Raw genomic sequence first — 46,192 nt, 5'->3', positions numbered from 1 at the left:
TTGAGAAATGCGTCGTAGCGACTGACGCCTTCGCGGGCAAGCCCGCTCCCACAGGTTTTTCGTTGATGCCATCGACTGTGCACGCGCCACCGACTACTGTGGGAGCGGGCTTGCCCGCGAAGGCGGCCTCAACACCAACGCATGTCATCAGGCATAAAAAAACCGCCTCCGAGCTCACCCGGAGGCGGTTTTTTCATCACCACAACGTCAGGAATCGCGCCGCAGATCCGGCGGAATCGGCAGATCGTCCTTGAGCGGTTCCGGGAACTTGCCCTTGCCTGCGCGGTGCTGGCGAATCTGGTAGACGTACGCCAGCACTTGGGCGACCGCCAGGTACAGACCGCCAGGAATCTCTTCTTCCAGCTCGGTGGAGTAGTAGATCGAACGCGCCAGGGCCGGCGACTCAAGCAGCATGACGTTGTTGGCCACGGCGATTTCGCGGATCTTCAGCGCCAGGAAGTCGCTGCCCTTGGCCAGCAGCATCGGCGCCCCGCCCTTCTCCGAGTCGTACTTGAGTGCCACGGCGTAGTGCGTCGGGTTGGTGATGACCACGTCGGCGTCCGGGATCGCCGCCATCATCCGGCGCTGCGACATCTCGCGCTGGACCTGACGAATCCGCTGTTTGACCTCCGGCCGACCTTCCTGATCCTTGTGCTCGTCGCGCACTTCCTGCTTGGTCATCTTGAGCTTTTTAATGCTCTCCCAGAGCTGCACCGGGACGTCGACGGCCGCGATGATGATCAAACCGCACGCCATCCACAACGTGCTCCAGCCCACCAGTTGCAGACTGTGAATGATTGCCCGATCCAGAGGCTCATGGGCAATGCGCAACAAGTCGTCGACATCCCCGGACAGCACCACCAGCGCCACGGCCAGAATGATCAGGAATTTGGCCAGCGCCTTGAGCAGCTCGATCACCGACTTCGCGGAGAACATGCGCTTGAGGCCGGAAGCGGGATTCATCCGGCTGAACTTGGGCGCCAGGGAGCCGGCGGCGAACAGCCAGCCACCGAGGGCGATCGGCCCGAGAAACGCAGCCAGCAGCAAAGTGATCATGATCGGCTGGATCGCTACCAGCGCAATCAGCCCGGAGTTCATCAGGAACTTGCCCATGGCGCCCTGATCCATGATCACTTCCCGCGACAGCGTGAAGTTCATGCGCATCAGTTCCATCAGGTCCTGCGCCAGCATGCCGCCGAACACCAGCAGCGCGCCGGAACCGGCAAGCATGATTGCCAGGGTGTTGAGCTCCTTGGAGCGCGCAATCTCGCCCTTTTCCCGGGAGTCCTTCTTGCGTTTCTCCGTGGGGTCTTCTGTCTTGTCCTGACCGCTCTCGCTCTCAGCCATGACTCAGCGCGCCTTTGCCAGTTCGCGTAACAGCTGCAAGGCCTCGACGGCCAGCGGCTGATACTGATTGAGAATGTCCGCCAGCCCGACCCAGACAATGAACAGGCCGAGTACGAGGGTCAGCGGGAAGCCGATCGAGAAGATGTTCAGCTGTGGCGCCGCGCGGGTCATGATGCCGAACGCAATGTTGACCACCAGCAGCGCCGTGACGGCCGGCAGCACCAGCATCAATGCCGCGCCCAGCACCCAGCCGAGCTTGCCGGCCAGCTCCCAGTAATGCGCGGTCATCAGACCGGCGCCGACCGGCAGCGTGGTGAAGCTTTCCGTGAGGACTTCGAACACCACCAGGTGGCCGTTCATGCCGAGGAACAGCAGCGTCACCAGCATGGTGAAGAACTGCCCGATCACCGCCACCGACACGCCGTTGGTGGGGTCAATCATCGAGGCGAAGCCCATGCCCATCTGGATCGCAACGATCTGCCCCGCGATCACAAAGGCCTGGAAGAACAACTGCAAGGAGAAGCCCAACACGGCGCCGACCAGGATCTGCTCGGCAATCAACAACAAGCCACTGAGATCGAGCGGGCTGACGGCCGGCATTGGCGGCAGGCTGGGCGCGATCACCACAGTGATCGCAAGGGCAAGATAGAGACGGACACGCTTGGGAACCAGCGTAGTGCCGAACACCGGCATCACCATCAGCATGGAGCCGATGCGAAACAGCGGCAGCATGAACGTCGCCACCCAGGTACTGATCTGGGTGTCGGTCAACTGAAGCAGCGACTGCATGGCCTAGCCGATGACCAGCGGAATGTTTTTGTACAGCTGGATGATGTATTCCATGAAGGTCTGGATGATCCACGGACCGCCGACAATCAGGGTCACCAGCATCACCAGCAGACGCGGCAGAAAGCTCAGGGTCTGTTCGTTGATCTGCGTGGCGGCCTGGAACATCGACACCAGCAGGCCCACCAGCAGACTCGGGATCACCAGAATCGCGACCATCATCGTGGTCAGCCACAAGGCTTCGCGAAAAATGTCGACCGCTACTTCTGGCGTCATGGCGATACACCTCCGAAACTGCTGGCCAGGGTGCCGATGATCAGCGCCCATCCATCCACCAGCACGAACAGCATGATCTTGAACGGCAGGGAAATGATCAGCGGCGACAGCATCATCATACCCATCGCCATCAGCACACTGGCCACGACCAGGTCGATGATCAGGAACGGAATGAAGATCATGAAGCCGATCTGGAACGCGGTCTTCAGTTCAGACGTGACGAAGGCCGGCACCAGAATGGTCAGCGGCGCCTGATCCGGCGTCGCGATATCGGTGCGCTTGGACAGACGCATGAACAGCTCCAGATCGCTGGAGCGCGTCTGCGCGAGCATGAAGTCCTTGATCGGCACCTGAGCCTTTTCCACCGCTTGCTGCGCGGTGAGTTTCTCCGCCAGATAGGGTTGCAGGGCATCGTTGTTCACCCGGTCGAACACCGGGGCCATGATGAACATGGTCAGGAACAGCGCCATGCCGGTGAGGATCTGGTTCGACGGCGTCTGTTGCAGACCGAGGGCCTGACGCAGGATCGAGAAGACGATGATGATCCGGGTGAAGCTGGTCATCAGAATGACGGCGGCCGGGATGAAGCTCAGCGCCGTCATGATCAGCAGGATCTGCAGGCTGACTGAATACTCCTGCGCACCGTTGGCATTGGTGCCCAAGGTGATCGCCGGGATCGACAACGGATCGGCGGCGAACGCCAGTGGCGCGGCCAACATCAAGGCCAGGGTCAAGACGATGCGCAACGCACCCATTACTTCGTATCCTTTTGATCCTTGCCGAGGATCTTCAACAGATGCTGGGCAAATTCCGGAGTCGCTTTTTCGGAGGTCGCCGGGACGTCCACCGGTTCCTTGAGTACGTGCAGCGCGGTGATCGTGCCGGGGCTGAGACCCAGCAGGATCTGCTCCTTGCCGACCTGCACCAGCATCAAGCGGTCACGCGGACCGAGCGCCCGGGAACCGATCAGCTCGATCACCTGGCCCTTGCCCGCCGGGCCTGCCTGCTGCACCCGGCGCAACAGCCAGGCGAGGAAGAAGATCAACCCCAGCACCAGCAGCAGACCGAACACCAGTTGCGTCAATTGCCCGGCGACACCGCTGCTGACCGCCGGAGCAATCGCCGGTGCCGCAGGAGCAGTCGCAGCAGTCGCAGCCGCAGGCTCGGCGGCCATGACCGTCAATGGCAGCGCCAGCACCACGGCCAGCAAGGAACCCAGAACCTTTTTCACTCAGCGCAGCTTCTTGATGCGTTCGCTTGGGCTGATCACGTCGGTCAGGCGGATGCCGAACTTTTCGTTGACCACAACCACTTCGCCGTGGGCGATCAGGGTGCCGTTGACCAGCACATCCAGCGGCTCACCGGCCAGACGATCGAGCTCAATCACCGAACCCTGGTTGAGTTGCAGCAGGTTGCGGATGTTGATGTCGGTGCTGCCCACTTCCATCGAGATCGATACCGGGATGTCGAGGATCACGTCCAGGTTCGGACCGTCCAGGGTGACCGGATCGTTGTTCTTCGGCACGCTGCCGAACTCTTCCATCGGCAGACGGTTGGAGCTCGAAACGCCAGCGTCGGCGGCCAGCAGCGCGTCGATGTCGGCCTGCCCGGCTTCACCGGTTTCTTCCAGGGCGGCAGCCCACTCGTCGGCCAGTGCCTGATCGTCCTGGGCGTTCATATCGTCGTTCATCATTTGTCCTCGGCGGGCAACAATTCAGTTAAATGCGAAAGGGGTGTTGCGCCGCTTCAGCGGCGCTCGATCGGCTCGATCACCTGCAACGCGAGGTTGCCTTTGTGCGAGCCCATCTTGACCTTGAAGGCCGGCACGCCGTTGGCGCGCATGATCATGTCTTCCGGCATCTCGACCGGGATCACGTCACCCGGCTGCATGTGCAGGATGTCGCGCAGTTTCAACTGGCGGCGAGCCACGGTGGCGCCGATCGGCACGTCGACATCGAGCACGTCCTGACGCAGGGCGTTGACCCAGCGCTCGTCCTGGTCGTCGAGGTCCGACTGGAAACCGGCGTCGAGCATTTCGCGCACCGGCTCGATCATCGAGTACGGCATGGTCACGTGCAGGTCGCCGCCACCGCCGTCGAGTTCGATGTGGAACGTGGAGACCACGATCGCTTCGCTCGGGCCGACGATGTTGGCCATGGCCGGGTTCACTTCCGAGTTGATGTACTCGAAGTTGACTTCCATGATCGCCTGCCAGGCTTCCTTCAGATCGACGAATGCCTGTTCCAGCACCATGCGCACCACACGCAACTCGGTCGGGGTGAATTCACGCCCTTCGATCTTGGCGTGACGGCCGTCGCCGCCGAAGAAGTTGTCCACCAGCTTGAACACCAGTTTGGCGTCGAGGATGAACAGCGCGGTGCCGCGCAGGGGTTTGATCTTGACCAGGTTGAGGCTGGTCGGCACGTACAGCGAGTGCACGTATTCGCCGAACTTCATCACCTGCACGCCACCGACGGCAACGTCCGCCGAGCGGCGCAGCATGTTGAACATGCTGATGCGGGTGTAACGGGCAAAACGCTCGTTGATCATCTCAAGAGTCGGCATGCGTCCACGGACGATGCGATCCTGGCTGGTCAGGTCGTAGCTTTTGACACTGCCGGGTTCGGCAGCGTTATCGGTCTGTACCAGACCATCGTCGACGCCATGCAACAGCGCGTCGATTTCATCCTGGGACAGCAGATCCTGCACGGCCATGTCGTGTTCCTACTGCAGTACGAAATTAGTGAAAAGCAACTGTTCGATCACCACTTTGCCCAGCTCTTTCTGCGCCACTTCCTGGACGCTGGCCGTGGCCTTCTGGCGCAACATCTCCTGACCGACCGGCGTCGCCAGTGTGGCGAAGTCCTGACCGGAGAAGAGCATCACCAGGTTGTTGCGGATCACCGGCATGTGCACTTTGAGCGCTTCAAGATCAGCCTGGTTGCGCGCCAGCATGGTGATGCTCACCTGCATGTAACGCTGACGGCCGTTCTGGTTGTAGTTGGCCACAAAGGCCGGCGCCATCGGCTCGAAAATCGCCGGTTGCTTGCCGACCGGAGCGGTTTCCACTGCAGCCGCAGGCTTGCTCTGGGCGCTGTGCATGAAGAACCACGTCGCCCCCACAGACGCGCCGATGGCCAGCAGCAACCCGAGCACGATCACAATGATCATCTTGAGTTTGCCTTTGGTTGCGGGGTCTTTTACTGCTGCTGCTTCGCTCTTCGCCATGCCAATAATCCGTCACTAATCGGGTTTTCACAGTCGCACGGCAAGGCAAGAGCAAGTGTTATGCCAGAAGTGTCGGTAGTAGTGGAGACAACGCTGAAGTCAAAAGCAACCCTCACCCCAGCCCTCCCGAAACGTCGGACCGCCCGGAGGGAGAGGGAGCCGATCGAGTTGTTTTGTCGTGATACGTCGACCTGAGGCACCGAGTCGACTTGGGTTCAGTCCAAAACAATCAGGCCGGCGAGCATCCCGAGCATCCCACAATCAGTCCCCTCTCCCCCAGGGAGAGGGCTAGGGTGAGGGGCTTTTGATTTGATCAGGCGTAGTAGTCGACGGCGCTGCTGCCGATCACGCTAGTGGTTTGAGCGGCGGCTTCAGCCACGGCCGCAGGCGTCAACTCTTCTTCCGAAGAGTCCAGGCGACCACCGGCGGCGCTGGTGCGACCACCCTGCTGCCCCTGTTGCGCCTGCTCCTGGCCTTGCCCCTGCCAGCCACGGCTCTGGTCGGAAACGTTGACATCGACCTGCCCCATGCCCTGCTGGGTGAACATGTCACGCAGGCGATGCATCTGGCCGTCGAGCGCCTCGCGAACGCTCGGGTGAGCACTCATGAAGGTCACCTGGGTCTGCTGGTCCGGCACCATGTTCACCCGAATGTCCAGGCGACCCAGTTCAGCCGGCTGCAACTGGATATCGGCGGCCTTCAGGTTGTTGCTCGACAGGTACATGACGCGGTTGACCACTTCCTCGGTCCATCCGCTCTGATGCATGGCGATCGGCTGGTTCACCGGCAGCGCGTTGGCGGTTTTCGGCGTAGCCGCCTGAGTCAGCGCCGCCAGACGGTTGGCGAAATCATCCACGCGGGTATCGCTGGTGGCGGACTTCAGGTCTTTCAAACCATCGTCGATCAGACCAGAGAAAGCTTTTTCACCGCCCTGGCTGGTGCTGTCCTTGTCAGCCTGCACATCCAGCATGCTGGCCATGCCGGCGGCGAAGGTCTGAGCCGAGGTCAGCTCGCCGTCAGCCTGGGTCTGGGCCGGAGTCGCCTTGGGCTGCGACTGGCTGGACGCGGAAATGTGACCGCTCTGCTCCATCGCCATGCGCACGGCCGGCATCGAATCGAGGGGATCTGCCTCGGGATCGAAATCACTGTCGACAGCAGGCGTCGCCGTTGCAGCCGCCGGCAATGCAGCCACCGCTGGCGCCGGGGTCTCAGGCTTCACGGGCGCTTCGACGACTGGCGCCGCAACGACCGGCGGCGTGACGACCGGTTGCACGACTTGCATCAGCGCCGGGTCGAGCGCCGGATCCACAACAGGCGTGGTGTCGGCAACCGGTGTGGTCGGCGTGTCGGACGTATCGTCGCTGGCCACCGAGTCATCCGTTGCAGTTGACGCTGTTTTGTCGGCGGGCAAGGCTTTGCCGCTATCGGCAACGGCCGGCTCGGGGGCGGCAGACTGATCCTTGCCGGTGTCCTTCTTGCTGACGTTGCCGGTGTCCTTGTCGCGTGCAGGTTTCACCGAATTATCGGTCGCAACGGAAGGCTTGTTCTGTCCCTGATCGGCAAACACCTGAGCGAAGCTAGAAGCCTTGTCCCCGGGCTCTGCGGCCAATGCTGACGATTTGGCAGAGGCGGCTTGCGCCTTGGCCTGGGCGGCAGTCTGAAGAAGAATGTTAGGGGTTGCAGGCATGGCACGGTCTCCGCTGCACTGGGATCGTAGGTACAGTTGAACGAGATGACTGCAAGTGCCGGGCCAGTTTCGTCCGGCGCCGGATAAAAACGCCGGACGGTTGAATCAATGGGCGGGAGAGCGCTGTCGCTCGGCTTCATACACGGGGCGCACATCCGCAAACTCGTTATGGATGTCGGCCACCAGCTTGATGATTTCGGACGGGCTCTTGTCCCTGGCGTGCTGTTCCAGCTCCTGACAAAGCTCGGCCAGACGGGTCGCCCCCATATTGCTGCTACTGCCTTTGAAGCTATGAGCCACCGACGACAAGGCGTCGGCATCGGCGGTTTTTTGCAACTCATGCAGGCGCGCTTCGGAATCTGCCAGGAATGTATCCAGCAGCTCCGGATAGCCATCCTCCATGACTTCTTGCAACGCACTCAGTACGTCGCGATCTACACAGGCATCAGTCACTTGTTCACTCCTTGATCAAGAATGCGCGGATTATGCCAGAGCCTCCCAGAAAAACTCCACGCGAGCGCTGCGACCATCGTCTGACCAGCTCGGATTCCTGCTCAGTTGCCGGATCAGACTGACGCCACGCCCCGACAGACGGACATCGTCGAGCGGCCGCTCCATCACCCGGGCCACGTCAAAGCCTTTGCCACTGTCTTCCACCCGCACGATCAGACAACCGCCCTCACCTTCCGGCCGGATCTGCAAATGCACGCGCACATAACCATCCTGCAAGGCGTCCAGTCGCTCATTGCGCTGTTCATAATAGCGGGCAAAGCCTGAGGCATCGCGTTTGAGACTGGAGTCCAGGCCAAGCACCCCGTGCTCCAGCGCATTGGAGTAAAGCTCGGCGAGTACGCTGTACAACGCCCCGCTCTGGGTCCGCAAGCCATGCACTTCGAGCAACAATTGCAGCAGGTAGGGTAACGGATTGAAGCGCCTTAGAGTGGCGCCGCGGAATTCGAAGCTCACCGACCAGTCCAGCGGGCACGACTGACCGCTGTCGGAATACACCGGCGCCGACGGATTGACCTGCGCCATCTCCAGCAGGCTGACCTCGACCATGCTCACATCGTCCCGGGCTTCGCCGCGAAAATCCTGCAAGGCCTGCTCGATCTCGGCAAACAGCCGATCGGGCTGGCGATTGTCGGAAAACACCCGCTGCAAGCGCTCGACGCCGAACAACTGATCATTGGCATCGCAGGTGTCGATCACGCCGTCGGACAGCAGGAACACACGGTCGCCTACCGCCATCGACAGCACTTCGGTTTGATCGTCGAACGCCTGCGGACTGAGCACGCCCAGCGGCAGATGCCGTGCAGCAAGCGGTACCCGCTCGCCCGTGGCGATACGATGCAGATAACCGTCGGGCATGCCGCCGTTCCAGATCTCCACGCTGCGGCGCTGAAAACTCAGGCAGAGCAGCGTGGCGCAGCAGAACATGTCCACCGGCAGGATACGCTTGAGCTTGGCATTCATTTCCCGCAGGGTTTCAGCCAGGCCATAGCCCTTGGCGGTCATGCCGTAGAACACTTCCGCCAGGGGCATGGCGCCGACCGCCGCTGGCAGACCGTGCCCGGTGAAATCACCGAGCAACACATGCATGTCACCGGCCGGCGTGTAGGCCGCCAACAGCAGATCGCCGTTGAACAGTGCATAGGGTGATTGCAGGTAGCGGATGTTCGGTGCACTCAGGCAACCGGAATGCGCGACCTTGTCGAATACGGCCTTGGCGACCCGTTGCTCGTTGAGCAGGTAGTCGTGGTGCCGGGCAATCAGGTCGCGCTGTTCAAGCACCGTGGCTTGAAGGCGGCGCAAGCGATCCATCGCCTTGATTTTGGCGGACAGGATCACCTGGTTGTAAGGCTTCGCCAGAAAATCGTCACCGCCGGCCTCCAGGCATCGCACCAGGGCTTCGCTTTCAGTCAGTGACGTGAGAAAGATGATCGGCACCAGGTTTTCACCGGCCAACACCTTGATCTGTCGCGCGGCTTCGAAACCGTCCATCACCGGCATCATGGCGTCCATCAAGACCAGATGCGGTTGTTGACTGGAAAACACCTCCACCGCTTCGGCACCGTTGGCCGCCGTCAGCACGGCATGCCCCTGGCGCCGGACGATCGTCGACAACAGCAGCCGGTCAGCGGCGCTGTCCTCGGCGATCAGAATCGTCAGCGGCTCTTGCGGCTGCATGGCCGTCAACTGATGTCGAACAGTTTGTCGAAGTTGGAGATGGCGAGGATCTTGCGCACATCCGAATTGCTGTTGATCACTCGCACATCCGAGTGGTCGCCACCCGCGTGATCGCGCAGCAGCAGCAACATGCCCAGGGCCGAACTATCGAGATAGGTGGCATCCTTTAGATCCACCACGATGGCGTCGGGTCTTGTATTGAGTCGCTCATAGGACTCGCGAAACTCCTGATGGCGACCGAAATCGAACCGGCCCTTGATCGAAATCGTCAGCTTGTGCCCATCCGGAGATACTTCTGTAACGACTGACATGTACTGGCTTCCTTGTCATTGACGAACCTGTACAAGGTTTAGCACCTGCAAGGGGAAGGGGCAAGGCAGGAAGTCACTGCAAACTGTCAGAGATCAACCCGTCAGTAGGCATCACGACGCGGCAAGCGCTGGGATAACTCGTCCAGCAGCTTCTGTTCGCGCTTGTCTTCGGCTCTCTGGGCTTCGTCGCGATAGCGTTGTACAAGTTTGCGCAAACCTTCGACCCGGGCAAACGCCTGCTGCCAGGCGTCGCGGGCCTTGTTCAGATTGTTCTGGTGCCATTGCAGGCTTTGACGTTGCTGATCGACCGCAGTATCGAGCTGCGCCAGAAAGCCCTGGAAGCCCAGCAGCCATTGCCCGGACACGCCCGTGCTGCCACGTACGATCCATTGCTCGGAGTAATCCAGACGAAAGGCATGCAGGTCGGCGAGTTTGCTTTCGGCCACCTTCACCTGACCCTGGAAGTAACCCAAGCGTTGCACGGCGGTTTTCTCGGCCTTTTCGGCCATTTCCACCACCGGCGCCAGACGCGCGGCTCGGCTCAGGGCCATGGCCGGTTACCCGCCGGCCGCAGGGGCGAAAATCGTTTCGAGGTACGCCTCGCTTTCACCCAGGCTGATGCTGTCGTTCAGGCCCTGACGCAGATACCTGACCAGTTGCGGCTGCAGATTGATGGCAAGATCCGTCTCGCGGTCACCGCCGGCAACATAGGCGCCGACGCTGATCAGATCGCGACTCTGTTGATAGCGCGACCACAACTGTTTGAAGTACTGCGCACGGGTCATGTGTTCCGGCGATACGACAGCCGGCATTACCCGACTGATCGAGGCTTCAATATCGATGGCCGGGTAATGACCTTCTTCGGCCAGACGCCGGGACAACACGATGTGCCCGTCGAGCACACCTCGTGCCGAGTCGGCAATCGGGTCCTGCTGGTCATCACCCTCGGACAGCACGGTGTAGAACGCGGTAATCGAACCCCCGCCCTTCTCCGCATTACCGGCGCGCTCCACCAGTTTTGGCAGTTTGGCGAACACTGAAGGCGGATAACCCTTGGTCGCCGGCGGCTCGCCGATCGCCAGGGCGATTTCCCGCTGGGCCTGGGCGAAACGGGTCAGGGAATCCATCAGCAACAGGACGTTCTTGCCCTTGTCGCGGAAATACTCGGCGATTCGCGTGCAGTACATCGCCGCGCGCAGACGCATCAGTGGCGCATCATCCGCTGGCGACGCAACCACCACCGAACGCTTGAGGCCTTCTTCACCGAGGATGTGCTCGATGAATTCCTTAACTTCACGACCCCGCTCACCGATCAGGCCGACGACAATGATGTCGGCCTCGGTGAAGCGGGTCATCATGCCGAGCAACACCGACTTACCGACACCGGTACCGGCGAACAGGCCCAGACGCTGACCGCGACCGACCGTCAACAAACCGTTGATGCAACGGATGCCCACATCCAGCGGTTCGCTGATCGGGTCACGGTTGAGCGGGTTGATGGTCGGGCCGTCCATCGGCACCCAGTCTTCGGCCTTCATGCCGCCCTTGCCGTCCAGCGCACGGCCGGCGCCGTCCAGCACGCGACCGAGCATGCTCATGCCCATCGGCAAGCGACCGGTATCGGCCAGCGGCACCACACGGGCGCCCGGCGCGATGCCGGCAACACTGCCAACAGGCATCAGGAAAACTTTGCTGCCGGAGAAGCCCATGACTTCGGCTTCAACCTGCGACGGGTGATAGCTGTCGTCGTTGATCACCATGCAGCGGGTGCCCATGGCGGCGCGCAGGCCTTCGGCCTCAAGCGTGAGGCCGACCATGCGCAACAGGCGCCCTTCGAGAATCGGCGCGCCGGGGATTTCAGTGGCCTCGGCGTAGGTGCTCAGGCGCTTGGCGAAACTGGTGCGTTCAAGGCGCATCGGGGGCGTCCGCGAGCGGCTCGTCGGTGACATGTGCCGGTTTCGGCGCTTCCGGCAAGTCCAGGCTCATGTCCGGCGCGGCCGGATGCAGAGCTTGTTCGTGCAACTGGTCGAACAGCTTGGCCATGACCTGGCTGACGCGGGTTTCGATGCTCGCATCGATGCGGCTGTGTTCGGTTTCAACCCGGCAACCGCCCGGCAGCAGCGATTCGTCCTCGACGATACGCCAGGTTTCCTCATGACGTTCGCGCAGGGCTTTGACCTGTTCGAAATCCTGCGGATTGACGTACAGCCGCACATTGCCCACGCCCAACGGCAACAGCTTGAGGGCGTCGCGCATGACGTGTTCGATCTGCGTCGAGTCGATGGCCAGCTCGCGCTGAACCACCTGACGGGCGATGTGCTGCACGAGGTCGACCAGGGACTTCTCGATCTGGGTGTCTTGCTCGGCGATGGGCTCGAACAGGTTCGCCATCAACTGCTCGAGGCTGTTGACCTTGGCTGTGAGGACCACTTCGGCTTCCTGGCGCACCTTGAGGGTGGCACTGTGAAAACCTTCTTTTTCGCCGATGGCAAAGCCCTCGTTGTAAGCCTCCTGACGGATGCTTTCGAGTTCTTCCAGGGTCAGTGGCTGGACTTCCTCCAGCGGCACTTCTTCCATTTCCGGCGGTTCGGGCTCCGGTTCCGGCTCGGGTTCCGGTGCCGGCGGATCGAAACTCGGGATTGCCCAGGTTTCGAAACCGCGGACGTCCCGGGCACGGATCAGGTCCGTCACATCGTCGTCGTTCTTGCCCATGGTGTTAGATCATTTCCTCGCCGCCCTTGCCACCGAGCACGATTTCTCCGGCTTCGGCCATACGGCGGGCGATGGTGAGGATTTCCTTCTGCGCGGTTTCCACGTCGCTGACGCGCACCGGGCCTTTGGCCTCGAGGTCGTCGCGCAGCAGTTCGGCAGCACGTTTGGACATGTTCTTGAAGATCTTTTCCTTGACGCCTTCGTCCGAACCCTTGAGGGCCAGCACCAGTACATCGGAGGACACTTCGCGCAGCAGCGCCTGGATACCGCGGTCGTCGACATCGGCCAGGTTGTTGAACACGAACATGAGGTCTTCGATCTGACCGGACAGGTCTTCGTCGACTTCGCGGATCGAGTCCATGAGCTGGCCTTCGATCGAGCTGTCGAGGAAGTTCATGATGTCCGCCGCACGCTTGATGCCACCCAGGGTGGTGCGCGAGGCATTCGAGTTGCCGGAGAACTGCTTCTCGAGGATCTGGTTCAGTTCTTTCAGCGCGGCCGGCTGCACGGTGTTCAACGACGAGACGCGCAGGATGATGTCCAGACGCACCTTGTGGTCGAAGTTACCCAGCACTTCACCGGCCTGGTCCGGATCGAGGTACGCGACCACGATCGCCTGGATCTGCGGGTGTTCGTAGCGGATCACGTCGGCAACGGCACGCGGCTCCATCCATTTCAGGCTGTCGAGGCCACTGGTGTTGCCACCCAGCAGAATGCGGTCGATCAGGCCGTTGGCCTTGTCTTCACCCAGGGCCTGGGTGAGCATTTTGCGCACGTAGTCGTCGGAGCCGACGCCCAGGCTGGTCTGGTCGCCGACGATGTCGACGAACTCGCTCATGACCTGCTCGACCTGCTCACGGTGGACGTTGCCCATCTGGGCCATGGCCACGCCGACCCGCTGAACCTCTTTGGGGCCCATGTGGCGCAGCACTTGTGCAGCATCGGTCGAACCCAGGGACAGCAGCAGAATCGCGGCTTTATCGACCCGGGACAGTTTGGCGACGGCGGCTCGGTTATCACTCATCTGCGTTAATCCACTCTTTCACGACCTGGGCCACACGACCCGGATCTTCTGCCACCAGACTCTTGATTGCGTTCAACTGAGCGTCATAGCCTTCGCTCGGGCTCGGCAGCAGGATGCTGGTCGGGCCGCCGAGGCTGACGCGATCGTTGGACAGTTCACCGTCCAGACCGCCCATGCCACCCAGTTCCACGTCACCGCCCAGACCGGCCAGTTCCTTGCCTTTGCCGCCACCGGTGATGTTGTTGAGCACCGGACGCAGCACGCCGAACACCAGCACCAGGATGAACAACACACCCAGCACTTGTTTGACGATGTCCCAGAACCATGGCTGGGAGTAGAACGGAATGTCGGCAATCACTTCACCGCGTTCGGCGGAGAACGGCATGTTGATCACGCTGACGCTGTCGCCACGGCTGGCGTCGAAACCGACTGCGTCCTGCACCAGGCGAGTGAAGCGCGCCAATTCGTCGGCGCTCCAAGGCGCACGGGTGGTTTCGCCGTTGGCCGGGTTGATCTTGACCTGATCGTCCACCACTACCGACACCGACAGGCGATTCAGGCGACCCTGCTGCTGTTTGGTGTGGCTGATGGAACGGTCGAGTTCGAAGTTCTTGGTGGATTGTTGACGCTTGTCTGCAGGGTACGGCGCGAGCATCGGCTGGCCGGTGGCCGGGTCCATGATCTGCTGACCGTTGGCATCAACCAGTGGCTGGCCAGGTTGCACCATGCCGGTCGAAGCCTGGGCGCCACCGGTGGTTTGCGGCGCCGAAGCCGGCGACGGCGGCTGGTTGCTCAGGGCACCCGGTACGCCTTGCGGGCCATTGCTGGCGGTACGTTGTTCGTTGACCGACTGCTCGCTGCGCAGCGCCGGCTGATCCGGGTTGAACTGCTCGGCGGTGGATTCGACGGCACTGAAATCGATGTCGGCCGACACTTCAGCCTTGTAGCGATCGTTGCCCAGTACCGGTTGCAGGATATTGTGCACACGCTGGGTGAGCATGCTTTCCATGCGACGGCTGTAGTCGAACTGCTTGCCGGCCATGGTCATTTCAGAGTTTTCCGCCTGATCCGACAGCAGGTTGCCCTTCTGGTCGACGACGGTGATCTGCGATTTGCTCAGCTCGGGAACGGAAGTGGCCACCAGATTGATGATGGCAACGACCTGACCCGGCTCCAGCGAACGACCGGAGTACAACTCGACCAGTACCGAAGCACTTGGCTTGCGCTCGTCACGCACGAACACCGAGCTTTTCGGGATCGCCAGGTGAACGCGTGCGCCCTTGACGTTGTTCAGAGCGGAGATGGTGCGGGCCAGTTCACCTTCGAGGCCGCGACGGTAACGGGTCGCTTCCATGAACTGGCTGGTGCCCAGACCCTGTTCCTTGTCGAGAATCTCGAAACCGATGTTGCCGTCGCTGGGAGTGACACCAGCAGCGGCGAGTTTCAGTCGTGCACGGGACAAGTCATCGGCCTTGACCAGCAAGGCGCCGGAGTTCGGCTCGACGGTGTAGGGAATGTCGGCGGAGGCCAGGGTGTCCATGACCTGCTTGGCGTCCATACCGGCAAGGCTGCCGTACAAAGGCCGGTAGTCCGGCTGCTGCGACCACAGCACCACGGCAAAGCCAATCGCCACGCTCGCAGCCAGGCCGACCAACAGGCCCACCTGACGCAGCATGGTCATCTCGGAGAGGTTTTCCAGGAAGGACAGGCCGAACAGCGGCGGTTTGCCGTCTATCGGGGTGGCCTTGGCCGGAACGTTATCGGCGACTGCTTCTGCCATGACTCAATCTCGTCCTTAAACCGGCATCTGCATGATGTCTTGATAAGCCTGAACCAGCTTGTTGCGCACCTGGGTCAGAGCCTGGAACGACACGCTGGCCTTCTGCGAGGAAATCATCACGTCCGTCAGATCGACGCCGCTCTTGCCGATTTCGAACGCGTTGGCCAATTGGCTCGAAGCCTGTTGGGTATCGTTCACTTTGTTGATGGCCTGACCGAGCATGTCGGAAAAGCTGCTGCCCGCCACTTCAGGGACGGCGGCAGTCGATTTCGGCTTCGACATGGCGTCCATTTGCATGGCCTTCATGTCCGTCATCAACCGATTAATTTCAATACCTTGGCTCATGGTCTACTCTCTTGGGCGGCCCGCAATTTTTTGACACTCACTCGGCGGGTACTCAGGTGTTAGCAACAACGGTGCCAGCTCACGGACACCGCTTCGAGAAATGCGATTTCAAACGTTTGCGCCACCCCTCAGGTGGCGAACAGATACCCTTCGACATCCATTCCCGCGTCGCGCATTTGCGCCAGTTTGTAGCGCAACGTACGCGGGCTGATACCGAGTTTTTCGGCGGCCTCCTTGCGTCGTCCGCGCTCGGTGCGCAGGGTGTCGATGATCATCTGGAACTCGCGACGACGCAGGTCATCGCCCAGCGCCCCGGCCGAATCCGCCTCGATGTCGACTTCACGAATGACTGGCGCAGTCGGCACCGCCACCGGCAATGGGGCGAACAGCGCAGGGCCCGAAAGGCAGAAATCCTGCGGCTGGATCAAGCCGCCCTGCTGCAGAATCAACGCCCGCTGGACCGCGTTATCCAGTTCGCGCACGTTGCCCGGCCATGGATAACCGATCAGGCACGCCTGCGCCTCGGGCGAGAACTTCGCCATTGCATGCTTCATTTTATTGACGTGTTTGGCCAAAAGACGCTCGGCCAGCGGCAGGATGTCGGCGGTCCGCTCACGCAACGGACGCCAGGCCAGCGGAAATACCGACAGGCGATAGTAGAGGTCTTCACGGAACCGCCCCGCCGCCACTTCGCCCGCCAGATCACGGTTGGTAGTCGCGACCACACGGATATCGAGGGCGATCGGCTTGCGCGCACCGACCCGCTCCACCTCGCGCTCCTGCAGGACGCGCAGCAGCTTGGCTTGCAAACCCAGGGGCATTTCGGAAATTTCGTCGAGCAGAATGGTGCCGCCGTCGGCCTGCTCGAACTTGCCGGCCTGCGCCGCGATGGCGCCGGTGAACGAACCCTTCTCGTGACCGAACAATGTCGCTTCGAGCATGTTGTCCGGGATCGCCGCGCAGTTGATCGCAATGAACGGCTGACGGGCGCGATGGGATTGCTGGTGAATGTAGCGCGCCAGCACTTCCTTGCCGGTGCCGGACTCGCCGGAAATCAGCACGGTGGAATCACTGCGCGCGACCCGCGCCGCCAGATCCAGCAGTTGTGCACTGGCCGGCTCGACCGCGATCGGCCCTTCCGCGTCGGCTGTACCGAGATTACCCAAGGCGTGACGCGCAACCAGATCCAGCAGCGCCTTGGGCTCGAATGGCTTGACCAGATAATCCGCCGCGCCCTGACGCATGGCATCGACCGCACGCTCGACGGCGCCGTGAGCCGTCATCAGCAACACCGGCAATTGCGGCTGGCGGGCGCGCAGCAGGCAGAGCAATTGATGACCGTCCATACCGGGCATGTTGACGTCGCTGACGACCAGACTGAACGCCTCGCACTCCACGGCCTTCAGCGCCTCCTCAGCCGAACCCACTGCGTGATAATCGTGGCCGGCCAGCAGCAGCGTATCGGCCAGCGCCTCGCGCAATGAGCGGTCATCCTCGACCAGCAGAACCTTGATGCCCATGACTTTCACTCAGCTCCCTGTACAGCGGAAAACATCGGCAGGATCACCTGCGCACACGTGCCGCGCCCGACCCGCGAGCGCAGCTGCAATTGTCCCTGATGCGCACGGGCCACGGCCTTGACCACGGTCAGGCCCAGGCCGGTGCCGGTGACCTTGGTGGTGAAAAACGGCTCGCCCAGCCGCGCCAGCACCGCCGGCTCGATACCGCCACCGTTGTCACTGACACACAGACGCAGGGTGTTTTCGCGGGTGTAGCAATGCACTTTCAGGCGCACGTCATTGCCACTGGCCTGAATGGCGTTTTCAATCAGATTGAGGACTGCACCGACCAGCGTGTCGCGATTGCACAGCAACTCGCCTGCATGACTGTCGCACTGCCAGCGAATTGGCAGATCCTGCACGTGGGTCAGCGCCGCCGCCTGCAACGACTGCATCAGGGCATTGGGCGTGATGCGGTCGGTCAGCGGCAATTCACCGCGAGCAAACACCAGCATGTCGCGCACCTGGTGCTCCAGCTCATGCAGGCGCTCCTTGAGGCGTCCGGCAAAACGCTGCTGAGTGGCGACCGGCAGCGCCTGCTCAGTCAAATGACTGGCGTAGAGCAGCGCAGCGGAAAGCGGCGTGCGAATCTGATGAGCCAGCGAGGCGACCATGCGCCCCAACGAAGACAGCCGCTCGTGGCGTGCGAGCTGATCCTGCAGGTGACGGGTTTCAGTCAGGTCGTTGAGCAGCACCAATTGCCCTGGCTCCGCATCCAGCGAGCGAGTGGCAATCGACAGGCGCCGACCGTTTCTCAGGGAGATTTCATGACCATCGTCTTCACGGGGCGCGAAGCAACGGGCAATGACATGACGCCACAGCTCGCCTTCCAGCGGCAATCCGAGCAGATCGATGGCGGCCGGATTGGCCTCGCACACGATGCCGTGACCGTCGATGACGATGACGCCACCGGGCAACAGATCGAGGAGATTTTGCAGACGGTTGGCCAGACGTTCTTTTTCCGCCAGCTCCTGCATGCGCTGGGCGCTGACCACAGCCAGTTCACCCTTGAGCTCGGTGACCCGGGCTTCAAGCATGCTGTAGGAGTCGGTCAGTTGACTCGACATCTGGTTGAACAGCGCGAACGCCTGCTCAAGCCCCTGCCGACTGGCCTGCTCTACGGACGGCAGTTGCCCCGAGGACTCGGGAACAGAAGACATCTGGGAGGCTTGGGGCATTGTGCTCTCTCGCTTGGCTGACCGTCAGTTAAACGGAACGTTGCGAGGGATGTAGCAATACCCGTGCCTAAAAAAAACTGCTTATAAATGAAGCAGTTGAAAAACAGGCGTCAATCATCCGCCTGTTCATCACCATCGCGTCGGCTCATGCCGTACTTGCGCATCTTCTCCACCAGCGTGGTGCGTCGAATACGCAGGCGTTCGGCGGCACGCGCCACGATACCGTTGGCATCATCCAGTGCCTGCTGGATCAGCCCTTGCTCCAGGCCACCGAGGTAGTCCTTCAGATCCAGGCCTTCCGGCGGCAGCATGGCGTTGGCGGTGAAGTCCGGCGTGTGGCCGTTGATTGCCACGCGCTCTTCCAGATCGCTGCGCAGGCTGTCGACCATTTGCTCGTCTTCGTCGTCGACGTAGCGGAATTTCTTCGGCAACTCGACCACGCCGATCACCCCGTACGGGTGCATGATCGCCATGCGCTCCACCAGGTTGGCCAGCTCGCGGACGTTGCCCGGCCAGCCGTGACGGCACAGGGACATGATGGCGGCGGAGTTGAAACGGATCGAGCCGCGCTTCTCGTGCTCCATCCGCGAAATCAGCTCGTTCATCAGCAGCGGAATGTCTTCGACGCGCTCACGCAGCGGCGCCATCTCGATCGGGAACACGTTCAGGCGATAGTAGAGGTCTTCGCGGAAGGTGCCGATCTCGATCATGCTTTCGAGATTCTTGTGGGTCGCGGCGATGATGCGTACGTCGACGCTCTGGGTCTTGTTGCTGCCCACGCGCTCGAAGGTGCGTTCCTGCAATACGCGCAGCAGCTTGACCTGCATCGGCAGCGGCATATCGCCGATTTCGTCGAGGAACAGCGTACCGCCGTTGGCCAGCTCGAAGCGGCCGGCACGGCTGGTGATCGCGCCGGTGAAGGCACCCTTCTCGTGGCCGAACAGCTCGCTTTCCAGCAGCTCTGCCGGGATCGCCCCGCAGTTGACCGGCACAAACGGCGCATCACGGCGCTTGGAATGGTAATGCAGGTTACGCGCAACCACTTCCTTGCCGGTGCCGGACTCGCCGAGGATCAGCACGCTGGCGTCGGTGTCGGCCACCTGCTGCATCATCTGGCGCACATGCTGGATCGCCCGACTGGTGCCGACGAGGCTGCGGAACAGGTTGGGCTCGCGATGACGGCCGCGCTCGCGGGCCTGGTCGTACATTTCGCGATAGACCTGGGCACGGTGCAGGGAGTCCAGCAATTTGCTGTAGCTCGGCGGCATTTCGAGAGTCGAAAGCACCCGGCGGCGCTGGTCTTCGGGCAAGTCCACCGAAGAATTATCGCCCATCAGCAAAACCGGAAGGAACTCATCCCAGGTTGAGAGTGTCTTTAACAGGCCCAAAAGCGCACCAGGAGCATTGACCGTCCCGATCAGTACGCAAATGACCTCACGACTAGACGACAAAGAGCCGACTGCCTGCTGCCAGTCATGGCTTCCGCAGGGTAAATTTTCTTCGCCAAGAAAATTTAAAATCACCGCCAGGTCGCGGCGGCGGACGCTATCGTCATCGATCAGCAGAATTTTGGTTTCACGCCACATGCAATAGCAACTTCCCTAGTCAACTCAATGCCCGAAACGAGGGGCAAGCGAGACGCTTGCAGGACACTTCGTGCCTGTAGACGCCTGAAATCTGAAAACAGCCACTAGTTAAGTCAAAAAACCGTGCACAGTCAAATTTATGGCGCACATGTCTGGATTAACTGAGGGTTAATTAACCAAACAGATGGTAAACCTTTGCCGCGTTCTGCGCTTGGGTGATCTGCGACATCTCGTCGACTATCGCCTGACGCTCACCCATGGCGACCTCAAGAAGCTGCTTGTAGACATGCAGCAACTCCTCAAGATTGTCACGCAGCGCCACTTCATCCAGCGAAGCCTCACTCAAGACATCTTCCATGCAGGAACGGCAATCGAGATCCAGTTGACCGATGGCCTCCCAGTTGCGCTCGGCCAGTGCACCGACCAACGCCTCTCGGGTTTCTTCGATTCGCTGCAATACAAGACTCATGGTGATCTCCTTAGAACTGAGGAGCGGGCACAGGCGCGATGGCGTCCCAGCCTTCTTTTACCGTACTCAGCAAGCCGGCTACTTCATCCAGAATACGCGGATCGCTGTTGATGTTGGCCTCGGCCAGGCGCTTCATCATGTAGATGTACAGCCCGTCCAGATCAGCCAGCGTATCGGCGGAATTCTCAAGGTCCAGACCTTCACGCAAGCCGCTGACGATACCAATGGCCTTGCTGATTGCCGTGCATTTGGCAGGAATGTCCTTGCGCTCGATCGCACCTTTGGCCTGGGCAATACGTGCCAGGCCACCTTCCATCAGCATTTGCACCAGACGGTGTGGGCTCGCTTCGGATGTCTGAGCGTGGGCGCCAACTTTCTGGTATTGCCGAAGGGCTAACATCGGATTCATGTTCTACCTCATTTGCCACAATGACTCGTATGAACAGTGTATCGCCTGCGAGTCGAAAAACTTTAGACCATAAGACAAAAACCCGGCACACGCTCGAAAGCGTAGCCGGGTTTTTGTCGCGCTTGCATGTTACTTCGCAGATTGCTGAGCGTTCAGCGAGCTGAAGAACGAAGTAATGTTGCTCGCCGTGGCCTTCATCTGCCCTACCAGCAAGTCCATGGCGTTGTACTTGGCAGTCAACGTCTTGGTCAGGTTGGCGACCCGCAGATCCAGCGCCAATTGCTGGTTGGTAAGGTCCCTGGTGTTGTTGTTCAGGATCGTCAGACGCTGATCCAGCAGACCGGTCGTGGTCTTGCCATCAGGCGAAGCCTTGAGGTAAGGATCGACCGCCTTGCTCATACGGGTCAACAGACCATTGGTGTCGTTGGTGCCGGTGAACATGTCCTGGACCTTGCCGGTCATGCCCGGTGTGGACATGGCTTTGGTGAACGCAGCCGTGTCGAACGTCAGGTTACCGGTGAGCTTGTCGGTCATGACGCCCAACTGCGAAAGATAGGCCATCGGCGTACCGGCAGTAGCGCTCTGAGCGGTCAACTGACCACGTATGTCGGCAATCAGCGAACGCGGCAGAGAATCACCGGTGAACGCCGCCTGAACGGTCAGCTTGCCATTTTCGTCCGGCGTTGCCTTGGACAAAGTATCGATGGTGCTCTTCAGGGTGTTGTAGGCATCAACGAAAGACTGAACGGACGTCTGCAAACCTTTGGTGTTGGCATCAACGGTTACCGTAACCGGTGTTCCGGGCGTAGCAGGAACAGTCAGCAGGTTCATCGTCAAACCGCTGATGGCGCCAGTGACCGTGTTGCTCTTGCTGCTTACCTGAAGACCGTCGATGGTCAGCTGCGCATCCTGTGCCAGGCCATTGACCGAGCCGGAGGCACCTGGTGCCGGGGTTGGGCCCATCTGCTGGGTACCGTCGATCTCCAGACCGGCAATACCGCTGACTGTCAGGTCAGAACCCGCGCCCGTCTTGCTCGAACTGATCACCAGACGCGAAGATCCGGAGCTGTCGGTCACGATGTTCGCGGAAATACCATTGACAGCCTGAGCCGAGTTGATTGCATCGCGAGTGCTCTGCAAAGTCGCGTTCGCCGGGATCGCAACATTGTAATCAGTGCCATTCTGACTGATTTTCAGGGTACCACTCGGAATGGCACTGGCAGCACCACCGGCAAAGGATGCACTGGCTACTTTCGAGCCCGTGGCCAGTTTCTGCACAACTACACTGTATGTACCCGATACTGCGGTGTTATCCGAAGTCACGCCCAGAACAGTCGGAGTCGCCGACGTAGCGGTGTAACCGGAAAACGCAGGGGTGGTCTTGCTGCCCAGGTTGGCCATCGCCGCCTGGAATGTCGTCAGCGCACTTTTCAGCGTACCGATACCGGAGATCTTCAGCGTGTTGGTTTTGGTCGTGGCATCGATCTGCGTCTGCTTCGGCGACTTGTCCGCGTTGACCAGCGCAGTAACGATCGCACCGATGTCCAGGCCGGAACCCAGGCCCGTACCCGGTAAAATTGGACTTGCCATGTGCATCTCCCTTGGGGTTGTTGCCAGTCTTTTGACCCTTGCAGGCGCCTAAAGAACTTCAAACACGATTCATGCCAGCTATCAGACTTTGGCGTCGAACAAAACGTGGCTCGCGTTGGCGAGGCTGTCTGCCAGCTTCAGCGCTTCTGCGGAGGGGATCTGCCGTACGACTTCGCCCGTCTCGCTTGCAATCACTTTGACGATGACTTTCCCGGAATGCTCATCAATAGAGAACTCCAGATTGCGCTTGATCGATTGCACGAACTTCTCGATCTCCTGCACCGCCAACTTCAATTTGCTTTCATCCGTTTCCTGACTGTCTTTTACGGCAGCAACGGCATCAGCAGCCTGCGGCTTCGTTTCCGACGGCTTGTCAGTGACAGTATTGGCTGGTTTGGGAGCCGGATAAGTCACGTTAAGCTTTACGCTCATGTCCATGCTCATCACCTCTTAACGTGAAAAAGCGAGAGAGCACGCAAGCGCACTCCCCCGCCAAACTCATTCCGAAATTACTGAAGCAGCTTCAGTACAGCGGAAGGCAGTTGGTTGGCTTGAGCCAGAACAGAGGTCGAAGCCTGTTGCAGGGTTTGCTGCTTGGTCAGGTTAGCAGTCTCTGCGGCGAAGTCGGTATCTTGTACGCGACCTTGTGCAGCAGTGGTGTTCTCGGTGATGTTCTGCAAGTTCTGGATGGTGCTGGTCAGACGGTTTTGCGAAGCACCCAGAGCGGCGCGAGTGGCGTTGATGTTCGCAATTGCAGCGTCGATCGCGGTGATCGCGTTGTCGATGTTCGAAGCGGCGGCAGCCGAAGTAGCACCGGTCAGAACAACAGTACCGCTACCTACCGACAGGCTGACGGCGTCGAACTTGCCGCTCAGTACCAGGTCGATGTGGTTGGCGGAGCCAGTGTTGGCGCCAACTTGCAGAGTTACAGTACCAGCCGAACCGTCCAGCAGGTTTTTGCCGTTCAGGTTGGTAGCAGCCGAGATACGGGTGATTTCGTCAGACATCTGAGCGAATTCAGCGTTGGTTGCGGTCTGGTCAGCAGTGCCGTTGGTACCGTTACGAGCTTTAACAGCCAGTTCACGCATACGCTGCAGGATGTCGGTCGAAGCTTGCAGAGCGCCTTCAGCGGTCTGGGCAACGGAGATACCGTCGTTGGCGTTCTGGATAGCCTGGGTGTTACCACGGATCTGCGAGGACATGCGGGTAGCGATCTGCAGGCCAGCGGCGTCGTCTTTAGCGCTGTTGATTTTCAGGCCGGAAGACAGGCGCTGCATCGAAGTCGACAGAGCGTCGGAGGCGCGGTTCAGGTTTTTCTGAACGTTCAACGACGTGGTGTTGGTGTTTACTGTTAAAGCCATGACGAATTCCTCGTTGGTTGGGTACTGCGGCTTCCGGCCCTGGCAACCGCCGGGTATGGCCTAGAGAACCTTCGTAATAGTTATCGTCGGGTTTGCAGGTTGCTTGAGGGCTTTTTTGAAAATTTTTGCCATCACCCTGCCACCCCCGCGAAAACAAAGACTTAGCAGCACTTCACCCCCGAAAAAATGACGCCATAAAACCGTCCGTGGCGCAAACCTGCGGGCCAGTGCTGTCGGCTTTCTTCAAACCGCAGATTTTTCCAGCAACCCGATCAATTCGTACTCCATGAAATCGGCGAGCCCGAGCCAGTCCTGGCGCTCCTGACATTCGAGCATTTGCGTGAGTACTTGCGCCCACGACTGCTGGACATCCGGCGGAGCGGACACCAGCAGAAGTTGTGCACCTTCGAACACATCCACCATGTCCAGCGCCGCTTCAACATCACGTCCCAGGCGAAACAGGCCTGCACAGCGCCGGCATTCGTCGACACAGCCTTGCAGCGCACTCATTGCACGAACTCCTGATTGAAACGCGTCCCGGCAATCAACGCACCTGCGCGGCTACTGTTGAAAAACTCGACGTGCGGCTGACTGGCGATGTATCGCTCAAGCACACACAGATAACCGCGAAAATTGAGCTGAGTACTGACACGCTCACCGAAGCCGTCACGCACCCAGTGCCGCGCCTGATTCACCGATGGCCCCAGATCACCGTCACTCCAGCCGGCGTGGGTCTTGTTCATCGGAAACGCAAAGTCGGCGCCAAACAACGTGATTCGCGCCGCGCCCATCTTCACCGCCAGATCCACCGCCGGATGAATCACACTGCCGCCGACATGCAGCAGCGCCCGCGGATGTTGCTCACGCAATGCCGCATAGACCGGGCTCAGCGAATAACCGCCGTAACGCTTGCCCTTCCAGGCCCTCAGTACCTCAGGGTCGCTCATGGGCAGATACACCAGCGGGATGCCGTCGGACTCTTCAAAGGGCAAATGCCGGAAGCTGATGCGCTGATCGATACTCACCACGCAGTCGGGCACGATCCCGTGCTCACGCAGTGGCCGGTAAGCGGTATCGACACAAATGAACAGTGGGCGCTCATCTCGCTCGCGAATCGCGGCCAGTCGCTCGAAATGCTGCTCAAGGGTCGGCCCGGTGCCGATCACGTAGATCTCCCGACCGACGCAGGTGCCGAACAATTGCGCCACGTCATCGTCAGCGAGCAACACCGGCAGGCAGTCCTGCAGGCGTTGTTGAATGAAGGGCGACTGCGGATCGAACTCACGATTATTGAAGCTCAGGTGCACTTCACTGACCAGCCGATCACGGATCTTCGCGTTGAAGTCGTCGGCCAGCAGCATCTCCGCCGGCAAGGCAAAGAACGGCGTGCAGATGTCTGGCAGGTCACCGGCGTATAGAAGTTCTACCCGGGGATCTTCCAGCCATTGCTGCTGATCAATCAGTTGCAACACCAGTGCGAACAGCGCTCCATTGAGGATATGCACATACAAGCGCTCAAGCCCGGCACGCTCCAGCAGCACGGTCGGCAAATCTCCGAGGCCGGTGCCATAGACGTGCAATCGCGACTTGTCCGCCGGCAGACTGGCGGCCTGAACCCGGGCCTCATGGACGCGGTCGTGGCGACTGGTGAGCTGAATGCCGTTGATGCTCAGCGTCGAACCCAGCCCCTGCGCCAACCCGGCCTCGATCGTCGAACTGTCTTCGCTCATCAACCGTGCGAACAGCGCCGGCCAGCGTCGCTCAATGACGTTGGCATTGGCTTGAAAAAACTCGCTCATGGCGCCTCGCGCTCCATTCAGGCAAAAAAATAGCGTTCAAGGTTACCCCTTGAACGCTATTTTTGTATCCGTCGTTTTGGGTGGTTCAAGGACGATAGATAATCGCCGAACCCCACGAAAGACCGACGCCGAAACCGCTGAGCGCCACTCGGTTCCAGCTGGAATCCAGCGCGTGCTTCTCCAGCAGCAACGGAATGCTCGATGACACGGTGTTGCCGGTCTCGACCATGTCCTTGATGAACTTCTCCGGCTCGCCTTCGAAGCGCCGCGCCACCGCATCGACAATCGCCGCGCTGCCCTGGTGAATGCAGAACGCATCGATGTCATCCGCGTTGAGGCCGGAATCGTCGAGCAATTCATGCAAGTGCGCCGGGACTTTCAACAATGCAAAGTTGAACACCTGACGACCGTTCATGAAGAAAACGCCATCGGTGACTTTCAGGTGGGGCGCACCGGAACCGTCGGTGCCGAACTTGGCCTTGCCCAGCGCCCAGACCGGGTCTTCACCCATCCAGGTCGCGGTGGCCGCATCGCCGAACAGCATGGTGGTGTTGCGGTCCTCCGGGTCAACGATTTTCGAATACGGGTCGGCAGTGATCAGCAACCCGTTCTTCAGACCGGCGGCTTCCATGAAGCCCTTGATCGCGTAGATGCCGTAGACGTAACCGGAGCAACCCAGGGAAATATCGAACGCTGCGACGTTGGTCGGCAGGCCGAGCTTGTCCTGAACGATGGCAGCGGTGTGCGGCAAGCCTTCTTCGTCACCGTTCTGGGTGACGACGATCAGCGCGTCGATGGATTCACGTTTCAGTTCAGGGTTGTTGGCAAACAGCGCATTGGCCGCTTCAACGCACAGATCGGAGGTTTCCTGTTCCGCGTCTTTACGTGGGAGGAAGGCCGAACCGATCTTGCCGAGGATGAATTCTTCATCCTTCTCGAATTTTGCACCTTGTGCGTAATTGTCCACGCCGGCTACAGGAACGTAGCTCGCAATGCTTTTTATGCCAATCATTACGGCTTCCCAATAATAAACAGCCCAATACCACCGCTCGCAAGGATTCGAGGGGCGCCGACAAACAGAAAACGGCCGCCACAAAGGGCAGCCACGGGGAGCGCAAAGGGCTATCACTGCAACCGATAACGGGCCAGGCGCCATCTCCCCGGTCAATACAATACAGTGAAGATGCGCGTTATGACTCGCAGGTCACGCTATTTTGCCGAATCGGTGCAGATCGGGTTATTCGACCAGTGACCAGTCCAGCGGCGTGCCGCGCTTGATCGGCACCCGCGCACGGCGGCCGAGGACGGCATCGGTGTGCTTGGGCGGCAGACCGAGACCGGGACGAATGGCGCGCAGATTGGCCGCCGTGAAGGGCTCACCGGCCGCCATATCGGCCGTGACGTACAGCGACCGACGGTAAACCAGAGACTTTTTCTCAGCCTCGGTCACGCCGTAATGCACTTGGCCCATGGCCTGCCAGGCGCGCTCGGTTTCGACCACCAGGCTGGCCATTTCCGCGGGCTCCAGCGAGAAACTCGCGTCCACCCCGCCCGCAGCGCGGTCGAGGGTGAAGTGTTTCTCCACCACGGTTGCGCCCAGCGCCACAGCGGCCACCGACACACCAACACCCATCGAATGATCGGACAGCCCCACCTGACAGCCGAACAGCTCACGCAGATGCGGGATCGTGCGCACATTGCTGTTGAGCGGCGTCGCCGGGTAGGTGCTGGTGCATTTGAGCAGCACCAGATCCTTGCACCCGGCTTCACGGGCCGCGCGCACAGTTTCGTCGAGCTCGGCGATGCTGGCCATGCCGGTGGAAATGATCATTGGCTTGCCGGTCGCCGCGACGCGGCGAATCAGCGGCAGATCAGTGTTTTCGAAGCTGGCGATCTTGTAGGCCGGCACATCGAGGCTTTCAAGGAAGTCCACGGCGCTGTCATCGAACGGCGTCGAAAACGCGAGCATGCCCAGCTCCTTGGCCCGGGCGAAGATCGGCGCGTGCCATTCCCAGGGGGTGTGGGCCTTCTCGTACAAGTCGTACAGCGAGGTGCCGGCCCAGAGGCTGTTCGGATCCTTGATGAAGAATTCGCCTTCCGCCAGATCCAGGGTCATGGTGTCGGCGGTGTAGGTTTGCAGCTTCAGGGCGTGAGCACCGGCCTTGGCAGCCGCTTCGACGATCTGCAGGGCGACGTCCAGCGACTGGTTATGGTTGCCGCTCATTTCGGCAATGATGAACGGCGGTGCGTCGGCGCCGATCAGGCGGTCGCCAATCTTGAAACTGTTCATGAACGGTGTTCCTTCAAATCCTTGGTGAACACGCAGGCACTTTGGGTGAACCCGGCGTCACGAAATACATTCAATGAGGCCTGGTTGGCCGGCAAGACCTGTGCGCTGATCGTGGTCAGTTGCGGCCAGTGCGCTGTGACAAATGCCTCGCCTCGCGTCAGCAGCGCCCTGCCCCAGCCGAGACCGAAACGCCCCTCCAGCAGATACAGCGAAACTTCGGCTTCAAAGCCGCGCAGATCGTAGCGCAACACACCGACCGGGCCGTCATCGGCCTCGGCGATCAACAACAGTCGTTGAGGATTGCGCAGACTGGCGTTCAACCAGTTCAGATGCTGCGACCATTCGATCACGCCGCTCTTCACCGACCAGCGCTGCACGGCGTCGGCATTGCGCCCGTCGAACAACACCTGCGCATCGTCCAGCGTCACTGCGCGCAACTTGAGCACCGCACCGGCCAGTGCCGCCGCGACCCGCAGCGCACCACGTCCGTCGACCAGTTGCCGTGAACGCTCGGCCAGGCTCTGCCGCAAATAAAAATTGTCGACGACAAAACCGATGGCATCACGCAGTTGCTCGACGCTCACCTGCTCCCGGGCTCCCATGAACACATGGGCGCCGGCCGCCGCCATCACCTCGCCGTTGGCCTGCTGGTTGTTCGATACCGCAATGCAAATCGTCGGCAGGCCCAGGGCCGCACGCTCCCAACTGGTGCCACCGCCGGCGCCGATGAACAGGTCGGCGTCGGTCATGCGTCGATGAAAATCGCTGACAAAACTGTGCAGACGCCAGTTCGGCCGCGTCTCGGCCAGTGCCTGCATCTCTGTCCATGCCGGGTTGTCTGCACCCGCGACAAAGTCCACTTCAAGCCCGGAAAAATCCGCCAGCGCCCGCATCGCGTGATGGGTCTGGCGGGCAGCGTCGAAGCCGCCGAAATTCACCAGCACCCGCCGCGCCACAGGTTTGATTTCGATGGCCGGGCCGCCGAACTCTTCACGCAGCATGGCAAAGCGCGGGCCGAGCAATGTTCGGCAGCCAGCCGGAAGCAGCGGCTGATAGTTTTCACTGAGGCCGGAGAGGTTCTGATTGAGCAACAGATCCACGCTGTAGCGACGGGTCGCCAGATCGTCCACAGCGGCGATCCGTGGTGCGAAGCGCCGGGCGGCGGTCTGCCAGTGATGATCGAGGCCGTAATGGTCGGCGATGACCCAGTCGAATCCGGCCTGCCCTTCCAGCTGTGTCGCCAGCGCATCGATATCCGCCTGCCACGGCAGCATCGACTCGATGGCCTGCTCCGGGTCTTCACCGGCGTAGCGATCCGGCAACGCGAATGTCTCGAAGCCTTCACTCTGCAACGCATCGAGCCGATGCCCCGGCAAGCGACGACAGGCAAATGCGACATCACTGCCCTGCGCACGCAACACCCGCGCCAGCGTCAGGCATCGGGCGATGTGGCCGCTGCCGATAGTCGGCGAGGCGTCGGCGCGGATCAGCACTCTCATTGCAGCTCCCCGCCGGCCTTGAGTACGGCATAGAGGTATTCGGCGCGTTTCCAGTCTTCAGCGGTGTCGATGTCCTGCACCAGATGCCGGGGCAGGATCACCGGCAGGCTGGCCGGCGAATACAGAATCTCACCCCGCAGCCAGGCCTCGCTGCGGCCCCAGTAGAACTGGCCGGCATCCTGATAGGCAGCGGGCAGATCCTGCGAACGGGTATTGCGAAACTCGGGGTACATCGCCGTCAGCGCACCCTGCCCGTCGAGGGTCAAGGCACGCTGCACCGGAAAGCCGAAATCGGTGACCGAAAATGCAAAGGATTTATCTGGATGCCGCTCCAGTAATTCATAACCCTCACGCAGGAACCGCGCCTGCAACAACGGCGCCGTGGCGTACACGCAGCAGGCATAGTCAAAGTGCGGCAGTTGCTGCAAGGCGTGCACGATCACCGCCGCCGTACCGGTGAAGTCATCGGCCAGCTCCGCCGGGCGCAAGAACGGCACCTGCGCACCATGAGCCTGCGCCAGCTCGGCGATCTCTTCGTCATCGGTGCTGACCACCACCTGGTCGAACAACCCCGAATCCAGCGCCGTGCGAATCGAGCGGGCAATCATCGGCACACCGTCGAACAGTTTGAGGTTCTTGCGCGGAATGCGTTTGCTTCCGCCACGGGCCGGGATGATTGCGACGTTGCTCAAGGGCGTTTTTCCAGCAGGAACCAGGTGACGTCATCCAGCGGGAATTGCGGATCGCGGTGATAACCGAAGCCGTAATCCAGCAGTTGCAGATCCGGATAGCGATCAAGCATTTCCCCGGCGAAATCGCGCTTGAACAGCTTGCCGCTGTTGCCACGATAGGACACTTCCACCGGTGACGGATTGTAGTATTCGGCGATCAGGATGTAGCGCTGGCTCAGCTCGTACAACTGCGCATAGGCGGTTGGCAACAGCTCCGGGGCCAGATGAATCAGCACGCCTTTGCTGAGCGTCAGGTCGTAACGGCGCTCGCGGGGAAAATCGAACAGCGAGCCGTGCCAGATGTTCGCGATGTCCAGCGCCCGCGCCTGGGCACAGGCGCTGGCATTGATCTCGACACCGGACAACTCACAGCGCGGCAACAGCTGCCGCAACGCCTGCAAGTTATTGCCGGCGTTGGTACCCAGTTCCAGCAGGCTGTCGATCCGCCCGGCACGGGTCAGCGCTTTGGCGAACAGCGCCAGATTGGCCGCCACCAGCGGTTGCCCGACGTTGCGGTCGACGTACTGGTTACCGAATTCGCCCTGCCAGAATTGTTCCTGTTCGCTCAGATCACGCATTGCCGTTTTCCATCCACCGCCGCAGCGGCACTCATTCAGTCAATCGACGCAATTGCTCGACCACGAAATCCTGTTGTTGATCGCTCAGCAACGGAAACAGCGGCAGGCTGATCGCTTCGGCGTAATAACGCTCGGCTTCGGGAAAGTCTCCCTCGGCGAAACCCAGTTCACGATAGTACGGCTGCAGATGCACCGGAATGTAATGCAGGTTCACGCCGATGCCGGCCGCGCGCAAGCCTTCGAACACCTGACGGTGGCTGAGGTTGATGCGCTCGGTCTGCAAGCGCACCACGTACAGGTGCCAGGCCGATTCGGCGTCCGGCTGGATGCTCGGCACAGTGACCGGCAAATACGCCAGCAAGCGCTCGTAACGCGCCGCCAGCTCCCGGCGACGGGCAATGAATTCGTCCAGCTTGCTCAGCTGTGACAGACCCAGCGCGGCTTGCAGATCGGTGATCCGATAATTGAACCCCAGCTCGACCTGTTGGTAATACCACGGGCCATGACTGGGCTCGGTCATCTGCTGCGGATCGCGGGTCATGCCGTGGCTGCGCAGGCGTTGCAGGCGCTCGGCCAGTTCCGGGCGATTGGTCAGCACCATGCCGCCTTCGCCGCTGGTGATGATCTTCACCGGATGGAAGCTGAACACCGTCATCGCCGCGAATTCACCGCAACCCACCGGACGCCCGGCGTAGCTGGCGCCAACCGCGTGGGAGGCGTCTTCGATCACGGTGAAGTTGTAGCGTTCGGCCAGTTCGGCGATTCGCCGCATGTCGCAGCTCTGCCCGGAGAACGCCACCGCCACCAACACTTTGGGCAAGGTGCCGTCGCGTTCGGCAGCGTCGAGTTTGCTGGCCAGAACTTCGGCATCGAGGTTCCAGGTCAGCGGATCGATGTCCACGAAATCAACGTCGGCGCCGCAGTAACGGCCGCAGTTGGCCGACGCGAGAAAGGTGTTCGGCGTAGTCCACAAACGGTCACCCGCCCCCAACCCTGCGGCCAGGCAAGCAATGTGCAGCGCCGCCGTGGCGTTGCACACCGCGACCGCGAAATCGGCCTGGCAACGCTCGGCCATCGCCTGCTCGAAGCGTTCGATGGTCGGGCCCTGGGTCAACCAGTCGGACTGCAACACTTCGACGACCGCGTCGATGTCCGTCTGGTCGAGGCTTTGCCGGCCGTAGGGAATCATACCGACAGCTTCGCGTGCAGGTCGGCGATCTGCCCCACCGAAAGGAAGTGCGGGTTGGTGTCGGAGCGGTATTCGAAATCTTCGCCGACCGGTACGCCACGCTCGCCAAGTTTGTCCTCGGCAAAGTCCACATCGACGCTGGTGAAGCGGATCGACGGCTGGATGGTGTAGTGATCGGCGAACTCCAGGGTCATCCGCGCATCGTCCAGCGGCACCATCAGTTCGTGCAGCTTCTCGCCCGGACGGATGCCGACATTCTTGTGCGGCAGATGCTCGGCCATGCCGCGCGCCAGATCGACCACACGGATCGACGGGATCTTCGGCACGAACACTTCACCGCCGTGCATCCGCGCAAAGCTGTCGAGGACGAACTGCACGCCGTGATCGAGGGTGATCCAGAAGCGGGTCATGCGCTCGTCGGTGATCGGCAGTTCTTTCGCGCCATCGGCAATCAGCTTGCTGAAAAACGGCACCACCGAGCCGCGCGAACCCGCCACGTTGCCGTAGCGCACCACGGCAAAACGCGTCTGTTGCTCACCGGCAATGTTGTTGGCGGCGACGAACAATTTGTCCGACAGCAACTTGGTGGCGCCGTACAGATTGATCGGGCTCGCCGCCTTGTCGGTGGACAGCGCCACGACCTTCTTCACGCCATTGTCGATGGCGGCGGCGATGATGTTCTCCGCACCATTGACGTTGGTGCGAATGCACTCGGTCGGGTTGTACTCCGCCGCCGGCACCTGTTTCAACGCCGCGGCATGCACCACGTAATCGATACCGCGCATGGCCTGGCGCAGACGATCGGCATCGCGCACATCGCCGAGGAAGTAGCGCATGCACGGCGCATTGAACGTCTGCTGCATTTCGTATTGCTTGAGTTCATCCCGGGAGAACACCACCACGCGCTTGGGCTGGTATTGCTCGAGCAGGCGCGCAATGAACTTGCGCCCGAACGAGCCGGTGCCGCCAGAGATGAAAATCGATTTACCGTTGAACATGTCTTGAGTCCCGTTCCCTGTCGACCTAGGCGATCAACTGTGCCCAGTTCAGCGAAGCGCTTTCATCCAGGACAAACCCTTTGCCGATCAGGCTCAGGTTGGCGTTGTACGCCGAATCGCCCGCGAACGCGCCAGACCATTTTTCACGCAATGCCTGCAGTGCTTGCGGCGACTGCGCCTGTTGACCGGAATGAATCACCTGGACCAGCGGCGTCCAGACGGTGAGGAAACCGGCCTGGCCAGCCTTCAGGCACAGATCGACATCGCTGTAACCGTCGGCGAATGCCTGTTCATCCAGGCCACCCAGCGCATCGAACAGTTCCTTGCGCACCATCAGGCAGACGCCCGATACCGCCGAGTAGTTCTGCTCCACCGCCAGGCGATGCATGTAACCGTTGGCGTCGTGTTTCTCGCCGACAAAGGCAGAACCTACGCCGCCATTCAAGCCGAGAATAAGACCCGCCTGGGAGATCTTGCCGTCACGGTCGACCAGTTTCGCACCCACGATACCGACCTCCGGCCGCAGGGCGTGATTGAGCAACTGCTCGATCCAGTTCGGGTTGACCACTTCACCATCGGCCGCCATCAGCACCAGGAACTCGCCCTGCGCCTCCTGGCTGGCAGCATTGCACAGAGCCACGTCGCTCAGGACCTGCTCGGCGCGCAGCACGCGGACCTTGGCGTTGCGCAGGGTTCCCAGCCAGTCATTGACGTCAGCCGAGAGGTTCGGATTGGCCGCGATCAACACTTCATAACGGGTGTAGCGCGTTCTGAGCAAAATACCTTCCAGGCAACGCTGCAGTGCCGGCAGATCATCACTGGCCGGCAGGATAACCGATACCAGCGGCTGCTCGGTGTGACGGTAGTCGACCTGATAGGTGCCAGGTTGCGTCGAGGTAATCTTGGCCTTGTAGCCGCGATTGCCCAGATGCCGCAGCAGGGCCTGACGCTCGTCGGCGTTTTCTTCCGGTTCCGCTGCCCGGGAAATCAGCAACGGTTCGTCGAGGTGCGCCAGACCATTGAGACCGCCCTGCTCGATGATGCGCAGCAACAGATCAAACTCCAGCGCCTTGCTGAAATCAGCCTGATAGCCGCCGGCTTCGATCAACACGTCACGACGGATCAGCCAGTGCCGCGCCATCTGCGCCGGCAGGCTTTGCAGCAGGTCAAGGTTGAAGCCCGGACGGAAGGCATCGATCAATGCGCCTTCGGCGGTGCGCAGGATTTCGTCAGTGGCCACGGCACGGCATTCACCGGCCGACATCAGTTCCAGGCCGGCGCGCAACAGACCGCCCGCCGTGAACTCGTCGCCAGCCTCTGCCAGCAGCAGCCAGTCGCAAGGCGATTGGCGCACGCTCAGATTCAACTTGTCGACGAAGTTACTCTGGGTGACTCGCACAAAGTGCAAGGTGTTCTGCGCGGTGGTTGCTGCCAGTGGCTCACCGGTGGTGAACACCACCACTTTGAACGCCTTGCCGTGACCTTCGAGCAAGCTGTCCAGGGTGACCTGCAACTTGTCGATGTCGTTATCCAGATCGAGCAGGAAAATGCCGAACTGTGGGCCGCCGCCATTCGCCGCCAGGTGACGGGCAATCGCCTCGGCCTGCTCGGTGTCGGGCTGACGCGCATCGAGCCACTTGAGCAAGCGGCCTGTGCGCATTTTGCTGAATGTCGCCTGATTGCCTTCCAGCGATGCCGCTTCCAGACGCGCATTCCACTTACGCAGCTTTTCGGCGTCCTCGTCTTCACCCAGCAACTGCAACTGAGCTACCAGACGTTTGATGACGGTTCGGTTGAACACGTTGGCGTCGTGGGCTTGCCACAAGCGGTCCACCACACTTTCCGGCGTGTCGTTGTTGCGGGCCAGCATCAGGTTTTCCTGGCGGGCCCAGATACCTTCCAGCCCTTGCAACTGAATGCGCCCGGCCGGCATGGCGTGCAGCAGAAACTCGAACTGAGTCAGTTGATCGAAAAACGCCTGATTGTAGAACGGCATTTCAACGTACTGGCGCGGCCCGAAACGGCGCTGCGGGCCGGTTTCGATATCCGTCCAGGCCGACTCGATAATCAGCTCTGCGGTCAATGCCCGACCGGTACGCAGGCTGTCGGCCAGGGCCTCGAAACTCTCCAGGACAAACTGCTTGCCCTGCTGCGGATCCTGATGCTCGACCTGGGTCGGCAGGCCGGCCAGGAAAGCGGCGAAGGCTTCGCGCTCGGACACCGACTTGGCGTCCGTGTATGCCAACGAGTGGAAGATCTCGGTGTTGTGATCGGAGTGCTGGTAGTTGATTTCCCGCACGACATAAGAGATCGGCAGGATACGTGCCTTGCCCCGCGCCAGCATGTAATAGGTGTGACCGACTTCCTGCCACTGGAAGATCGTGTCTTCGGGCATAGCCTTGTACCAGTCGCGCAGGACATCGGAGCGCTGCACCGCATAAAACGGCGGCAGGTACTGCGACATGTAATCCAGCAGACGATCCTGGGCACGATCGGACGCGTAGTCTTCGCAGACTTTCTTGTCACGCCGGTAGTAGCTGACGCCGTTGGCCAGCGTCAGGTACATCATGCTGTAGCCGTGGCACAGGCTGTAATCGGGATTGGCGTCCATGAAGGCAACGGCTTCATGCAAGGCATCGTGCACCAGGAAGTCATCGTCGGCGGCGAACACCATGTACGGGGTCTGCAACTGCTCGATACCGTAGGCCAGCTTGGCGCGAATGCCCCAATAGCCGAACTGCGGCAGGTGCTGATACTCCACGTTTGCAAATTGCCCGGCCACGCCCGGCAGCGCTTCGGCGGACGAGTCGAGCACCAGGATCCGGCACGGCAGTGTGCTGTAGAAACGCACGGCCCTGCGCAGAAACGCCGGGCGTTCGTGAGAGATCAGCACAACGGTCAACTGGTCGTTGAGTGCCACACCGTGTTCAGAACTGTTCTTGCCTTGCATATTTTCCCCACAAGCGGCGAGTCGCCGAAAACTCTGCGTTGTTTGTCGATTAACGTACGCGGCGCAGATAACCATCCGGCGCGACTGTGATCAGCAACTTGCTGTGAATGGCCTGGTCGATCTCGAAATCGCGGTTTTCTTCCAGGTACGCCCACACGGCGGTTTTCGGGTTGTCACCCTTGCCCCACGGACGATCCGGAAAGGCGTCTTCCGGCATGTCTTCGACCACGGTGTCCATGACCACGCAGTAGCTGCCCACCGACACCAGCGGTGCATAGAGGCGCAGTTCCTCGAGGACGTGCTCGTGGGTATGGTTGGAGTCCAGCACCACCAGCACCTTCTTGCCCTGCACGCGCTCGCGGACCTGGTCGACGATGGCCTGATCGATACTCGAACCCTGGATCATGCTGATGCGTTTGAACATCGGATGCGCTTCGATGGCTTCACGGTTGTGCTGACGAATGTCGATGTCGACGCCCAGCACTTCACCATGACCGATCAGCTCCAGGATCGATGCGTAGAACACCAGCGAACCGCCGTGGGCGATACCGGTTTCAACGATCACGTCAGGACGCAGGTTCCAGATGATTTCCTGCATGGCGACCATGTCCTGCGGGAACTGGATGATCGGCCGGCCCATCCAGCTGAAGTTGTAGGTGTATTTGTGTCTGGCAGTGGTGCCGACCCAGTCCAGGGACTCGGTTTGCAATGCTTTGTCTTTCTGCAGGCCTTCGATGTTGGCCTTCACTTCTTCGCGAAACTGCTCATGTGGATTCATTGCAACTCTCCAAAAAATCGGGAAACGGCTTACTTGAACACCTTGGCGTCCGGGTAAGGCACCGTGTTGTTCTTGATGATCCTGGCGGGATTGCCCACCACGACCGAAAAATCCGGGACATCTTTCGTCACCACGGCACCCGCGCCGATGGTCACCCAGCGGCCGATGCGCAGGCGCGGCAGAATCGTGGCGTTGGTACCGATAAAGGTGCCGTCGCCGATCTCCACGCAGCCGGCGATACACACGCCAGGTGCCATGAACACCGAATGGCCGATCCGCCCTTCATGCCCCACCACGCTGCCGGCGCTGATGCTGGTGTTGTCGCCGAGTTCTACTTCGGCCTGCATCAACACGCCTTCCTGCAGGTAACTGCCCTGCCCCATGCGGATCATGCTCAGGTCGATGCCGGGATGGATGAACTGGCCCAATTGCGCGCCGGCCTCTACCAACTGGCAGGTGGTTTCGTAGCGTAAACGGGTACTGCCGGTGATCAGATTGACGAAGCGCACATCCGGTCCATTGAGCTCCGCCACCCGCTCCGAACCGCCGACCACCGGCACGCCGTAAAACAGCGTGCCGTGCTTGCGCGGATCGTTGTCGAGAAACGCAAACTCGATGTTCGGCGTGCTGCGCTTGACGGCCTGCAGCATGCGCACCGCTTCCGGGTTGGCAGCGCCCAGCAGATACATCTTCACGGTGCGTTCCTGCTGGCCAGCAAGTCGAGCACCACTTGCACCACGCGCTGCTGATCGGCGTCAGTCATTTCGTGATAACTCGGCAGATTGAAAGCCCGCTCCGGCAGGGCAAAGGACAGCGGGGTGTCAACGTTGTGCTCGCTGAACATCGGCAGCGTCGACAGCGGCCAGAAAAACACTCGGGCATCGATGTCGGCGGCCTGGAACGCCGCGATCAGTTGCTCGCGATGGATACCGGTATCGGCATCGAACACCACGGTCGGCATCCAGTAACCGTTGCGCCCGTGAGCCGGCTCGGGATTGAGCGACACGCCCGGCACGCCTTCCAGCGCCTGCGCATAGTTGGCAAAGATCGCCCGTTTGCGCGCGATCAACTCTTCGATCCGCTCGACCTGCGCGCAGCCGACCGCCGCCTGCAGGTTGCTCATCTTGTATTTGAAACCGACGAATTCCGGCCAGAACTGCTTTGTGCAACCCGCTACACGGCCATGGTTGGACAGGGTCAGCACGCGCTCATACAAGGCCTTGTCCGAGGTGACGAACATTCCGCCCTCGCCGGTGGTCATGGTCTTGGTGCCATGGAACGAGAACGCTCCGAAGGCCCCCAGCGAACCGGCAGCCTTGCCACGCCACTGCGAGCCGATGGCTTCGGCGGCGTCCTCGATCACCGGAATACCGAACTCCTTGCCGATGGCCAGCAAGGCATCCATGTCACACAGGTTGCCGTACAGGTGCACCGCAAGAATGGCTTTGGTTTGCGGAGAAATGGCGTTCCGGACCTGCTGCGGATCGAGGCACCAGCTATCGGCCAGGACATCGACAAACACCGGTGTGGCACCCAGGTAGGTAATCGGTGCTGCGGAGGCGATCCAGTTGGTGTTGGCCAGGATCACTTCGTCGCCGGCACCGATGCCCAATGCCGCCATGCCCATGTGCAGGGCGCCGGTGCAACTGGAAGTAGCGATCGCGTAGGTCGACCCCAGATGCTCGGCGAAACCGTGCTCGAAACGGGTCAGGTATTCGTAGCAACGCGCGCCCCAGCCGTTCTGCACGGCGTCCAGGGCATATTGCGCTTCGAGTTCGCCGACACTCGGTTTGGTGTAGTGAATTCTGCTCATTGAATGATCAACTCCGGAACGGCGACGACAAAGCGTGCGCCCCATGCTTTGGCCGACGACAACTGCTGCGTCACTTCGCTCAGCAGATTCCACGGCAGAACCAGGATGTAGTCAGGCCGCTCTTGCGCAATGCGCTCGGGCGCCACGATCGGAATGCGGCTGCCCGGCAGGCACTTGCCCTGCTTGTGCGGGTTGGCGTCGGCGACCCAGGCCAACAGGTCAGGTTTGACCCCGGCGTAGTTGAGCAACGTGTTGCCCTTGGCCGCAGCGCCGTAGCCGACCACTCGCTTGCCATCGGCCCTGGCCTGCAACAGGAAGCGCAGCAGGTCATGCTTGATGCGTTCGGCGGCCGGCGCCAGCGTGGCGTAGTACTCAGTGGTTTTTACCCCGGCGTCGAGCTCGGCCTGCAGCTGCTGTTGTACCGCTGGCTGCACGGCACGGCGTTCGCCATCCTTGCGCTGCACGAACACCCGCAATGAGCCGCCGTGAGTGCTCAACTGACTGACGTCGAACACTTCCAGCCCGTTGCGCTCGCACAACGTCTGCACGGCGGTCAGGGACAGGTAGGAATAATGCTCGTGGTACAGCGTGTCGAACTGCGCGCCTGCCATCAGCGTCAGCAGTTGCGGGAATTCGAAAGTGGCGACGCCGGTCGGCTTGAGCAGCGCGGCGAAACCGCCGAGGAAGTCATTGATGTCCGGCACGTGGGCCAGCACGTTGTTGGCGGCCATCAGGTCGGCGGCCCAGCCTTCGCTTTTCAGCTGGGCCGCGGTGTCGCGACCGAAGAACAGTTCACGAATCTCCAGGCCTTTTTCCCGTGCCGCCTGCGCGGTGCTGCGGGTCGGTTCAACACCCAGGCACTGGATGCCGCGACCGGCCACGTATTGCAGCAGGTAGCCGTCGTTGGCGGCGACTTCCACCACCCGGCTGTCGGCGGTCAGGCCGAAGCGCTCGACCATCTCCGCCACATAACGCTCGGCATGGGCCAGCCAGGTGCTGGAAAACGAACTGAAATAGGCGTACTCGGCGTCGAACAGGCTGTCGGCGCTGGTGTAGTCCTCGGTCTGCACCAGCCAGCATTGCTGGCACACGGCGACCTTCAGCGGCACCCATTGCTCGGCCTGCTCCAGCCGATCGACGTGCACGTAGGCGTTGGACGGTGGCGAGGTGCCGAGGTCGATCAGCGGCAGGCTCAGCGGTGCGGCGCACCCACGGCAGTTCATAGACGCACTCCAGCAAAGTGTTGATCGAGCGCGGGATGGCTGGAATCACGCGCTGACAAATTATTGACAGGCAACGGCCAGGCAATCGCCAGCCGTGGATCGTTCACCGACAGCCCGCCTTCGTGCTGCGGCGCGTAATCGGCGCTGTGCAGGTAAAGCAGCTCGGCATCTTCGGTGAGGGTCTGGAAACCGTGGGCGAAACCGGCGGGAATCAACAGGCTGCGACCATCGCCGGCCTTCAGGTGCTCGGCGTGCCAGTGCAGGAACGTCTCGGAATCCGGACGCAGGTCCACCGCCACGTCCCACACTTCACCGCGCAGGCAGGTGATCAGCTTGGCTTCCGGTGCGTTGGCATTCTGGTAATGCAAACCGCGCACGCTGCCCTTCTCGCGGGTGCAGGAGTGGTTGATCTGACGGATGTGAAATTCGCTGCCGAACGCCTTCAGGCTGCCCTCGCAGAACAGCCGGGCGAAGTGCCCGCGCTGATCTTCGAAGCGTTTGTGCTGGACGCTGAACAATCCGGCCAGCGGCAACTGTTTCAAGGAAAACTCGCTCACAGCGCGCCCCGGTACAGGTTCAGTTGGCCGAGGGTCACGGTGCGCATGTCGTCACCGTTCTGCCACGCCAGGTGCCAGTCGAGGGTCTGGGTCAGGCATTGCTGCAACGACCAGCGCGGTTGCCAGCCAAGGACCTGACGGGCGCGGCTGCTGTCCAGGCGCAGCAGGCCGGCTTCATGCAGTTCGCTCGGCTCGATGCGCAGACCACGGGCCTGTGGCCAGCGGTTGGCGAGCAGCTCGACCACTTCGCCGACGCTGCACATGTCCGCTTCGCCCGGGCCGAAGTTCCACGCCCCGGCGTATTCCGGACCTTCTTCGTAGAGCCCGGCGGCCAGTTGCAGGTAGCCGGCCAGCGGCTCCAGCGCGTGTTGCCACGGGCGCACGGCTTGCGGGTAACGCAGGGTCACCGGCTCGTCTGCGGACCAGGCTTTCAATACGTCGGGAATCAGGCGCTCAGGGGCGAAATCACCGCCACCCAACACGTTGCCGGCGCGTGCGGTGGCCAATGCCAAGCCGTGCTCGGCGTACTTGTCGGCCGGGAAGAACGACGCGGCATAAGACTGCGCCAACAACTCGCAGCAAGCCTTGCTGCTGCTGTAAGGGTCGTGACCACCGAGGGCTTCGTCCTCGCGGTACGGCCACAGCCATTCCTTGTTGGCGTAGACCTTGTCGGTGGTCACCAGCACACAGGCCCGCACGCAGCCGACCTGACGAATCGCTTCGAGCAGGTTCAGAGTGCCCATGACATTGCTGGAGTAGGTGCCGAGCGGATCGCGATAACCTTCACGCACTAGCGGCTGGGCCGCCAGGTGCAGGACGATCTCCGGCTCGGTGTCGGCGATGATTTCGAGCAAGGCGCCGAGGTCACGCAGGTCGCCGCGCTGATCGTCGATGCCTTCGTGCACCCGCGCCAGTTCGAACAGGCTCGGCTCGGTCGAAGGATCGAGGGAGAAACCGCTGACTTGCGCGCCGAGGCTTTGCAGCCACAGGGTCAGCCAGCTGCCCTTGAAACCGGTGTGCCCGGTGACCAGAACCCGCTTGCCGCGCCAGAATTCAGGACTCAGGCCCATTGCTTCCATGGGGCCTCCCCGCTCTGCCACAGCGCTTCGAGATGGTTCTTGTCGCGCAGAGTGTCCATTGGCTGCCAGAAACCTTCGTGCTGGTAGGCCAACAGTTCACCGCGCTCGGCCAGACCGTCCAGCGGGCCGGATTCCCACGAGGTCGAATCACCTTCGATCAGCGGCAGGACTTTCGGTGACAGCACGAAGAAACCACCGTTGATCCAGCCACCGTCACCCCGCGGTTTTTCGGTGAACCCGAGTACCCGGTCACCGTCGCGATCCAGAGCACCATAGCGGCCCGGCGGCTGCACCGCAGTCACTGTAGCCAGTTTGCCGTGGGTCAGATGGAAGTCGACCAGTGCGCTGATGTTCAGATCAGAAACACCGTCGCCATAGGTGAAGCAGAAGGCTTTTTCGTCTTCCAGATAGCGCGACACCCGGCGCAGACGGCCACCGGTCATGGTTTCCTCACCCGTGTCCACCAGCGTCACGCGCCATGGCTCACTGTAGTTCTGGTGAACGTCCATGCGGTTTTCACGCATGTCGAAGGTCACGTCGGAGGTGTGCAGGAAGTAGTTGGCGAAGAAGTCCTTGATCGCGTAGCCCTTGTAGCCGAGGCAAATCACGAAGTCGTGAATTCCGTGGACGGAATACTGTTTCATGATGTGCCAGAGAATTGGCTTGCCACCGATCTCGATCATCGGTTTCGGCTTGAGGTGCGACTCTTCACTGATGCGCGTGCCCAGGCCACCCGCCAAAATAACTGCCTTCATGGTCTCCCCTCTCGTTCGTCACAGGGCTGCGCGCGGCTTTCCAAGCTTTGCGGCCGTCTGGCTAAACCTTTCTGCCGGTCCGGGCGCCGGGGCAATGGCCGCGAGCGCTCGTTTTATGGCGATTTGAGGGGGACTTGCAGGAAACGCGCCAGCTCCACCGGCACTGCGTCGATGGGGACACGGGCATGAAAAAAGGGATGAGTCGTTGCCGGACTCATCCCTTTCATCGAGCGGCTTCAATCAATCGATCGGATCAACCGAACAGGGCAAACCCGTCGGTAGCGGCTGGCAGGGTGAAGGCCTGGCCGTCCGCGGTCTGAATGTGCTCGATGTTGTTGAAGCCCGCATACCAGCCCGCCAGTTTCACGCCACCGGTCGGCGCACCGACACTGCCGTCATTGGCGCTGTGCAAGTAGGCGTCGTCGCCGATACGGGTCACGTTCAACTGGCTGGCGTTGGCAATGGTGTTCAGGATCAGGGTGTCGTTCAGGCTGGTGCCGCCGTCCTGAATCACCACCAGACCGGAGGTGTTCACCACGTAAGTGTCATCACCTTCACCGCCATTGGCGAAACCACCGGAGACCTGCTGGCCGGCAAGGTTGAGAATCAACCGGTCGTCACCCTCACCTCCGAACAACGAGTAGCTGCTGCCCTTGCCGGTCAATACGTCGTTGCCGATACCGCCGATGGCGCTGCCGTTGACCACCGTCACGGTGTCGTTGCCGTCGTCACCGAATGCGTTGGTGCCCAGATCGTTTTCGGCACTGTTGATCACATCATCGCCCGCCCCGCCATACAACTGATCGGCCTGCGCATTATCAGCCACACCTTCGAGGCTGAACGGTCCGATGTCGGATACCAGGCCGCCGTAGATGACGTCGTTGCCGTCACCGCCATTGATCAGATCGCTGCCGCGCCCGCCTTCCAGGTAGTTGTCCGCTTCGTTGCCGGTCAAGGTGTCGTCGAAATGACTGCCCATCACGCCTTCGACATTGACCAGCGTATCGCCCTGTGCATCGCCACCCAGGTTGATACCGGTCTGCAGATTGATCTCTACCGCCGAGGCACTGGTGAGGTACCAGACGTTATCGATGCCGTCGCGACCATCGATCGTATCCCCGCCGCCGCCACCGATGAACGTTTCGTTGCCGGCCGAACCGATGAAGAAATCAACGTACTGACTGCCTTCGATCAATTCGATGCTGGTGTATTCAGGCATCGGATCCCAGGGCTTGTAGACTGCACCACTCAGGTCGATCGTCATCGGCATGAAGGCGTATTTGAAGCTGATCAGATCCTGCCCCTGTCCGCCATCCAGGCCGAAATACCAGGCCATGCCGGTCGCGTAAAAAGTGTCGTTGAAGTCACTGCCACGGATGATCTCGATGTTCTGGAATGTATCGCCATCAGCGATCCCCGAAAACTCCCGGGTTGCCCAGTTCAGCGTCATGGCGACCGTGCTGTCGCCGTAGCTGAGCACATCGATACCGTCGCCACCGTCGAAGGAGTCGCCTTTGGCACCGCCGAACAGCACGTCGTTGCCGCTGCCGCCGACGATCGTGTTCCAGGTGTCGTTGCCATAGCCGGTAAAGTCGCCGGTTCCGGTGTACGTCAGGTTTTCAACGAACGGATCCAGGTGCATCTCGGACAGCGTGGTGTACACCTGATCGGTGCCGCCCATGAAGCCCTCGGCCTCTTCGATGGTCACACCGGTGCTGTTGATGATGTAAACATCGTTCCAATCGCCACCGGCCAGAGTCACGCCACCGATGTTGGCGGTAAACTGATCGGCATTGTTGGTGCCAACGATCTTTTCGACATTGCGAAAGGTGTCGCCCACTGCATTGATACCACTGCCGATCTCGATGGTGACCGACCCCGCGTTCCATTTATAGCTCACCGTGTCGTAGCCATCGGAACCGTCAATGATCATTGACCCTTCGGAGCGATAGATCAGATCGTCGAACTTCGAACCTTCAATGGCTTCGATACCGGTGAAGGTGTCTCCGTAGGCAATGGTCAACCCGTCATAGTTGCTCCAGTCCGCGATTCTCACCCCTTCGAGACTGTCGCTGTAGCTGACGGTATCGAAACCTTCGCCACCCACGAAGTGATCCGCCCCGTCGCCACCCCACATCCAGTCGTTGCCGGCACCGCCAACGATCTCGTTGTCGGTGTCACTGCCATAGGCCTTGAAATCACCTGTGCCGGTGAAGGTCAGTTTTTCGATGAAGGGATCCATCTTGATGGTGTTGAGACTGGTGCGCAGCTCGTCGTAACCACCGTAGCTTTCTTCGATGATGGTCACGCCTTCGCTGCCGACGATGTACACATCGTCACCCCAGCTACCGTCCAGCGTCACACCGGCAATGTTGCCGGTGAAGGTGTCGTTGAAATACGTACCGATGACTTTCTCGACGTTGAGCAAGGTGTCGTGCTTGCCCTCGGCACCCGTGACAGTCGACGCGTCATTGCCGATCTCGACACTGACTGCCGAAGACAGTACGCGATAATCCGCCGTATCAAACCCCTCGCCCCCATCCAGCACGTCCGATCCGGCACTGCCAATCAGTTGGTCATCCGACTCCAGTCCATAGAGTTCATCATTGCCATCGGTGCCCACCAGGTAATCCACGTCACTCGTTCCATTCACTACTGACATTTGTTTCTTCCTTGCGTTGTTGTTGAACCGGATACCGTCAAAGAGCGCTGAGCGTCAGCTTGCTGAAAATAAACTTCGAACCCATGACTTCGGTCATTTCAAACGACGTCGCAGGGAAGGAATCGACTCAAAAAAAAATTAAAAAAACAGGCGATCCGGGATCGCCTGTTTTCTATCATCGATGCCCCCACCAAACCATCGTGAAGGCATTTGTCCTGCTATCAACCGAACATGGCGAACCCGTCATTGCCGGTTGGCAGGTTGATGAAATTGCCGTCAGACGTCTGGATATATTCAATATTGTTGAAACCGGCGAACCAGTCCTTCAGTCGCACGCCGTCTTCCGGAGTCTGGCCTTCGAAGACGCTGTACTGATGCAGGAACAGATCATTGCCGACCCGGTCAAGCAGCAGTTGCTGAGTGCTGATGTTCGTCAGGATCAACTTGTCGCCGGAACTGGTGCCGGTGTCCTGAATGGTGACCAGTTTCGTGGTATTGACGATGTAGGTGTCATTATCCTCGCCGCCGAACGCCGAACCCGGACCACCTACCAGAACCAGTTTGTCAGCACCCGCTCCACCGAACAGCGAGTAGCCGGCGCCAATCCCGGTCAGCAGATCGTTGCCCTCACCACCGTCAGCCACGCCATACCCCACGGTAATGGTGTCATTGCCGGCTTCACCAAAGGCCTGGGTGCCTCGGTCATCGGTGGCGGCAACGATGACGTCGTCGCCATTGCCGCCATACAGAAGGTCAGCCTGCGGCCCACCCGCTGCGACATTCACGGCGAATGGTCCGAGCGGGGTGTACAGGCTGCCATAGATGACATCGTTGCCATCCCCGCCATAAATGACGTCGTTACCCAGACCGCCCTCCAGACCATTGGCGGCAGCATTGCCGATCAACGTGTCATTAAAGTTCGTCCCGATCAGACTCTCGATATTGATGAAGACATCGCCCTCGGCATCACCACCCTGGCTGACACCGGTCTGCAGGTTGATATTCACGGCGGTGGCGTTGTTGGCGTACCAGACCGTGTCAATGCCTTCACGACCGTCGAACACGTCGGCACCGGCTCCACCCACGAAGTTGTCGTTGGCGGTGGAACCCAGGAACGTGTCAGCGAAACGAGTGCCCTGGAAGATCTCGATCCCGGCGAAGGTATCACCCGCTGCATCGCCGGCGTTGGCGTTGGTTTTCAGGTCGATGGTGACCGCGCTGTCCGATGATTCATAGCTGACCATGTCCAGGCCAAGACCGCCGTTGATTGCGATTGCCGCAGAGTTGCCAACGAAGACATCGTTGTATTTCGAGCCCGTCATTGCCTCGATGCTGTTGTAGGTGTCGCCTGCTGCGATCCCCGAGTTGACACCGGTTTTCAGGTTGATGCTGACGCCCGTTGTGCTGTCGTCATAGGACACGGTGTCCATGCCTGCGCCACCGATGAACTGGTCGG

45 protein-coding genes are annotated in these 46,192 nt (G+C 60.6%); all 45 read right to left on the bottom strand.

What is annotated here, in order from left to right; all coding sequences use genetic code 11:
* Positions 1-207 precede the first annotated feature (207 nt).
* A complete protein-coding gene (gene flhB, locus ACW9HX_RS22740) occupies positions 208-1,347 on the bottom strand; it encodes a flagellar biosynthesis protein FlhB (protein ID WP_457382334.1) in 1,140 nt (379 codons plus the stop codon).
* A 3-nt stretch (positions 1,348-1,350) separates the two neighbouring features.
* On the bottom strand, positions 1,351-2,136 hold the full coding sequence (gene fliR, locus ACW9HX_RS22735; protein ID WP_457382333.1) for a flagellar biosynthetic protein FliR: 786 nt from the start codon (positions 2,134-2,136) through the stop codon (positions 1,351-1,353).
* Positions 2,137-2,139: 3 nt separating this feature from the next.
* The gene (fliQ, locus tag ACW9HX_RS22730; protein WP_096822170.1) at positions 2,140-2,409 is read right to left on the bottom strand and encodes a flagellar biosynthesis protein FliQ; all 270 of its coding nucleotides are present in this window, start codon (positions 2,407-2,409) and stop codon (positions 2,140-2,142) included.
* Positions 2,406-3,164 (bottom strand): flagellar type III secretion system pore protein FliP, encoded by a 759-nt coding sequence (fliP, locus tag ACW9HX_RS22725; RefSeq protein WP_096822171.1) that lies wholly within the window; start codon positions 3,162-3,164, stop codon positions 2,406-2,408. The genes fliQ and fliP overlap by 4 nt, the downstream gene beginning before the upstream one ends.
* A complete protein-coding gene (fliO, locus tag ACW9HX_RS22720; RefSeq protein ID WP_457382335.1) occupies positions 3,164-3,583 on the bottom strand; it encodes a flagellar biosynthetic protein FliO in 420 nt (139 codons plus the stop codon). Before fliO ends, fliP begins: the two co-directional genes overlap by 1 nt.
* 57 nt (positions 3,584-3,640) lie before the next feature.
* On the bottom strand, positions 3,641-4,099 hold the full coding sequence (gene fliN / locus ACW9HX_RS22715) for a flagellar motor switch protein FliN (protein WP_096822173.1): 459 nt from the start codon (positions 4,097-4,099) through the stop codon (positions 3,641-3,643).
* Positions 4,100-4,155: 56 nt separating this feature from the next.
* Positions 4,156-5,124 carry a flagellar motor switch protein FliM gene (fliM, locus tag ACW9HX_RS22710; RefSeq protein WP_003222890.1) on the bottom strand — a complete coding sequence of 323 codons (969 nt, stop codon included), beginning with the start codon at positions 5,122-5,124 and terminating at the stop codon, positions 4,156-4,158.
* 9 nt (positions 5,125-5,133) lie between these two features.
* Complete coding sequence (gene fliL, locus ACW9HX_RS22705) at positions 5,134-5,637, bottom strand: flagellar basal body-associated protein FliL (RefSeq protein ID WP_457382332.1); 504 nt, start codon at positions 5,635-5,637, stop codon at positions 5,134-5,136.
* A 313-nt stretch (positions 5,638-5,950) separates the two neighbouring features.
* Positions 5,951-7,324: a flagellar hook-length control protein FliK gene (locus tag ACW9HX_RS22700; protein WP_457382331.1), complete on the bottom strand. Its 1,374-nt coding sequence runs from the start codon at positions 7,322-7,324 to the stop codon at positions 5,951-5,953.
* A gap of 105 nt (positions 7,325-7,429) precedes the next feature.
* On the bottom strand, positions 7,430-7,777 hold the full coding sequence (locus tag ACW9HX_RS22695; protein ID WP_457382330.1) for an Hpt domain-containing protein: 348 nt from the start codon (positions 7,775-7,777) through the stop codon (positions 7,430-7,432).
* A 30-nt stretch (positions 7,778-7,807) separates the two neighbouring features.
* Complete coding sequence (locus ACW9HX_RS22690) at positions 7,808-9,511, bottom strand: ATP-binding SpoIIE family protein phosphatase (RefSeq protein WP_457382329.1); 1,704 nt, start codon at positions 9,509-9,511, stop codon at positions 7,808-7,810.
* 5 nt (positions 9,512-9,516) lie between these two features.
* Positions 9,517-9,822, bottom strand: a complete 306-nt coding sequence (locus ACW9HX_RS22685; protein ID WP_457382328.1) for an STAS domain-containing protein — start codon at positions 9,820-9,822, stop codon at positions 9,517-9,519.
* A gap of 101 nt (positions 9,823-9,923) precedes the next feature.
* On the bottom strand, positions 9,924-10,373 hold the full coding sequence (gene fliJ, locus ACW9HX_RS22680; RefSeq protein ID WP_457382327.1) for a flagellar export protein FliJ: 450 nt from the start codon (positions 10,371-10,373) through the stop codon (positions 9,924-9,926).
* Positions 10,374-10,379: 6 nt separating this feature from the next.
* Positions 10,380-11,738: a flagellar protein export ATPase FliI gene (fliI, locus tag ACW9HX_RS22675; RefSeq protein ID WP_457382326.1), complete on the bottom strand. Its 1,359-nt coding sequence runs from the start codon at positions 11,736-11,738 to the stop codon at positions 10,380-10,382.
* A complete protein-coding gene (gene fliH / locus ACW9HX_RS22670; protein ID WP_457382325.1) occupies positions 11,728-12,534 on the bottom strand; it encodes a flagellar assembly protein FliH in 807 nt (268 codons plus the stop codon). The genes fliI and fliH overlap by 11 nt, the downstream gene beginning before the upstream one ends.
* A 4-nt stretch (positions 12,535-12,538) precedes the next feature.
* Positions 12,539-13,558, bottom strand: a complete 1,020-nt coding sequence (gene fliG / locus ACW9HX_RS22665; protein ID WP_007958288.1) for a flagellar motor switch protein FliG — start codon at positions 13,556-13,558, stop codon at positions 12,539-12,541.
* Complete coding sequence (gene fliF / locus ACW9HX_RS22660) at positions 13,551-15,338, bottom strand: flagellar basal-body MS-ring/collar protein FliF (RefSeq protein ID WP_085710461.1); 1,788 nt, start codon at positions 15,336-15,338, stop codon at positions 13,551-13,553. Before fliF ends, fliG begins: the two co-directional genes overlap by 8 nt.
* A 15-nt stretch (positions 15,339-15,353) precedes the next feature.
* Positions 15,354-15,683, bottom strand: a complete 330-nt coding sequence (gene fliE, locus ACW9HX_RS22655) for a flagellar hook-basal body complex protein FliE (protein WP_096822182.1) — start codon at positions 15,681-15,683, stop codon at positions 15,354-15,356.
* Positions 15,684-15,811: 128 nt separating this feature from the next.
* Positions 15,812-17,203 (bottom strand): sigma-54-dependent transcriptional regulator, encoded by a 1,392-nt coding sequence (locus ACW9HX_RS22650; protein ID WP_457382324.1) that lies wholly within the window; start codon positions 17,201-17,203, stop codon positions 15,812-15,814.
* 5 nt (positions 17,204-17,208) lie between these two features.
* Positions 17,209-18,420, bottom strand: coding sequence for a sensor histidine kinase (locus ACW9HX_RS22645; RefSeq protein ID WP_457382323.1), 1,212 nt, complete (start codon positions 18,418-18,420; stop codon positions 17,209-17,211).
* 110 nt (positions 18,421-18,530) lie between these two features.
* Positions 18,531-20,006, bottom strand: a complete 1,476-nt coding sequence (locus tag ACW9HX_RS22640) for a sigma-54 dependent transcriptional regulator (protein ID WP_016984300.1) — start codon at positions 20,004-20,006, stop codon at positions 18,531-18,533.
* A gap of 172 nt (positions 20,007-20,178) precedes the next feature.
* Positions 20,179-20,475, bottom strand: coding sequence for a flagellar protein FliT (locus tag ACW9HX_RS22635; RefSeq protein ID WP_085733751.1), 297 nt, complete (start codon positions 20,473-20,475; stop codon positions 20,179-20,181).
* Positions 20,476-20,485: 10 nt separating this feature from the next.
* Positions 20,486-20,884: a flagellar export chaperone FliS gene (gene fliS / locus ACW9HX_RS22630; protein ID WP_085733752.1), complete on the bottom strand. Its 399-nt coding sequence runs from the start codon at positions 20,882-20,884 to the stop codon at positions 20,486-20,488.
* 129 nt (positions 20,885-21,013) lie between these two features.
* The gene (gene fliD, locus ACW9HX_RS22625; RefSeq protein WP_457382322.1) at positions 21,014-22,474 is read right to left on the bottom strand and encodes a flagellar filament capping protein FliD; all 1,461 of its coding nucleotides are present in this window, start codon (positions 22,472-22,474) and stop codon (positions 21,014-21,016) included.
* Positions 22,475-22,555: 81 nt separating this feature from the next.
* Complete coding sequence (locus ACW9HX_RS22620) at positions 22,556-22,912, bottom strand: flagellar protein FlaG (protein ID WP_119428826.1); 357 nt, start codon at positions 22,910-22,912, stop codon at positions 22,556-22,558.
* 71 nt (positions 22,913-22,983) lie between these two features.
* Entirely contained in the window at positions 22,984-23,835 is an 852-nt protein-coding gene (locus tag ACW9HX_RS22615; RefSeq protein WP_064594348.1) for a flagellin domain-containing protein, read from the bottom strand.
* Positions 23,836-24,078: 243 nt separating this feature from the next.
* Complete coding sequence (locus ACW9HX_RS22610; RefSeq protein ID WP_119428827.1) at positions 24,079-24,345, bottom strand: hypothetical protein; 267 nt, start codon at positions 24,343-24,345, stop codon at positions 24,079-24,081.
* Complete coding sequence (locus ACW9HX_RS22605; RefSeq protein ID WP_457382321.1) at positions 24,342-25,634, bottom strand: motility associated factor glycosyltransferase family protein; 1,293 nt, start codon at positions 25,632-25,634, stop codon at positions 24,342-24,344. The genes ACW9HX_RS22610 and ACW9HX_RS22605 overlap by 4 nt, the downstream gene beginning before the upstream one ends.
* Before the next feature lie 85 nt (positions 25,635-25,719).
* Positions 25,720-26,646: a ketoacyl-ACP synthase III gene (locus ACW9HX_RS22600; protein ID WP_457382320.1), complete on the bottom strand. Its 927-nt coding sequence runs from the start codon at positions 26,644-26,646 to the stop codon at positions 25,720-25,722.
* Positions 26,647-26,871: 225 nt separating this feature from the next.
* The gene (gene pseI, locus ACW9HX_RS22595; protein WP_457382319.1) at positions 26,872-27,924 is read right to left on the bottom strand and encodes a pseudaminic acid synthase; all 1,053 of its coding nucleotides are present in this window, start codon (positions 27,922-27,924) and stop codon (positions 26,872-26,874) included.
* Complete coding sequence (pseG, locus tag ACW9HX_RS22590) at positions 27,921-29,423, bottom strand: UDP-2,4-diacetamido-2,4,6-trideoxy-beta-L-altropyranose hydrolase (protein ID WP_457382318.1); 1,503 nt, start codon at positions 29,421-29,423, stop codon at positions 27,921-27,923. The genes pseI and pseG overlap by 4 nt, the downstream gene beginning before the upstream one ends.
* Entirely contained in the window at positions 29,420-30,115 is a 696-nt protein-coding gene (gene pseF, locus ACW9HX_RS22585; RefSeq protein WP_457382317.1) for a pseudaminic acid cytidylyltransferase, read from the bottom strand. The genes pseG and pseF overlap by 4 nt, the downstream gene beginning before the upstream one ends.
* A complete protein-coding gene (locus tag ACW9HX_RS22580; RefSeq protein ID WP_457382316.1) occupies positions 30,112-30,732 on the bottom strand; it encodes a pseudaminic acid biosynthesis-associated methylase in 621 nt (206 codons plus the stop codon). Before ACW9HX_RS22580 ends, pseF begins: the two co-directional genes overlap by 4 nt.
* A 31-nt stretch (positions 30,733-30,763) precedes the next feature.
* A complete protein-coding gene (pseC, locus tag ACW9HX_RS22575; protein ID WP_457382315.1) occupies positions 30,764-31,921 on the bottom strand; it encodes a UDP-4-amino-4,6-dideoxy-N-acetyl-beta-L-altrosamine transaminase in 1,158 nt (385 codons plus the stop codon).
* Positions 31,918-32,919: a UDP-N-acetylglucosamine 4,6-dehydratase (inverting) gene (gene pseB / locus ACW9HX_RS22570; RefSeq protein WP_085699491.1), complete on the bottom strand. Its 1,002-nt coding sequence runs from the start codon at positions 32,917-32,919 to the stop codon at positions 31,918-31,920. Before pseB ends, pseC begins: the two co-directional genes overlap by 4 nt.
* A 25-nt stretch (positions 32,920-32,944) precedes the next feature.
* Positions 32,945-35,869, bottom strand: a complete 2,925-nt coding sequence (locus ACW9HX_RS22565; RefSeq protein WP_457382314.1) for a TIGR00180 family glycosyltransferase — start codon at positions 35,867-35,869, stop codon at positions 32,945-32,947.
* A gap of 49 nt (positions 35,870-35,918) precedes the next feature.
* A complete protein-coding gene (locus ACW9HX_RS22560; RefSeq protein WP_457382313.1) occupies positions 35,919-36,647 on the bottom strand; it encodes a cephalosporin hydroxylase family protein in 729 nt (242 codons plus the stop codon).
* Positions 36,648-36,676: 29 nt separating this feature from the next.
* Positions 36,677-37,342, bottom strand: a complete 666-nt coding sequence (locus tag ACW9HX_RS22555) for an acetyltransferase (RefSeq protein ID WP_119428837.1) — start codon at positions 37,340-37,342, stop codon at positions 36,677-36,679.
* Positions 37,339-38,460 (bottom strand): DegT/DnrJ/EryC1/StrS family aminotransferase, encoded by a 1,122-nt coding sequence (locus tag ACW9HX_RS22550; RefSeq protein ID WP_457382312.1) that lies wholly within the window; start codon positions 38,458-38,460, stop codon positions 37,339-37,341. Before ACW9HX_RS22550 ends, ACW9HX_RS22555 begins: the two co-directional genes overlap by 4 nt.
* Entirely contained in the window at positions 38,457-39,683 is a 1,227-nt protein-coding gene (locus tag ACW9HX_RS22545) for a methyltransferase domain-containing protein (protein WP_457382311.1), read from the bottom strand. The genes ACW9HX_RS22550 and ACW9HX_RS22545 overlap by 4 nt, the downstream gene beginning before the upstream one ends.
* Positions 39,680-40,240, bottom strand: coding sequence for a dTDP-4-dehydrorhamnose 3,5-epimerase family protein (locus tag ACW9HX_RS22540; RefSeq protein ID WP_119428840.1), 561 nt, complete (start codon positions 40,238-40,240; stop codon positions 39,680-39,682). Before ACW9HX_RS22540 ends, ACW9HX_RS22545 begins: the two co-directional genes overlap by 4 nt.
* A complete protein-coding gene (gene rfbG / locus ACW9HX_RS22535; RefSeq protein ID WP_085710435.1) occupies positions 40,237-41,319 on the bottom strand; it encodes a CDP-glucose 4,6-dehydratase in 1,083 nt (360 codons plus the stop codon). Before rfbG ends, ACW9HX_RS22540 begins: the two co-directional genes overlap by 4 nt.
* Positions 41,301-42,074: a glucose-1-phosphate cytidylyltransferase gene (gene rfbF, locus ACW9HX_RS22530; RefSeq protein ID WP_457382310.1), complete on the bottom strand. Its 774-nt coding sequence runs from the start codon at positions 42,072-42,074 to the stop codon at positions 41,301-41,303. The genes rfbG and rfbF overlap by 19 nt, the downstream gene beginning before the upstream one ends.
* A 253-nt stretch (positions 42,075-42,327) precedes the next feature.
* Positions 42,328-44,736 (bottom strand): calcium-binding protein, encoded by a 2,409-nt coding sequence (locus tag ACW9HX_RS22525; protein ID WP_457382309.1) that lies wholly within the window; start codon positions 44,734-44,736, stop codon positions 42,328-42,330.
* A 221-nt stretch (positions 44,737-44,957) separates the two neighbouring features.
* A partial coding sequence (locus tag ACW9HX_RS22520) for a calcium-binding protein (protein WP_457382308.1) occupies positions 44,958-46,192 on the bottom strand: 1,235 nt, incomplete at its 5' end.

The sequence above is a fragment of the Pseudomonas sp. SDO52101_S400 genome, from assembly GCF_054071635.1.
The sequence above is the reverse complement of the archived record's forward strand: the minus strand, read 5'-3'. Positions and strand labels throughout refer to the sequence as shown.

Excerpts from the sequence above, each read along its gene's own strand:
- ACW9HX_RS22685 (WP_457382328.1), bottom strand. The coding sequence starts at position 9,822 with ATGTCAGTCGTTACAGAAGTATCTCCGGATGGGCACAAGCTGACGATT.
- ACW9HX_RS22550 (WP_457382312.1), bottom strand. The coding sequence starts at position 38,460 with ATGAGCAGAATTCACTACACCAAACCGAGTGTCGGCGAACTCGAAGCG.
- ACW9HX_RS22605 (WP_457382321.1), bottom strand. The coding sequence starts at position 25,634 with ATGAGCGAGTTTTTTCAAGCCAATGCCAACGTCATTGAGCGACGCTGG.
- ACW9HX_RS22640 (WP_016984300.1), bottom strand. The coding sequence starts at position 20,006 with ATGTGGCGTGAAACCAAAATTCTGCTGATCGATGACGATAGCGTCCGC.
- ACW9HX_RS22610 (WP_119428827.1), bottom strand. The coding sequence starts at position 24,345 with ATGAGTGCGCTGCAAGGCTGTGTCGACGAATGCCGGCGCTGTGCAGGC.
- fliS (WP_085733752.1), bottom strand. The coding sequence starts at position 20,884 with ATGAATCCGATGTTAGCCCTTCGGCAATACCAGAAAGTTGGCGCCCAC.
- flhB (WP_457382334.1), bottom strand. The coding sequence starts at position 1,347 with ATGGCTGAGAGCGAGAGCGGTCAGGACAAGACAGAAGACCCCACGGAG.
- ACW9HX_RS22560 (WP_457382313.1), bottom strand. The coding sequence starts at position 36,647 with ATGAATCCACATGAGCAGTTTCGCGAAGAAGTGAAGGCCAACATCGAA.
- pseI (WP_457382319.1), bottom strand. The coding sequence starts at position 27,924 with ATGAACAGTTTCAAGATTGGCGACCGCCTGATCGGCGCCGACGCACCG.
- ACW9HX_RS22645 (WP_457382323.1), bottom strand. The coding sequence starts at position 18,420 with ATGCCCCAAGCCTCCCAGATGTCTTCTGTTCCCGAGTCCTCGGGGCAA.
- pseC (WP_457382315.1), bottom strand. The coding sequence starts at position 31,921 with ATGATTCCCTACGGCCGGCAAAGCCTCGACCAGACGGACATCGACGCG.
- ACW9HX_RS22600 (WP_457382320.1), bottom strand. The coding sequence starts at position 26,646 with ATGATTGGCATAAAAAGCATTGCGAGCTACGTTCCTGTAGCCGGCGTG.
- ACW9HX_RS22690 (WP_457382329.1), bottom strand. The coding sequence starts at position 9,511 with ATGCAGCCGCAAGAGCCGCTGACGATTCTGATCGCCGAGGACAGCGCC.
- fliH (WP_457382325.1), bottom strand. The coding sequence starts at position 12,534 with ATGGGCAAGAACGACGACGATGTGACGGACCTGATCCGTGCCCGGGAC.
- fliF (WP_085710461.1), bottom strand. The coding sequence starts at position 15,338 with ATGGCAGAAGCAGTCGCCGATAACGTTCCGGCCAAGGCCACCCCGATA.
- fliJ (WP_457382327.1), bottom strand. The coding sequence starts at position 10,373 with ATGGCCCTGAGCCGAGCCGCGCGTCTGGCGCCGGTGGTGGAAATGGCC.
- fliR (WP_457382333.1), bottom strand. The coding sequence starts at position 2,136 with ATGCAGTCGCTGCTTCAGTTGACCGACACCCAGATCAGTACCTGGGTG.
- fliG (WP_007958288.1), bottom strand. The coding sequence starts at position 13,558 with ATGAGTGATAACCGAGCCGCCGTCGCCAAACTGTCCCGGGTCGATAAA.
- pseB (WP_085699491.1), bottom strand. The coding sequence starts at position 32,919 with ATGTTCAACGGTAAATCGATTTTCATCTCTGGCGGCACCGGCTCGTTC.
- ACW9HX_RS22615 (WP_064594348.1), bottom strand. The coding sequence starts at position 23,835 with ATGGCTTTAACAGTAAACACCAACACCACGTCGTTGAACGTTCAGAAA.
- ACW9HX_RS22580 (WP_457382316.1), bottom strand. The coding sequence starts at position 30,732 with ATGCGTGATCTGAGCGAACAGGAACAATTCTGGCAGGGCGAATTCGGT.
- fliN (WP_096822173.1), bottom strand. The coding sequence starts at position 4,099 with ATGAACGACGATATGAACGCCCAGGACGATCAGGCACTGGCCGACGAG.
- ACW9HX_RS22635 (WP_085733751.1), bottom strand. The coding sequence starts at position 20,475 with ATGAGTCTTGTATTGCAGCGAATCGAAGAAACCCGAGAGGCGTTGGTC.
- rfbG (WP_085710435.1), bottom strand. The coding sequence starts at position 41,319 with ATGGAAGCAATGGGCCTGAGTCCTGAATTCTGGCGCGGCAAGCGGGTT.
- ACW9HX_RS22565 (WP_457382314.1), bottom strand. The coding sequence starts at position 35,869 with ATGCAAGGCAAGAACAGTTCTGAACACGGTGTGGCACTCAACGACCAG.
- ACW9HX_RS22700 (WP_457382331.1), bottom strand. The coding sequence starts at position 7,324 with ATGCCTGCAACCCCTAACATTCTTCTTCAGACTGCCGCCCAGGCCAAG.
- fliP (WP_096822171.1), bottom strand. The coding sequence starts at position 3,164 with ATGGGTGCGTTGCGCATCGTCTTGACCCTGGCCTTGATGTTGGCCGCG.
- ACW9HX_RS22545 (WP_457382311.1), bottom strand. The coding sequence starts at position 39,683 with ATGAACTGCCGTGGGTGCGCCGCACCGCTGAGCCTGCCGCTGATCGAC.
- fliQ (WP_096822170.1), bottom strand. The coding sequence starts at position 2,409 with ATGACGCCAGAAGTAGCGGTCGACATTTTTCGCGAAGCCTTGTGGCTG.
- pseG (WP_457382318.1), bottom strand. The coding sequence starts at position 29,423 with ATGAGAGTGCTGATCCGCGCCGACGCCTCGCCGACTATCGGCAGCGGC.
- fliD (WP_457382322.1), bottom strand. The coding sequence starts at position 22,474 with ATGGCAAGTCCAATTTTACCGGGTACGGGCCTGGGTTCCGGCCTGGAC.
- fliO (WP_457382335.1), bottom strand. The coding sequence starts at position 3,583 with ATGGCCGCCGAGCCTGCGGCTGCGACTGCTGCGACTGCTCCTGCGGCA.
- fliM (WP_003222890.1), bottom strand. The coding sequence starts at position 5,124 with ATGGCCGTGCAGGATCTGCTGTCCCAGGATGAAATCGACGCGCTGTTG.
- fliE (WP_096822182.1), bottom strand. The coding sequence starts at position 15,683 with ATGAGCCAAGGTATTGAAATTAATCGGTTGATGACGGACATGAAGGCC.
- ACW9HX_RS22620 (WP_119428826.1), bottom strand. The coding sequence starts at position 22,912 with ATGGACATGAGCGTAAAGCTTAACGTGACTTATCCGGCTCCCAAACCA.
- fliL (WP_457382332.1), bottom strand. The coding sequence starts at position 5,637 with ATGGCGAAGAGCGAAGCAGCAGCAGTAAAAGACCCCGCAACCAAAGGC.
- ACW9HX_RS22525 (WP_457382309.1), bottom strand. The coding sequence starts at position 44,736 with ATGTCAGTAGTGAATGGAACGAGTGACGTGGATTACCTGGTGGGCACC.
- ACW9HX_RS22650 (WP_457382324.1), bottom strand. The coding sequence starts at position 17,203 with ATGGGCATCAAGGTTCTGCTGGTCGAGGATGACCGCTCATTGCGCGAG.
- fliI (WP_457382326.1), bottom strand. The coding sequence starts at position 11,738 with ATGCGCCTTGAACGCACCAGTTTCGCCAAGCGCCTGAGCACCTACGCC.
- rfbF (WP_457382310.1), bottom strand. The coding sequence starts at position 42,074 with ATGAAGGCAGTTATTTTGGCGGGTGGCCTGGGCACGCGCATCAGTGAA.